43 protein-coding genes (1 of these 43 running past the window's edge) are annotated in these 57,671 nt (G+C 58.6%); 18 read left to right on the top strand and 25 right to left on the bottom strand.

The genetic code is table 11. From position 1 onward, the window contains the following. A protein-coding gene (locus ACIOZM_RS16080; protein ID WP_401215610.1) for a catalase family peroxidase crosses the window boundary here: on the bottom strand, window positions 1–291 show its 5' end (the start). It extends 804 nt beyond the left edge of the window; the window shows 291 of its 1,095 coding nt (coding positions 1–291); the start codon lies at window positions 289–291; the stop codon falls past the left edge of the window. A 157-nt stretch (window positions 292–448) separates the two neighbouring features. Here ACIOZM_RS16080 and ACIOZM_RS16075 point away from each other — a divergent pair, with 157 nt between their 5' ends. Both ACIOZM_RS16075 and ACIOZM_RS16070 read left to right on the top strand, forming a co-directional pair. Beyond that, window positions 449–955 carry an RNA polymerase sigma factor gene (locus tag ACIOZM_RS16075; protein WP_401215608.1) on the top strand — a complete coding sequence of 169 codons (507 nt, stop codon included), beginning with the start codon at window positions 449–451 and terminating at the stop codon, window positions 953–955. Next, window positions 952–1,704, top strand: a complete 753-nt coding sequence (locus ACIOZM_RS16070; protein ID WP_401215606.1) for an anti-sigma factor family protein — start codon at window positions 952–954, stop codon at window positions 1,702–1,704. Before ACIOZM_RS16075 ends, ACIOZM_RS16070 begins: the two co-directional genes overlap by 4 nt. A 125-nt stretch (window positions 1,705–1,829) precedes the next feature. On the opposite strand, the gene ACIOZM_RS16065 is transcribed toward ACIOZM_RS16070, so the two are convergent. The 7 genes from ACIOZM_RS16065 to ACIOZM_RS16035 form a co-directional block, all read right to left on the bottom strand. Then, on the bottom strand, window positions 1,830–2,801 hold the full coding sequence (locus ACIOZM_RS16065) for a spore coat protein U domain-containing protein (RefSeq protein WP_401215604.1): 972 nt from the start codon (window positions 2,799–2,801) through the stop codon (window positions 1,830–1,832). Continuing rightward, the gene (locus tag ACIOZM_RS16060; protein WP_401215602.1) at window positions 2,798–5,155 is read right to left on the bottom strand and encodes a fimbria/pilus outer membrane usher protein; all 2,358 of its coding nucleotides are present in this window, start codon (window positions 5,153–5,155) and stop codon (window positions 2,798–2,800) included. The genes ACIOZM_RS16065 and ACIOZM_RS16060 overlap by 4 nt, the downstream gene beginning before the upstream one ends. 256 nt (window positions 5,156–5,411) lie before the next feature. Beyond that, on the bottom strand, window positions 5,412–6,200 hold the full coding sequence (locus ACIOZM_RS16055) for a molecular chaperone (RefSeq protein ID WP_401215600.1): 789 nt from the start codon (window positions 6,198–6,200) through the stop codon (window positions 5,412–5,414). Between the two features lie 34 nt (window positions 6,201–6,234). Then, complete coding sequence (locus ACIOZM_RS16050; RefSeq protein ID WP_401215598.1) at window positions 6,235–6,735, bottom strand: spore coat U domain-containing protein; 501 nt, start codon at window positions 6,733–6,735, stop codon at window positions 6,235–6,237. A 4-nt stretch (window positions 6,736–6,739) separates the two neighbouring features. Further along, window positions 6,740–7,273 carry a spore coat U domain-containing protein gene (locus ACIOZM_RS16045; protein ID WP_401215596.1) on the bottom strand — a complete coding sequence of 178 codons (534 nt, stop codon included), beginning with the start codon at window positions 7,271–7,273 and terminating at the stop codon, window positions 6,740–6,742. 20 nt (window positions 7,274–7,293) lie between these two features. Then, window positions 7,294–7,827, bottom strand: coding sequence for a spore coat U domain-containing protein (locus ACIOZM_RS16040; protein WP_401215595.1), 534 nt, complete (start codon window positions 7,825–7,827; stop codon window positions 7,294–7,296). Between the two features lie 107 nt (window positions 7,828–7,934). After that, window positions 7,935–8,456 carry a spore coat U domain-containing protein gene (locus tag ACIOZM_RS16035; RefSeq protein WP_401215593.1) on the bottom strand — a complete coding sequence of 174 codons (522 nt, stop codon included), beginning with the start codon at window positions 8,454–8,456 and terminating at the stop codon, window positions 7,935–7,937. 287 nt (window positions 8,457–8,743) lie between these two features. Here ACIOZM_RS16035 and zapE point away from each other — a divergent pair, with 287 nt between their 5' ends. After that, the gene (gene zapE, locus ACIOZM_RS16030; RefSeq protein ID WP_401215591.1) at window positions 8,744–9,871 is read left to right on the top strand and encodes a cell division protein ZapE; all 1,128 of its coding nucleotides are present in this window, start codon (window positions 8,744–8,746) and stop codon (window positions 9,869–9,871) included. 87 nt (window positions 9,872–9,958) lie between these two features. After that, window positions 9,959–11,272, top strand: coding sequence for a protein kinase (locus ACIOZM_RS16025; protein ID WP_401215590.1), 1,314 nt, complete (start codon window positions 9,959–9,961; stop codon window positions 11,270–11,272). 126 nt (window positions 11,273–11,398) lie between these two features. On the opposite strand, the gene ACIOZM_RS16020 is transcribed toward ACIOZM_RS16025, so the two are convergent. Next, the gene (locus ACIOZM_RS16020) at window positions 11,399–12,103 is read right to left on the bottom strand and encodes a YebC/PmpR family DNA-binding transcriptional regulator (RefSeq protein ID WP_401215589.1); all 705 of its coding nucleotides are present in this window, start codon (window positions 12,101–12,103) and stop codon (window positions 11,399–11,401) included. 220 nt (window positions 12,104–12,323) lie between these two features. Here ACIOZM_RS16020 and ACIOZM_RS16015 point away from each other — a divergent pair, with 220 nt between their 5' ends. Next, window positions 12,324–13,715, top strand: coding sequence for a type VI secretion system Vgr family protein (locus tag ACIOZM_RS16015; RefSeq protein WP_401215588.1), 1,392 nt, complete (start codon window positions 12,324–12,326; stop codon window positions 13,713–13,715). A 274-nt stretch (window positions 13,716–13,989) separates the two neighbouring features. On the opposite strand, the gene ACIOZM_RS16010 is transcribed toward ACIOZM_RS16015, so the two are convergent. Further along, window positions 13,990–14,349, bottom strand: coding sequence for a DUF6124 family protein (locus ACIOZM_RS16010; RefSeq protein ID WP_401215586.1), 360 nt, complete (start codon window positions 14,347–14,349; stop codon window positions 13,990–13,992). 148 nt (window positions 14,350–14,497) lie between these two features. Further along, window positions 14,498–14,878, bottom strand: a complete 381-nt coding sequence (locus tag ACIOZM_RS16005) for a DUF6124 family protein (RefSeq protein WP_401215584.1) — start codon at window positions 14,876–14,878, stop codon at window positions 14,498–14,500. An 867-nt stretch (window positions 14,879–15,745) separates the two neighbouring features. On the opposite strand from ACIOZM_RS16005, the gene ACIOZM_RS16000 reads away from it, so the two are divergent. Then, window positions 15,746–15,874 carry a DUF6124 family protein gene (locus tag ACIOZM_RS16000; RefSeq protein WP_401215582.1) on the top strand — a complete coding sequence of 43 codons (129 nt, stop codon included), beginning with the start codon at window positions 15,746–15,748 and terminating at the stop codon, window positions 15,872–15,874. Between the two features lie 198 nt (window positions 15,875–16,072). Here the strand turns inward: ACIOZM_RS16000 and ACIOZM_RS15995 are convergent, their stop codons facing one another. Both ACIOZM_RS15995 and ACIOZM_RS15990 read right to left on the bottom strand, forming a co-directional pair. Beyond that, the gene (locus tag ACIOZM_RS15995) at window positions 16,073–17,464 is read right to left on the bottom strand and encodes an FAD-dependent oxidoreductase (protein ID WP_401215580.1); all 1,392 of its coding nucleotides are present in this window, start codon (window positions 17,462–17,464) and stop codon (window positions 16,073–16,075) included. A gap of 71 nt (window positions 17,465–17,535) precedes the next feature. Then, window positions 17,536–18,861 carry an MFS transporter gene (locus tag ACIOZM_RS15990; protein ID WP_401215578.1) on the bottom strand — a complete coding sequence of 442 codons (1,326 nt, stop codon included), beginning with the start codon at window positions 18,859–18,861 and terminating at the stop codon, window positions 17,536–17,538. A 278-nt stretch (window positions 18,862–19,139) separates the two neighbouring features. Between ACIOZM_RS15990 and ACIOZM_RS15985 the strand changes: the two genes are divergently transcribed. After that, window positions 19,140–20,012: a LysR family transcriptional regulator gene (locus tag ACIOZM_RS15985; protein WP_401215576.1), complete on the top strand. Its 873-nt coding sequence runs from the start codon at window positions 19,140–19,142 to the stop codon at window positions 20,010–20,012. 100 nt (window positions 20,013–20,112) lie between these two features. Here the strand turns inward: ACIOZM_RS15985 and ACIOZM_RS15980 are convergent, their stop codons facing one another. After that, the gene (locus tag ACIOZM_RS15980) at window positions 20,113–20,973 is read right to left on the bottom strand and encodes a LysR substrate-binding domain-containing protein (RefSeq protein WP_401215574.1); all 861 of its coding nucleotides are present in this window, start codon (window positions 20,971–20,973) and stop codon (window positions 20,113–20,115) included. A gap of 112 nt (window positions 20,974–21,085) precedes the next feature. Here ACIOZM_RS15980 and ACIOZM_RS15975 point away from each other — a divergent pair, with 112 nt between their 5' ends. From ACIOZM_RS15975 to ACIOZM_RS15965, 3 genes are all read left to right on the top strand, one after another. Then, window positions 21,086–22,195 carry a 2-aminoethylphosphonate--pyruvate transaminase gene (locus tag ACIOZM_RS15975; RefSeq protein WP_401215573.1) on the top strand — a complete coding sequence of 370 codons (1,110 nt, stop codon included), beginning with the start codon at window positions 21,086–21,088 and terminating at the stop codon, window positions 22,193–22,195. Window positions 22,196–22,339: 144 nt separating this feature from the next. Further along, on the top strand, window positions 22,340–23,167 hold the full coding sequence (phnX, locus tag ACIOZM_RS15970) for a phosphonoacetaldehyde hydrolase (RefSeq protein ID WP_401215571.1): 828 nt from the start codon (window positions 22,340–22,342) through the stop codon (window positions 23,165–23,167). A gap of 188 nt (window positions 23,168–23,355) precedes the next feature. Further along, window positions 23,356–23,910 (top strand): cytochrome b, encoded by a 555-nt coding sequence (locus ACIOZM_RS15965; RefSeq protein WP_401215570.1) that lies wholly within the window; start codon window positions 23,356–23,358, stop codon window positions 23,908–23,910. Between the two features lie 199 nt (window positions 23,911–24,109). Here ACIOZM_RS15965 and ACIOZM_RS15960 read toward each other — a convergent pair whose 3' ends face one another. Together ACIOZM_RS15960 and ACIOZM_RS15955 are read right to left on the bottom strand one after the other, a co-directional pair. Then, window positions 24,110–25,030, bottom strand: a complete 921-nt coding sequence (locus ACIOZM_RS15960) for a 1-aminocyclopropane-1-carboxylate deaminase/D-cysteine desulfhydrase (protein ID WP_401215568.1) — start codon at window positions 25,028–25,030, stop codon at window positions 24,110–24,112. 151 nt (window positions 25,031–25,181) lie between these two features. Next, the gene (locus tag ACIOZM_RS15955) at window positions 25,182–27,221 is read right to left on the bottom strand and encodes an FAD-dependent oxidoreductase (RefSeq protein WP_401215566.1); all 2,040 of its coding nucleotides are present in this window, start codon (window positions 27,219–27,221) and stop codon (window positions 25,182–25,184) included. A 208-nt stretch (window positions 27,222–27,429) separates the two neighbouring features. Between ACIOZM_RS15955 and ACIOZM_RS15950 the strand changes: the two genes are divergently transcribed. Next, on the top strand, window positions 27,430–28,560 hold the full coding sequence (locus ACIOZM_RS15950) for a carbon-nitrogen hydrolase family protein (protein WP_401215564.1): 1,131 nt from the start codon (window positions 27,430–27,432) through the stop codon (window positions 28,558–28,560). 3 nt (window positions 28,561–28,563) lie between these two features. Then, the gene (locus ACIOZM_RS15945; protein ID WP_401215562.1) at window positions 28,564–29,604 is read left to right on the top strand and encodes an AraC family transcriptional regulator; all 1,041 of its coding nucleotides are present in this window, start codon (window positions 28,564–28,566) and stop codon (window positions 29,602–29,604) included. Between the two features lie 3 nt (window positions 29,605–29,607). Here the strand turns inward: ACIOZM_RS15945 and ACIOZM_RS15940 are convergent, their stop codons facing one another. The 8 genes from ACIOZM_RS15940 to gmtY all read right to left on the bottom strand — a co-directional run bounded on the left by ACIOZM_RS15940 (window position 29,608) and on the right by gmtY (window position 41,095). Then, window positions 29,608–29,796 (bottom strand): hypothetical protein, encoded by a 189-nt coding sequence (locus ACIOZM_RS15940; RefSeq protein WP_401215560.1) that lies wholly within the window; start codon window positions 29,794–29,796, stop codon window positions 29,608–29,610. A 190-nt stretch (window positions 29,797–29,986) separates the two neighbouring features. Next, a complete protein-coding gene (locus ACIOZM_RS15935; protein WP_401215558.1) occupies window positions 29,987–30,826 on the bottom strand; it encodes a DUF2242 domain-containing protein in 840 nt (279 codons plus the stop codon). 225 nt (window positions 30,827–31,051) lie between these two features. Then, entirely contained in the window at window positions 31,052–32,923 is a 1,872-nt protein-coding gene (locus ACIOZM_RS15930; protein WP_401215556.1) for a SurA N-terminal domain-containing protein, read from the bottom strand. A gap of 232 nt (window positions 32,924–33,155) precedes the next feature. Continuing rightward, a complete protein-coding gene (locus ACIOZM_RS15925; RefSeq protein WP_008077714.1) occupies window positions 33,156–33,428 on the bottom strand; it encodes an HU family DNA-binding protein in 273 nt (90 codons plus the stop codon). Window positions 33,429–33,576: 148 nt separating this feature from the next. Then, window positions 33,577–35,973 (bottom strand): endopeptidase La, encoded by a 2,397-nt coding sequence (lon, locus tag ACIOZM_RS15920; protein WP_401215555.1) that lies wholly within the window; start codon window positions 35,971–35,973, stop codon window positions 33,577–33,579. A 488-nt stretch (window positions 35,974–36,461) separates the two neighbouring features. Further along, window positions 36,462–37,127 (bottom strand): gamma-mobile-trio protein GmtX, encoded by a 666-nt coding sequence (gene gmtX, locus ACIOZM_RS15915; RefSeq protein ID WP_401215553.1) that lies wholly within the window; start codon window positions 37,125–37,127, stop codon window positions 36,462–36,464. Further along, entirely contained in the window at window positions 37,124–39,685 is a 2,562-nt protein-coding gene (locus ACIOZM_RS15910) for a VPA1269 family protein (protein WP_401215552.1), read from the bottom strand. Before ACIOZM_RS15910 ends, gmtX begins: the two co-directional genes overlap by 4 nt. Before the next feature lie 12 nt (window positions 39,686–39,697). Beyond that, complete coding sequence (gmtY, locus tag ACIOZM_RS15905; protein ID WP_401215550.1) at window positions 39,698–41,095, bottom strand: gamma-mobile-trio recombinase GmtY; 1,398 nt, start codon at window positions 41,093–41,095, stop codon at window positions 39,698–39,700. Window positions 41,096–42,999: 1,904 nt separating this feature from the next. Between gmtY and ACIOZM_RS15900 the strand changes: the two genes are divergently transcribed. The 6 genes from ACIOZM_RS15900 to ACIOZM_RS15875 all read left to right on the top strand — a co-directional run bounded on the left by ACIOZM_RS15900 (window position 43,000) and on the right by ACIOZM_RS15875 (window position 56,881). Continuing rightward, the gene (locus ACIOZM_RS15900) at window positions 43,000–44,739 is read left to right on the top strand and encodes a TolC family protein (protein ID WP_401215548.1); all 1,740 of its coding nucleotides are present in this window, start codon (window positions 43,000–43,002) and stop codon (window positions 44,737–44,739) included. Between the two features lie 3 nt (window positions 44,740–44,742). After that, window positions 44,743–45,426: a hypothetical protein gene (locus ACIOZM_RS15895; protein WP_401215547.1), complete on the top strand. Its 684-nt coding sequence runs from the start codon at window positions 44,743–44,745 to the stop codon at window positions 45,424–45,426. 6 nt (window positions 45,427–45,432) lie between these two features. Continuing rightward, a complete protein-coding gene (locus ACIOZM_RS15890; RefSeq protein ID WP_401215545.1) occupies window positions 45,433–46,764 on the top strand; it encodes an HlyD family type I secretion periplasmic adaptor subunit in 1,332 nt (443 codons plus the stop codon). A gap of 64 nt (window positions 46,765–46,828) precedes the next feature. Beyond that, window positions 46,829–48,430, top strand: coding sequence for a hypothetical protein (locus tag ACIOZM_RS15885; protein ID WP_401215543.1), 1,602 nt, complete (start codon window positions 46,829–46,831; stop codon window positions 48,428–48,430). Further along, complete coding sequence (locus ACIOZM_RS15880; RefSeq protein WP_401215541.1) at window positions 48,430–55,110, top strand: beta strand repeat-containing protein; 6,681 nt, start codon at window positions 48,430–48,432, stop codon at window positions 55,108–55,110. The genes ACIOZM_RS15885 and ACIOZM_RS15880 overlap by 1 nt, the downstream gene beginning before the upstream one ends. Before the next feature lie 97 nt (window positions 55,111–55,207). Beyond that, entirely contained in the window at window positions 55,208–56,881 is a 1,674-nt protein-coding gene (locus ACIOZM_RS15875) for a peptidase domain-containing ABC transporter (protein WP_401215538.1), read from the top strand. Window positions 56,882–57,271: 390 nt separating this feature from the next. Here the strand turns inward: ACIOZM_RS15875 and ACIOZM_RS15870 are convergent. Beyond that, the coding region (locus ACIOZM_RS15870; protein WP_401215536.1) for an IS30 family transposase at window positions 57,272–57,671 on the bottom strand (400 nt) is incomplete at its 5' end.

The following is a 57,671-nucleotide window of genomic DNA, read 5'->3' as shown; positions in this document are numbered from 1 at the left end:
TTGTGCGACTGAAAACGCCCGGGCCTCGCCACTGCTCTCGAAATGCCCGATCACGCACACCCCTTTGGCGTGATTTCGACGGAACCCAGGATGCACACCGTTGTTTTTTTCCAGCACATCGACCAGCGCCTTGGGCGTCAGACGTTGTGGGTCAAACGTGCCATGCACGTAGGCAAATGCCGCTGCCACTGCGCCAACGACCACGGCAATGCCGGCCAGACGCAATACCATGCTCGCGGCACTCAATGGCGGGCGTTGCGGCCCCCCGGGCGGTGAGGTGCGATCAACCATGAACGACTCCAGGGCCAGCGGCCACAAGTAGGAAGAATCAGCAAGACGCACCCCGTGGGGATTTATTCCATGGCCCGGTATTTATTTTTGCGAACGTGGAATAACCTCGAACGGCAAGCGTCTCCCTAGTCCACAGCGTAGTGACTAGCAGAATTTCATGAGCGAATTCGACGAACAACTGAGAGAAATCATTCCCAGATTGCGCCGCTTTGCCGTGTCGTTGACGCGCAACAGCAGCAGCGCCGACGATCTGGTGCAGGCCAGCCTTGAGAGGGCCTTGTCGAGTTGGGGTGATAAACGCGCCGACGGAGATCTGCGTGCCTGGCTGTTTTCGATCCTTTATCGCCAGTTTCTCGATGCCCACCGACGCTCGCGACGTTATGCGCGAATGCTCGAGTTCTTCACCGGTCGCGACGATTCCGAACCTTCGGCCGAGCGCACGGTGATCGCTCAATCGACCCTGCAAGCCTTTGATCGCCTGCCCACCGAGCAGCGCGCCCTGCTGCTGATGGTGTCGGTGGAAGGCTTGACTTATAAGGAGGTCGCCGAGATTCTTGGCGTCCCCACCGGCACCGTGATGTCGCGCCTGTCCCGCGCCCGCCAGGCCTTGCGCCAAATGAGCGACGGGGAAATCAGCAGCCCTTCTTTGCGGATACTCAAATGATCAGCATGCCTCCCAGCGAGCAGGACCTGCACGCTTACGTTGACCACCAACTCAGTGAAGCCGACCGGCGTGTGCTGGACGCCTGGCTGGCCAATCACCCGGAACAGGCCAAACAGGTCAGAACCTGGCAACAGGATGCCCAGCAACTGCGTGCGGCCCTCGGCGGTGCGCTGCAACAAACCGCCAATGCGGATCTTGATCCGGCAATCATTCGTCAGCGCCTTAAACGTCAGTCACGGCGTCACCTGGCCAGTGCCGCCGTGTTGTTGATCGCCGTCGGCATCGGTGGTTTCAGCGGTTGGCAGGCTCGGGAAATGACCATGATTCATCCGACGCTGCCGATGACTGACGCTTTGCAGGCTTATCGCCTGATTGCACAGCAAGGGATGTTGCCGGCTGACTACAAGGTCGATGGTGACGGCAACATGCAGCATTGGCTCGATCGCTACTTCACTCAGGCCAATCGCTTGCCGGACCTGACGGCTGCCGGGTTTCAACCGGTCAGCGGGCGCCTGCTGAGTACCGATGAAGGGCCTGCGGCGATGGTCATGTATGAAGATCGTGGCGGACACAAGGTCAGTTTTTATGTACGTCCGCCGGGGCCGAAAAACACCTTTTTGCCGCGTGGCAGTCGCAGTGATGGCGGGTTACAGGCTGAGTATTGGTCGGGCAGCGGTTACAACTATGCGATGGTCAGCCCGGTTGATACGCCGGTGGCAGAGCAGCTCAAGCAATCCCGGCAATTCTGAAAAAACACCGAAGATCCCCTGTAGGAGTGAGCCTGCTCGCGATGGCGTCGAATCAGCAAAGTCATTTGCTGAATGACACACCGCCATCGCGAGCAGGCTCACTCCCACAAGGGGACTGTGTGCTTTCAGAAACCGACGTCGAGCACCACATTATCCAGATAGGTGCCGGCCGGTGGCGTGGTCTGGTCGGTGTAGATCTTCGCGTTGTAATTGAAGATCTGGCTGCCGGTACCCAAACCATTGCCCGGATTGACCTCGGCATCGGTACTGGATCGACGGGCACTGCCGACACTCCCCCAACGAGTAGTGCCCGCGCTTTTGAAGATGTCATAAGCCAGATAGTTGCCGCTGGAAATCATCCGCCGCCGGCCACCGACGCTGATCGGGTTTTGCCCGTCGCTCAGGCCCACGGTATAGGCGCTGCCCTTGGTGCAAGCCAGGTTGATGGTCAGCCCGGTGACCGGAGTGAAAGCGCTGATCACCGGCGCACTGCCGAACGCGATGTTCGGCGCAGTGATTGTGCAATCGTTGCTCACCGTCATGTTGACCGTCAGCGTCGTGGTGCCGCTATTGATGTCACGTCCGAGACAGACACTGCCAATGCCGATCCCGGAGCAATAATTCCAGTTCCAGAAAATGCTCAGGGTTTCGCTGTAGACCCCGGCGGCGACATTGCTGCCAATGGTCGTGCCCAGATACAGCGGCACGGTTTTCGGCGTCGTGCCACCGAGCAATCCCAACGCATCGATGATGCCGTTACGCGCGAAGTCATAAGCGGTGCCGCGAGTCAGCGGATAGCTGGTGCTGTTGTTGGCGTAGATCGTGTAGCTGATCACATCACCGGTCGGCCCGAGCAAGCCACTCTGAGTCGAAGTGACCGTCGCCCAGAAATGGTCGTTGCTGGTGAGTAACGACAGCAGCGAACCGGTACAACTCAATCCGCCATTCAGCGTCGAACTGGGTTGGGTTGTGGTGCGCACGGCAATCGAGCTGATCGTGCCGAATCCCGCTGGTGCGGTAGTGACCACCGAGCACAAGGCCTGCGCCACCCCTGGCAGCATCAGCACCAGCCACAGACAAATCCTCGCACCGGTCATTGGCACACCAACGGGCCAATCAGCGGGATCTGCGTCTGATTCATATCCACGCTGAATTTCACCTGACAGGTCTTGCCGTCGGCCAGACTCACCTGCAATGCGTTGTCTGCCTGAAGGTTCTCCAGATACACCAGACCGTCCCAACCCACCACCGTGCGCGTGCCACTCTGCTCATGCAGCACACCGGCGCCGAGTGGCAGTTCGCGTTGTTGCGCATCCACCAGCACGATGCTCGCGGCAACCACCCGGGTCAGCGGAAATTCCAGCAGATAACCGCTGCCACGCCGCACGGCGATGCGTTGTTCAACGTTAGGGCTGCGCACGTTGGCCGGCAGGTTCAGCGGATCGATCTCGTATTTCCCGCGGTAATAGGCACTGCTCCATGGCACCAGCAAGTGGCCATTGCTGTCGGTCTGACCGACCTGCTGGTTTTCGTAGCGCACGGGGATATTGGCAAAGCCATCGGTGCTGACCACCACAAACGCGTCGTCGATGCGATTGGCGGCGAACACCTGACGGTCCATCCACACCAGCGATCCGCTGGCATCTGCCCAACGGGTTTCGGCATCGGAAGTGCCATAGACACCCGCCTGCAATTGCACCGCTTGCAGGCGCCAGGTCACGTCAGCCTGACGGTAATCGGCGCCGTCACCCTTGGCATAGCCGACGTTGAAACCGACCCCGCCCTCAGTCGGCACCGCACGGCTGTAGTTGACCCGTTGCTGACTTTGCCCGGTTTTGCTGCGCTCGCTGCTGACCGCCAGACTGCCGCGCAAGTCGAACGGAATCACCAGTTGCGCCTGCATCGCCCAATTACTGTCGCCGATTTCGCGGTTGGCCGACAGATAGAAACTGCTGTTGCGCCACAGCGGTTTGCTCCAGCTCAGATTGAGCAAGCGGGTACGCGAGTCATCCGCTGCGCGCACGTCGAAATAGCCGGCACCGAGGCTGCCCCAGCGGTCGAGATTGACGCTCAGGGTGACTTGCTCGCTACGGCGGCTGAGGCTGATGTAAGGGCTGTCGACTACGGTCAGGTCGGCGTATTGATCGCGGCGTTGCAGACGCTGATAAGAAAAGCTGTAGCGCTGGCTGCTGTACTGATAGCCGAGGCTCAATTGCTCGCCGCCGTCACCATCGAAACGGCTCTGGCTGATCGCACTGTTGAGCACACCGAAGTTGCCCAGCCGCCAGTTGCCACCGATGCCGCCGATGGTCAGCGAATCAGAGGCTTCGGCATGGCTTTCCAGGGTGAAGCTGTCACTCACGCCGTAGCGCAGACTCCCCGAAGTCACGCCGGGGCCGTAGCTGAAATCCTTCAAACCATAATCGCGGCGCAAGCTACCACCAGCCACCGAAAAATCGCTCAAACCTTTTTGCAGCAGAGTGCTGGTGACGTAGAACGGCACGGTGGTCGAGACTTGCCGACCGAGCGCGTCAGTGGTGACGACCACCGCTTCCCCGGCGCCATTGATAAACGGAATATTGGTCAGGGTGTACGGCCCCGGTTGCAGGTCGGCGCTGCTGGATTTATAGCCGTTGATGAACAGGTCCACCGAAGACGGCACCGCCGCTTCCCCGGCAAACTGCGGCAGCGGATACGTCACCAGATCCGGACGCACCGCGAAGTCCCGCGAGAACTGCACACCGCCCAAGCGCACCGAACTGCTCCAGGGCAATGCGCCGCTGATCACATCACCAGCCTCGTAAGTGAGCATTCGCTCGTCATCGGAGAAGCGCCAGGTGGTGTCGTAACGCAGATAACCGTTGTTCAACGTATTGACCGAATCCCCCGACAACGTTCGGCGGTACTGCCCGGTGTTGGACAAGGTGCCCCAATTGTCGAACAGCCGTACCTCGTTCCACGCCGCCAGATACGTTCCGCCATCGTCGGTGTCATTCAGATAGAGGTCATAGTTGAACAGTGCGCCGAAGCTGCTCAGCGCTGGCGTGCGCGGATACGCCTGGCGATTGCCGATGAACTGCTCGGGCAGCCACTCCGGTGGTACATCCAGCAGCAGTCGCTGACCGACGCTGTCGTAATCGCTGTGCATCCCCGATAGGCTGTCGAGATCGACTTCAGCACCCGCCCCGTCGGGTAGTTTCATCCCGGTTTCGCGCAACGCGGTCGCTGGCAGAAACAAGCGCCCGCCGCGCTGATCCACCGCTACCACCCGCCCGGTATTCATCTGGTTGACCACCAGTTCCAGAAACAACTGAGCATCACTGACGGCCTCCATGCCGCTGGGCGGCGGCGGCAGTTCGCCGGCCCCGGATGATTGAACGAATACCAGGCAACACGCGCCGGTCATGAGCCACAACGGACGCTGAATACGACGAGCCCATCCTCGGCTCATACACGGTTTACGTCCGTCACTGGACTGAATCCTCCTGATTCAACTGTTGTCCTGGCACTATTTCACGGTGATGAAAGCTTTTGTGGTGAGGGGATTTATCCCCGTTCGGCTGCGTAGCGGTCGTGAAGCCATTCAACTTGTTCTGTCTGATGAACAGGTGTGCTGGACTGGGGCTGCTTCGCAGCCCGACGGGGATAAATCCCCTCGCCACAGGAGTCCATCGTCAACAGAAATGCCTCCGCCAACAAAAATCGTCTCACCGAGCCGGCGTAATGCTCTGCACTTGCGGCGCACCATTGACCCGCACCTGCAACGCCGACTCCTGCGCCAACGGCCCCGGCGCTGGCCAGCGCATTACTGCGCCGGGCAGCACATAACCCAGCAGCCCTTCGGCCAGCGGTTTGCTCTGCCCGCCCTGTTTGATCGCAACATCCGTCAACCGCGCATGCACCGCCCCCTGATTGCGCACTTCGACAAACGGCCGACCGTCCACCGCCACGGTGCGCCAGCTCAATTGCGGCAAGCCAATACCTTTCGGGTCACGCGGGCGAGTGCTGTCTTCCTTGCTCCATAGCCCTGCGCCGTAGGCAAACAGCGGCACGGAATAACGCATCTGGAAGCGGATCGCCGCAGCGGTCTTGCTACCGTCGGCAGCGGGCGGTTGAGCGGAAGGAATTTCATCGATGATGATGCGGTAAGCCAGTTCCTGGCCTGGCGGCACGTCTTTGGTTCGGGTCAGGCGTACCAGTTGTTTCTGCCCCGGCTCGATCTTCGCCACGGGTGGACTGCCAATCACGTCGCGCTGATTCTGGTACTGCTCTTCAAACCCGCTCTGGCTCCAGCCGAACACGCGAATTTGCAGGTTAGCCGTCTCGTTGCCACGGTTCTCCAGCCACAACGCGCTGGCCTGTTGATCGGCTTCCAGCACCGGATCGATCGGCCAGATCAGCACCGAACTGGCGGCATGCGCATTGACCGCGCCCAACATGACCCCAACCGACATTGCGCACTGCACAAACCAGCGTCGTAACGTAACTGCCCCCATCAAACTGCTCCTTGTCGGCCATTCAAATTGCGCCTTACCACGACAATTGCACCTGCAACACGTCGCTGTACGTCCCCCCAGGCTGATTGCCCGGCAATTGCACCTGACCGTAAATCGGCAGGCTGATGTTGTTCGCATCGCTATAGGCCACCGCCACGCTCTGGCCGATACCCAGGCTCTGGCTGTAAGCCGCATCGCGGAAAAGCGCATAGGCCACCCGCGAGCTACCGCTGTTGAGCTGCATGTGCCGCCCACTGCTGTTGTATTGGCCGCCATCGACGCTCATGTTCAGCGTCACTCCCGGCGTGCATTGCAACTGCACACCGCCGGTCAGCGCCACTTGCACGGTGCCGGTGGCCAACGCCGAACGCGAGCCGAAGTTCAGCGCGCCATAGTTCGATACGCCGCCGACCACCAGACATCCTGGCGTCACCGTCGCGCTGACCTGAAAGCTCTGACTGGTCGCGGCCGTCAGCGGCGACGGCACACTGCCTGCGCAGAGCAGAAGCAGCGCGGCACAGCCATTGCGGACCATGACACTAGAACGTCAGTTCGACGGCGACAGTGTCGGTGTAGGTGCCCGCCGGCAATCCGGCCTTGCCCACCGCCTGACCGTAGATGTTCACCGTTTGTGCCACACCCGTACTGGCGGCGAGGTTGATCGTCCCGTCGATAGCAAGCAGCTGCGAATGCCCTGCATCGGTGTAAAAGTCGTACGGCACATAGTTGGCGACCCCGTCGTACAGCGCCCGCGTGCCACCCGGAGATTTCCCATCGTTGGCGCCGGCACGCACCTTGACTGTTGGTGTGGTGCCGCTGGAGCAGAGAATCGACAGCGCCCCGCCGCCACCGCCCAGCACTTGCCCGGCGGCCGTGGTGAACAGGCTGTTGGCGGTGCCGAAGTTCAAGGCACCGAAATTCAAGCCAGTCGAGCCGCCGGAACCGTTGACCTGGCAACTGCTGGTCAGGATCAGGCTGGAAGTGATCTGGCCAGTGACAGTGGTGGCGGCGTTGACACTGGAAACCAGCGCCAGGCCAAGCAGTGACAAACCAATCCTTGATGCAATACGCATGGTGTCCGTCCTCTACGGTTTTACCAGTCGAGCGTCACCGTCAGGGTGTCGGTATAGACACCTGCCGGAACCGCGCGGGTATTCGCCACCACTGAGCCAAATACCGGAATGGGTATCTGCGCACCGCTGGTGACAGCGAAATTGTGTGTTTGACCAATGCTGTAGCTCTGCCTGCCCGAGGCATCGAGAAACAGTTGATAGGGGATGGTCTGGCGGCCATTGCTCAGGCGCCGGGTGGTGCCGTCACCGTGAGCACCGCCGTTGATGGTGACGGTGAAGCCGGTGACCGAAGGGTTGCAGGCGACGTTGAGTTTGCCGCTGCTGTCGTTGTCGAGGCTGGCCTTGATCGGCGCATTCCAGGTCGGCCCCTGCTGACCGAAATCAAGGGTGCCAAAGTCGCTGACCGGGCTGCCGGGGTTGGCACCGTTGGTCACTTCGCACGCGGCGATCAGGATCAATCGCGCATGAATCTGCCCGCTGACCGTCGCCTGCGCCTCATCGGCGAGCAACAGCAGTGAACCTGCGGCGACGACCATCCAGTACTTGCTTGTCATTGCGCCCGTCCCTACTCCTTCAGGATCTATCGAACACCACGCTCGTCATTGAGCGCTCCTTCCTTGCGCAGCCCGAATCCGCCGGGTTGCCATTTGTAGCTGTGTACTCACCAGGTGACCGTCACCTTGACCAGATCCGAATAGCGACTGACCCGTGGCACCTGCGCCAACTGCTCGATCCGCGCATACAACGGCAACTCCACGCTGCCACTGTCCGGCACCCGCCCGCTGATGGGCACATCGACCATCAGCGGCACCTGTCGTGCGGCATCCCGATACAACTTGTAAGGGATCGGAACACTGCCAGCACCACCCGCCATGTAACGGACTTCACCGACACCGCCGTGCAGGCCGCCATCGACGCGCATCTGATACGGCGTATCAGGGTTGCATTCCAGACGCGGCAAGCGCTGATTGAGCAGCGCTGCGCCCATTGGCCCGGCCGGATCGTCGAGCCGTGCCGTACTGCCGAAATCCAGCACACCCAGTTGCTCGATGCCCGCCCCGCGCTGCTGGCCGATCAACTGGCAACCGCGCAGTACATCGACGCGCACTTCGACCTGAAGCTCCGCTGCATAAGCGGGTGCAACCAGCGCTGCCAACAATCCCATGACCACACGTGCATTCACTGCCCCATTCCTTGTGAGGGAGCCGCCCGAATAGCGTTACTGTGTTTCAGGTTAGCAACGGACCACGAATCCGCCAGTCGCTTGGATCCATTGGTCGGTCGGGATATGTTTCGAAAGGTTGGCAACTCTAAGAATCAAATCACTGGAAATAGCTGTACGTCCCGCAGAATACTGTTCAATTACCGCCCATTGTCGCCTAGCCTAAATAGAAGGCCCGACCGTCCTCTGGTTACACTAAGCTGCCGCGCTCCGAGGAGCCGGATCGACCGATACGGAGTGATCGCCCAGTGACCGTCCGCCCGCCCAATCGACCGCGCCTGAGCCAACGCTGGCCGGGGTTGCGCCGCCTGTTGGGCAAGGGCATGCCGGCCAATGCCGGTCGCGATGGCGGCGCCCAAACGATCCGCGATTATTTCCGCCACAAGGCGCTCGACCAGGGTTACACCCTCAGCCACGGCCAGCAACGGGTGATCGATTGCATGGCGCAGCAAGCCACCGTACTGCTCGGCGTCAACGCAAAAACGCCGCCAAGTCTGTACCTGTATGGCGCCGTCGGGCGCGGCAAGAGCTGGCTGCTTGATGGTTTTTTTCAGGCGCTGCCCATCGAGCAGAAACAGCGTCTGCATTTCCATGAGTTCTTCGCCCGGTTGCATCAGGACATGTTCCGCCATCGCCAGCAGCATGACGCGCTTGCCGCCGCTCTCGATGAGCAGTTAAAGGACTGCCGAGTGCTGTGTTTCGACGAGTTTCATGTGCATGACATCGGTGATGCGATGCTGATCACGCGGCTGTTCAAGGCGTTGTTCCAGCGCCGAATTCTGTTGCTGGTGACGTCAAACTATCCACCCGAGGGATTGCTGCCGAATCCGCTCTATCACGCCCGTTTCAAACCGGTGATCGAGCTGATCAACACTCGTATGCAGGTGATGGAAGTCGGTGGCCCGCACGATTACCGCAGTCAGGCGCGCAATCATGCGCATCAGTTGTTCACCCAAGGCCATTACGTGTGGCCCGCCTCGGCGGCGCAACGCCAGACCTTAAGTCTGCCGCAGCAGAATGCGCCGGCACTGCCATTGACCGTCGGCACCCGGCAGTTTCAGGCGCGCCTGTGTGATGACCGCAGCGTCGGTTTCACCTTCGATGATCTGTGCGAACAGCCGATGGCGGTGATGGATTATCTGGAACTGTGCCGACGCTTCGACCGCTGGATCATCGACGATCTGCCGCAACTCGGCGAATGCTCGACCGCCGCGCAGCAACGTTTCATCAACCTGATCGACGTGCTTTACGATCAGGACAAGCACCTGACGTTGCTCAGCCCAATGCCGCTGCGCGAAAGCCTCGGTGGCAACGCTATCGATCTGGCGCGCACGCGTAGCCGTTTGGGCCAACTACAGGAACGAACCGAACCTTGACACGCTCCTACAGGGATCTGCGTTCAGCAGGATTATGCGGCTATCATGTCGGCCATTCTCAGCGACCTCTTTATTGCGAACTCATACATGCATACCCTTGCTCAATTGCGCGCCGGCGAGTTGTCGGGCATCACCCGGCTGGATCTGTCTTGTGGTCTGACCGAGTTTCCGCCGGAAATTTTCGAGCTGGCCGACACCCTGGAAGTGCTCAATCTCAGCGGCAACGCCCTGAGTAGCCTGCCCGACGATTTGCATCGCCTGACCCGCATGCGCGTGCTGTTCTGCTCTGACAACCAGTTCACCGAGTTGCCCGAATGCATCGGCCAATGCGCCGCGCTGACGATGATCGGCTTCAGGGCCAATCGCATCGTCAACGTCCCGGGCGCCGCCCTGCCGCCGCTGTTGCGCTGGCTGATCCTCACCGATAACTGCATCGAAACCCTGCCTTCGGAGCTGGGCGAGCGACCGTTGCTGCAAAAATTCATGCTGTCCGGCAACCGCCTGCAAGCGCTGCCGCCATCACTGAGCAATTGCCATCGGCTGGAACTGCTGCGCATCGCCGCCAACCAATTCACCGAGTTGCCGCAGTGGCTGCTGACATTGCCAAGCCTGACGTGGCTGGCCTACGCCGGCAATCCGCTGGAAACCGAAGCCGATGCCGCCGCGCTTGAAGCGACGCCGCTGATCGACTGGTCGGCGCTGCGTCTTGAGGAGCGCTTGGGCGAAGGCGCTTCGGGGGTGATTTCCCGGGCGATCTGGCAACGCGCCGATCACTCATCGCAAGCGGTGGCGGTAAAGCTCTATAAAGGTGAAATGACCAGCGATGGCTCGCCGCTGCACGAAATGAATGCCTGCATCACCGCCGGGCTGCACCCGAATCTGATCCACGTCGAAGGTCGTATCAGTGGTCATCCTGACGGGCAGCAAGGGCTGGTCATGCAACTGATCGACCCGAGCTATCGCAACCTCGCGGCCCTGCCGAGCCTGGCGTCCTGCTCGCGTGATGTTTACACCGAGGATTGCCGTTTTACTGCCGACGTCGCGCTGCGCATCGCCCGTGGCATTGCCTCGGCGGCCGAACATCTGCATCAGCAAGGCATCACCCACGGCGATCTCTACGCTCACAACATCATGTTGAACGACCAGGGCGAATGTCTGCTGGGGGATTTTGGTGGCGCATCGTTCCATGCCACCGAGGACACCCTGGAAACCCGCGCGCTGCAACGTATCGAAGTGCGGGCCTTCGGGATTTTGCTGGAGGAATTGCTGGTGCGCATCGACTCGGGGTTGAGCGATGAGTTGCGTGGGGTGCTGGAGGAATTGGTGCAGCGTTGCTGTCAGCCGGATGTGCTGGCGCGGCCGGGGTTCAACGAAGTTGTAGCTGTATTGCAGAAACTGTGACCGCTGCGCGGTCAATCGCGGGCAAGCCCGCTCCCACAGGTTCAGCGGCGTGCACACATTTTGTGTACGACGCGAACCCTGTGGGAGCGGGCTTGCCCGCGATAGCAATCTTACTGAAACCGTAAATCAGCCCGCCAGACCGACAAACATATCCTGCACGTCATCATGGTTGTCGAGACCTTCGAGGAAAGCTTCAACTTCAGCCATCTGCTCATCGCTCAGACCGCTGACCGGGTTTTTCGACTGGTAGCCGAGTTTCGCCGACAGCACGGTGAAGCCTTGCTCCGGCAGGGCTTTCTGCACGGCGTCGAGGTCGGTCGGTTCAGTCAGGAACAGGGTCGCGCCCTCTTCGCCTTCTTCAAAATCCTGTGCACCGGCTTCGATAGCGGCCATTTCCGGATCGGCGTCCGGGGTATCCGGCGATGCTTCGATCATGCCAACGTGGTTGAAATCCCAAGCGACCGAACCGGAAGCGCCGAGTTGGCCCTTGCGGAATGCCACGCGGATTTCCGCCACAGTGCGGTTGATGTTGTCGGTCACGCATTCAACGATCAGCGGCACCTGATGCGGGGCGAAGCCCTCGTAGGTCACGCGATGGTATTGCACGGTCTCGCCCAGCAGACCCGCGCCTTTTTTGATGGCGCGGTCCAGGGTTTCCTTGGGCATCGAGGCTTTTTTAGCCTGTTCAACGACCAGACGCAGGTGTGCGTTGGTGGCGATATCTGCACCGTTGCGGGCAGCAATGGTGATTTCTTTCACCAGTTTGCCGAAGATTTTGCCCTTGGCGTTGGATGCCGCTTCTTTGTGTTTAACCTTCCACTGTGCGCCCATTACTCACTCTCTTGATCTGTGGCGCCGAGACATCTATTGGCCGACGCATGGCGCCAAGTTTATACGGCCTAAAGTCGGCAATCGACCAAAAAAACACATCGATGAATCGACATCTTCACCACAGCTTGTAGGGCGATTCTGAAAAGCCCATTGGTCATGACCATTCGGTCGCGCGGTTTCGTACCCTCTGTCATCCGTATTGCCTACAGAGCCCGTGCAAATGCGCAATGACAAGGAAAGTCCGTTTACCCTGACCCTGACCGACAGCCAACTGTGCCTGCCGTTACTGCGGTTCAGTGGTCTGGAAGCACTCAATCAGCCTTTCCGTTTCGAGATCGAGGTGATTGGCCTGGCGCCTGCCATGCCTCCCGATCAGCTCTTGCAGCGACCGGCATTTCTGCGCCTGAATAAACATCAGGGAATACATGGCCTGATCCAGAGCGTCAGTTGCGAACATCGCGGCACACATCGGATTGGCTATCGCCTGGTATTGGTGCCGTACCTTTTGGATCTGGCACAAACACTTGAACGCCGGGTGTTTACTCAATCGAGCGTGCCACAGATCCTTGCGCAATTGCTCGCCGAGCATGCCGTGCCGGCAGACAGTTACCGCATCGAGCTGACCGTCGGCCATTACCCTGCCCGACCGTTCTGCATTCAGTACGATGAAAGCGCGTTGGACTTGCTGCAACGCCTGTGTGAAGAGGAAGGCATCCACTATCACTTCGAACATCAGCCGGACGGCCACACCGTGGTGTTTGCCGATGACAGCCAGAGCTTGCCGCAGGAGCCGTTAACGATTGCGTTCAGTCTCGACGAAGACCCGCCATCACCCTGCGTCAGTGCGTTGTTCCAGCGCCACGATCCGCCACCGATGATGACCACGCAGCATATTCACAACCGTGGGCAACAGGCTTCTGTCGAAGGTGCAGCCAATCAAAATGCACCAAAACTCGCGCCGCTGAATATTTCATCCGAGCAACGTCACGTCGAGCAGCGCAGCCGTCGTCATCTGGAGCGCCATCGCTGCCACTATCGTTCAATCAAGGGTCGCAGCGATTGCACCGGTCTGCTCAGTGGACATCTGCTACAAGTCACGGAGCACCCGGTCAGCAGTTTCAACGAGCAATGGCTGATCACTGAACTGCGCCATCAAGGACAACAACCATCGATCCTCGACCCGACACTTGCCAGCCGCCGCTATCACAACGACTTCACCGCCCTGCCGTGGTCCACCGATTTCCGCCCGCCGTTGAAACAGCCGCGCCCGAACATTGCCGGCTATCACTTGGCGAGAGTGCTCGGCTCACCCGGGCAGCCCCCACAACTGGATGACCAGGGACGCATCGGTGTCAGTCTGTGGCCCTCGCCAGAGGTACAGGCCAATGACGGCATCTGGTTGCCGATTGCCCTGACCAGCGCCAACGGCCGTATCGCTCCCCACGAGTTGCCGCGCGCCGGCAGCGAAGTGTGGGTGAGTTTTCTCGACAGTGACCCGGACCGCCCGATTCTGTGCCTCGGCAGCCAACGCCAACCGCCACCACGCGATACGCACCCAGAGCCGGAAAGCAGCCTGCTACTGGACTGGCTGCTCAACAGCGCCGAACGCTGAAAATGCCTCCCCTGTAATAAATGGACTCGCCCAAGCCGAAGCGTCCGTGCGCCACGGTGGCATTCTTATAAAAGCCAGCGACAGCGAGGGTGAGGCCTTCGGGCTTGCCCGGCTCCTGCACCCGGTTCTCTAACCTGCGCCGAACGGGTCTTGGCGATGGGATAAGCCGTCTGATTGATCGGTTACCATCGCGAGCAGGCTCACTCCTACACCGGCGATCTTTGTAGGGCATGTAACCGTGAGCCTGTTCGCGGTAAGGCCGTAACTGTTGCGCCTATTCCTTTGGCACAACGTTATCCAACGCCTGATTCACCGCCAACTCCCCCAACATCACAACCTGAGCAATGCCCAACGCCGTATTGCGACCCGGTCCCTCCAGTGTTCCGGCGAAATCACCGAGCATCACCGTGGCCGAGGCCAGGGATTCGCAGGCGTTGGCCAGCAGGGATTCGGTGTCGGTTTGCGGGTTGACCATGAACATGCTGCTGGGGGTGTAGGGTGTTGCCATGATTTGTGCGGGAGATAAGTAGTGGTCGAGGGCGCGTTCGGCGGCTTCGTGGAGTTTTCTTGAGTTGAGGGATTCGTACGGCGATACAGGGTCTGTGATCGGTGGGTTGGGTGTAGTTTCGGGCATCAGCTGGAACTCCGGACAAGTACCCATCGAGGTACTTTGAAAGAATGACTTTCTGTCGTTGCCGCAGGTTGCGAACTTTGATTTTGTTTTTTAAAAGCAACATCAAAGAATCGCAGCCTGCGGCAGCTTCTACAGGAATACCGGGTAACTAGTGCGGCAAGCGGCGGCTATCCAGTACCCGGTTCACCATGAGTTCACTCAGCATGATCACCTGATGCAGCATCAGCATGGCCCGGCGCTGTGAATCGTCGAGCGCGCTGCCGATATCGCGGGCCATGTCGCTGGCGGCCGCTAATGATTCGCAGGCTTCGACGAGCAGTGTTTCTTCGTCCACGGTGAGATCGATGAGGAAGATCCTGCGCGACTTGCGTAACGGTGTTGAAGGTATCGAGACCTTCAGTGAGCCAGGGCTGAGGTAGAGGTAGAAGTTGATGGCGCGGTCGGTCGCATCTTTTATCTTCAGGGGGTCGAGGGCCGGGTCGTACGGGATCGGGTCGGTGTCTGGGGGATTGGGTGTGGCTTTGAACATTGATAAAACTCCAATTTGAACAATAGGAGCCATCACCCTCGCTACCAAACGGCGGGTGGCGGCCATGCGCGGGTTGGTAGACCGGTCAAATTGGGTAACCCGGCGCTCACAGAGGAGCCCCACGCATGCCCACCATACAAAGCCATATCTCAAAAAAGAAACAGCAACGAAGGTGTCGCAACAACGACAATTTAAGACGGGCTACCAAACCCGATCACTGTTTTGCAGTGACAGGCAAACGATATAGCCCGACCCATAGTCGTGTAAGCCGGCGGATTCTGGCGTACGCGTAGGTAACGGCGCAAGGCGTTGTAGCCTTTATGGCGTAACGGTTCGTGTACTTTAAACGTGCGCACCGGATTACGTTTAGGGACAGCTGATGTACCGCTTTCGCGAGCAAGCTCGCTCCCACATTTGGACCGCTTACATCCGGGGGAGATTGGTCGGCTGTCAGGCCGCCATCGCTGGCAGGCCAGCTCCCACAGGGATTGAGTGAACCTGTGAGGGATTGGGTGGCTGTCAGGTCGCTATCGCGAGCAGGCTCACTCCTACAGGGGGGGTGTCGGGCACAAAAATGGTGATCAACGTAAATTTACTGTGGGAGTGAGCCTGCTCGCGATGGCTTATTCACAGGCAATAGATATCTTCAGACATAAAAACCCGCCGTCCCGATCAACCGGGGCGGCGGGTTTTGTGGTTTCAGTCCTCGATCAAACCGTATCTACCTTCAATGAATGATCATTCAGCATGCCGCTGATGATCGTCGCCGTGTCGTGCCCGCTGGCGCCCCGGGGTCACGCCGTAGTGGCTGGCGAGGACTGAGGCCCCGCTATCAGTGACGGCGAATCCCTGGCCTCGGCGAAGGTGATGGCCAGTGACTTCGCCGGTTTTCTGGACGGTCCGCAGCGCAAGACGCTGCTGGGGGTTGCGCAGTTGATCAAACTGACGGAACTGGCGGAAGATCGGGCGCTGGATAATATTGAGTTGCCTGCATAGTGCACGGATGCAAATCAGCTTTTGTGGCGAGGGAGCTTGCTCCCGCTCGGCTGCGCAGCAGTCGTTAAAGCTGAGTACGCGGTGAAACTGATACACCGCATACACAGATTTCAGGGTCGCCTCTCAACCCAACGGGGATAAATCCCCTTGCCACAGTCGACCTTACTGCACAGGCAGTTACAGGATTTAGGCGTTCTTTCAGGCTTTATCAGCCTTGCCCGCCGCCGCAGCGAATTTCGCCAGGCGCACGTCCAGATGCCGGGGGCGGTTGCCGTGGTCTTCGGCGCGTTCCTTGCGGCGGATGGCGTTGCGCACCATCAATGAACCGAGGTAGCGAATCGGCTCCGGCGGGAAGTAGCCAAGCGGACCGTTGACCAGTGGCGAGCGTGTCCATGGGTTATCGAGCCCTTGCACCAGCGAGGCAAGTATCTGCCCGCCCATGTGACACGGGCCGACACCGCTGCCGGAGTAGCCGAAACCGTAAAACACGTTGCCACTGGCGCTCATCTGCCCGAAAAACGGCAACCCGGTGACGGATCGATCCGAGGGTCCGTTCCAGGTCGCATCGACTTTGACGTCGGCGAATGCCGGAAAAAAATCGCCGAGACTGCGCTTGAGCAACCCGGCATACGGCGATGGCTGATCGAACACCGGCAGCATCCGCCCGCCATAAGCGAAAGTGTTGCCGCCCTTGCCGAGCATGATCCGGCCGTCCGGGGTGTTGTGGTAGTAGTGCACGAAAATTCGCGAGTCGAGCACGCTGACGCCGCTGGTCAAACCGATTTCCTGCAACAAATCCGGGCGCGGTTCGGTGATCAGCATGTCGCTGGAAACAATCGCCACGCTGCGCTCGAACTGCGGAAACGCCCGCGCCATCCACGCATTCATCGCCAGCACCAAGCGGTCAGCAACGACGCTGCCGTTGGCGGTTTGAATCCGCGCCGGGGTGCCTTCTTCGAGACCGGTCATCGCGGTGTTTTCGTGAATTTTCACACCAAGCTGCAACGCCACCCGACGCAATCCGCGCACCAGTTTGCCCGGTTGCACACTGGCCGCCGCCGGCGAGAACCAGCCCTCCAGATGCTTGGCCGAACCGGCCATGCGTTGCACATCGGCGAGCGGACGCTGGGTGAACGAGTTGATACCGTTGCGCTCAAGCGCGGCGATCACTGCATCGGTCGAGCCGACCTGCGCACGGTTGGTCGCGGTGTACAGCGTGCCGTCGAGGCGGTAATCGGCATCCACGTCGTACTGCTCACAGAACTCGCCGATGGCGTGAATGCTGCGCTCGGATTCCTTGACCAGGCGCACCGCTTCTCCAACGCCGAACAGCCGTTCAAGGGTGAAATACTTGGCCGACCACGACAGCGCACAGCCACCGTTGCGACCACTGGCCCCGGCGCCGCAGATGTCGGCTTCGATCAGCAGCACATCGAGTTCCGGGTTCTGTTGTTTGAGCATGATTGCCGTCCACAACCCGGTGTAGCCGCCGCCAACAATGCACACATCGCTGCGCACCTCGCCTTGCAACGGCGGGCAAGTCTCGGACGTGTCGGCCTGCAAGGCCTGCTCCAGCCAAAACGGTCTCATGGGATTCTCCAGTCATCCGGCCACGACACAGCCTGCCGCGAACGCCGCAGCAGGCCGCGAGGCAAAGGTTTTCAGGTACGCAGGGGTTTGATCGTCAACGCATGATTGGGGATCGATGCGCGCGGTTCCATCACGCCGGCCGGGCGACTGTTCCAATGTGGAATCAGCACCAATGCCGAGAACAAAGCGCAACCGGCGAACACGATGAACACCGTCACCGAGTCGAAATAGCCCGGCAACAAGCCACCGAGTACGGCACCGACCGAGCCGCAGCCGTTGACGAATCCGGCAGCCGTGGCACCCGCCTTGGCTTTGCCGAAGTCGATGGCGGCCGCACCGCTGATCATCGAGTCCGGCCCGTATAAAGTCAGGCCCATGACAAACAGCAGCGCCACCACCAACAATACGCTGCCGGTGTGCAAGGCGCCCATGAACAGCGCGAGCGTCACGGTCAGTGCCAGCAGACTGATCACGCAGGCCGGCATGCGCCGGGCGCCGAACAGTTTGTCCGAAGCCATGCCGATCATGATCGGGCCGAGCAGCCCGGCCAGTTCAAACGAGGTCGGAATGATCGCCGCGCCGACTTTGCCAACGCTGGGCATTTGTTCGAAAACAATCACCGGGCCCCACAGCAGAATCGCGTAACGCGCCGGTTTCAGCATGAAGTACGCCAGCCCGAGCACCAGCACCGTGCGGTTGCGCATGATTTCCTTCAAGGGCTCCCAAACGCTGAGTTTGCTGTTGGCTTCAGTTTCTTCAGCACTCAGTACTGGCTCTGGTTCCACCGCTGGCAGACCGACGTCTTCCGGTTTGTCGCGCTGAAAGATGAAGAACAACACCGCGACCACCGCGACCACCGCTGCACTGGAAATGAACGCCGCGTGCCAGGTCCCGACTAGCGTATAGGCCCACCATCCGGCAAACGGCGACGCCACCAGACCACCGAATGCATAGCAGGAACTCCATAGCCCGAGCACTCGCCCGCGCTGTTCAGACGGGAAAAAACTGCCGAGGTTTTTACATAAACCCGACCAACCGGTGGACTGCGCCAGCCCCTGAATCAACATGCAGGTGGCGAAGATCGGTAGCGTCGCGTAACTGCCCATCACCAGTGCCGCCGCAGCAGAGATCAGCAATCCGCCGAGCACCACGACCCTTGGGCCAAAGCGGTCGGCGAGCATGCCCCAAGTGAATTGGCCGATGGCATAGGCCGCCAGATAAATCGCGTCGAGGTTGGCCATGGCCATTTTGTCGAGCATGAAGGTCGGGTCTTCGCCGATGCCCAGTTTGGCCACCGAAAAAGCTTTGCGGGTGAAGTAGAAAGCGGCGTACGCAAGCCAGGTGATCGCAAAAATCTGCACGCGCCAACGTGCGATGGTGCCGATGTGCTTGTTCATTGTGGTTCTGACCTCAGGGTGTGAGTGTGCCGGCAGAATTGGAAGAAAACGCCTGTGTTTTTATTGTTGAGCACTGCGCAATCGCCCTTCGTCCGGGGCGGTTGCGGTCAGATGAGTCCTGCTGTTGCACGCACAGGCTCATGGCCATCGTGCTGCTCGACCGAGCAGTCAGCGTTGGCGTGAGCCGATCAAAGCAATTACTGTTTAATAAATAAAATCGATTTATCGTATTTCACACATAAGCTCAGCTTGTTACTGACTTTGTAATCGGAGTAACGATGTCCGTCTCCCACGCCCAGCTCAAAGCGTTTCATGCCGTCGCCGTACACGGAAGCTTCACCCGTGCCGCCGAGCGGCTTTATCTGACGCAGCCGGCGATTTCCGATCAAGTGCGCAAACTCGAAGAACGCTTCGGTGTGTTGCTGTTTCATCGCAACAAACGTTCGGTGCGCCTGACTGATCTGGGCGAGCGCCTGTTGTCGATCACTCAGCGGTTATTCGTGATCGAAGCGGAAGCGCAGGAACTGCTGCAGGAGTCGCAAGCGTTGCAGACCGGCAGCCTGATTCTGGCGGTGGATGCGCCGGTGCATGTGCTGCCGCAGATTGCGCGGTTCTGTGAGCGCTATCCGGGGATCAGCGTGAAAATCGAGACCGGCAACACCGATGAATCGCTGTTTCGGCTGTTCAACTATCAGGCGGATCTGGCCTTGCTTGGGCGTGATGTCAGCGATGAACGGTTGCTGTGCGTGCCGCTGCGCAACGATCCAATGGTCGCTTTCGTCTCGCGCAATCATCCGTGGGCCGAGCGCGAATCGATTTGCCTCGAAGACCTGGACGACACGCCGCTGGTGCTGCGGGAAATCGGTTCGGTCACTCGGCAGACGCTGGAAGAGGAAATGGCTCGCGCAGGGTTTCGTATTCGTCCGGCGATTCAGGTTGAAGGCCGGGAAGCGGCGCGTGAGGCCGTGGTGGTGGGGATTGGCGTGGGTGTGGTGTCGGCGGCGGAATTTGGCGCGGATTCGCGGGTGTGTGCACTGCCGATTATTGACTGTACCCGGCGCTTGACCGAGACGTTGGTGTGCCTGCGTGAACAGAGTTCGCGGCGGGTGGTGGCGACCTTCCTCGATATGGTTCGCGAGAGTCTTGTGTAGACACTGCAGGCCTCATCGCTGGCAAGCCAGCTCCCACAGGTTCTGTGGTGTTCACAAAACCTGTGGGAGCTGGCTTGCCAGCGATGAAGGCACCTCGGAATCAGGTTGGCGCCAGCCCGAAGAACGCTTGAATCAGGCGCAATTCCCGCCGCCGCTCCATACACCCGATCATGTGCCGATTCACCAACCCCTCGCCAACAATCGGAATCGCCACCACCCGCGGATCATGGCTGACCTCCACCGACGACACCACGCCCACCCCCAGCTCAGCCGCCACCGCCTCAGTCACCGCCTCACGGCTATCGAGTTCCAGCAACACCCGTGGATGCACCGCCGCCTGCGCACAGGCCTGATCAAACGTGCGCCGAGTGATCGAACTCGGCTCGCGCAGCACCATGATCACTTGATCCAGTTCCTTCAGTTTCACCTCGGAAGAACGCTGCGCCCAAGGATGCCCGGCCGGCACCAGCGCGCAGATCCGTGATTCGCTGAGCGCCTGCAAATGCAGACCTTTACGCGGTTCAACCTCGGTCAATACCGCCACATCCGCATGCTCGGACAACAAAGCGCCCAGGGTTTCCTGCGCATTGCCCAGCCGCAGATTGACGGTGATCCCCGGATAACGCGCACGCAGGCTCGCAAGCATCGGCATGACCATGTGCGGGCCGTCCGCCGCCACTTCCAGCCTGCCCGTCAGCAACTGGCGGTTGGCTTCGAGCATGGTCTGCGCCTCTTCCGCCAGACCGAACATCGCCCGGGTGATCGCCGCCAGTTTGGTGCCCTCCTCGGTCAGCTCCACTCGTCGCGCGGTGCGCCGCAGCAAGGTGATCTGGTAATGCTCCTCCAGCGCTTTGATGTGCCCGGTGACCGCCGGCTGGCTGATGAACAGGCGCTCGGCAGCGCGGGTGAAGCTGCCTTCGCGGGCCACGGCGTCGAAAGCGCGAAGCTGGAACAGGTTCATGGATAACTCTCACTGATGGCTGGCATAACAACAAACAATTTGATTGATGGCACGCCGAATTGCAACTTATGCCCCGTAGCTTCATCCCCCAGCGCTTTGCGAGGACACAAGAATGAGTATTGCCGCACCCATCCTGCTCACTCCCGGCCCGTTGACCACTTCGGCCCGCACCCGTCAGGCAATGATGGTTGACTGGGGGTCATGGGATGACCGCTTCAATCAACTGACCGCCAGCCTCTGCGAACAATTGCTGGCGATCCTCAATGGCGCCGCGACCCACCATTGCGTGCCATTGCAGGGCAGCGGCACCTTCGCTGTCGAAGCGTCCATCGGTACTCTGGTGCCGCGCGACGGCAAAGTGCTGGTGCTGATCAACGGCGCGTACGGCAAGCGTCTGGCGAAAATCTGCGAAGTGCTCGGCCGTTCATTCAGCACCTTCGAAACCGCTGAAGACGAACCGACCACCGCCGCCGACGTCGATCGTCTGTTGCGTGCCGACGGCGACATCACCCACGTCGCGCTGATCCACTGCGAAACCAGCACCGGCATCCTCAATCCGCTGGCGGAAATTGCCCAGGTCGTCGCGCAACACGGCAAACGCCTGATCATCGACGCCATGAGTTCCTTCGGCGCGCTGCCGGTGGACGCGCAAAAAATCCCCTTTGACGCGCTGATCGCCGCATCCGGTAAATGCCTGGAAGGCGTGCCGGGGATGGGATTTGTCTTCGCTCGCAAAGAGTCGCTGGCCGCCGCTGCCGGCAACTCGCACTCGCTGGCAATGGACCTGTTTGACCAGCACAGCTACATGATGAAAACCGGCCAATGGCGCTTCACCCCGCCGACCCATGTGGTCGCGGCGCTGCACGAAGCCCTGCTGCAATACAACGAAGAAGGTGGCCTGCCGGCGCGTCATGCGCGTTACGCGGCCAACTGCCAGGCGCTGATGGAAGAGATGGCCAAGCTCGGGCTGAGCAGTTTCCTGCCGGCCGCGATTCAAGCGCCAATCATCGCCACGTTCCACGCACCGAAAGATCCGCGCTACCAGTTCAAGGAGTTCTACGAACGGGTCAAGGCCAAGGGTTACATCCTTTACCCGGGCAAACTGACCCAGGTTGAAACCTTTCGTGTTGGCTGCATCGGCCACGTGACCCCGGACGAAATGCGCGAAGCGGTGGCCGCTGTCGGCGATGTTTTGCGCGAAATGGAAGTGCTCGAAATCTAAGCCCCCACACAAATCCCCCTGTGGGAGTGAGCCTGCTCGCGATTGCTATCTGTCATCCACCATGAATGTCGACTGACACACCGCCATCGCGAGCAGGCTCACTCCCACATTGAACCGTGTTGCCAACATAGGATTCTTATTGCCATGAACTACACCAACCCAACCAAGCTGCAAGCCGCCATCCTCGACTGGGCCGGTACCGTGGTCGATTTCGGTTCTTTCGCACCGACTCAGATTTTTGTCGAAGCCTTCGGTGAATTCGACGTTCAGGTCTCCATCGACGAGGCCCGTGGCCCGATGGGCATGGGCAAGTGGGATCACATCCGCACCCTGTGCGATCAGCCGCAGGTTGCCGAGCGTTATCGCAAAGTGTTCGGCCGCACGCCGACCGACGACGACGTCACCGCTATCTATAACCGCTTCATGCCGCTACAGATCGAGAAGATCGCCGAGCACTCGGCACTGATTCCCGGCGCGCTGGACACCATCGCCAACCTGCGCGAGCAAGGGATCAAGATCGGCTCCTGCTCCGGCTATCCGAAGCAGGTCATGGATAAAGTCGTTGAACTGGCCGCCACCAACGGTTACGTCGCCGACCACGTGGTCGCCACCGACGAAGTGCCGAACGGGCGTCCATGGCCGGCTCAGGCACTGGCCAACGTGATTGCGCTGGGCATCGACGACGTCGCCGCCTGCGTGAAGATCGATGACACCGTGCCGGGCATTCTCGAAGGCCGCCGCGCCGGGATGTGGACGGTCGCGCTGATCTGCTCGGGCAATGCGCTGGGTCTGGATTACGAGGGTTTCCGCGCCTTGAGTAGCGACACACTGGCCAGCGAGCGCAAGCGCATCCACGCCCTGTTCGAAAGTTCGCGCCCGCACTACATGATCGACACCATCACCGATCTGCCGGAAGTGATCGCCGACATCAACAAGCGTCTGGCCAAGGGTGAAATGCCGCAATCGAGCTGATCCAGCCCCTTGCTGCAAACAAAAACGCCAGTGTCTGCCCGACACTGGCGTTTTTTTTGGCAAACCCCTGACTCAGCGCATTGAAAGACCGATCAGCATCAGGCAAATCCGCCAAAGCGGATTACAGTTAAAGCATGCCGTCGCACAAGAACGGCACATGTCGACCCTGATAGCTGAGGAAACACCGTATGCCGTGGACAAGTTCCGAATCACGTTACAGCACCGTGTCGGTCCTGCTGCACTGGCTGATGCTGGTGTTGTTGGTGCTGGTGTATGCCAGCATGGAATTACGCGGTATTTTTCCCAAGGGCAGCGGCGGCCGCTCGCTGATCCGCGAAGTGCACTACATGCTCGGCCTGACCGTGTTCGTGCTGGTGTGGTTTCGCCTGCTGGCGCGCAGCATTGGCCCGGCGCCGAAGATCTTCCCGGCTTCGCCGCAATGGCAAACTATCCTGGCGCGGCTGATGCACTGGGCGTTGTACCTGTTCATGATCAGCATGCCGATACTCGGCTGGCTGATCACCAGCGCCGAGGGGCATCAGGTGATGTTCTATGGCTTTGATCTGCCGCTGCTGGTCAATGAAGACAAGGCATTCGCCAAGCAGGTCGAGCACTGGCACGTACTCGTCGGCACGATCGGTTACTGGCTGATCGGACTGCATGCGCTGGCGGGGATTTATCATCATTACGTGGTGAGGGATAACACGTTGCTGCGGATGATGCCCAAGCGCGCTGAACGCTGACCTTGCCGCTACTTGGTTACCTGAGGTGAAGTGGTTTCCTAAGGTGAAGATGTCTCCTGTGGCGAGGGGATTTATCCCCGTTGGGCAGCGAAGCGGCCCCAACTCTACGCTTGCATTCAGCCTGAATTATCGCGTGCGCAGGGTATGGGACTGCTGCGCAGTCCAACGGGGATAAATCCCCTCGCCACAGAGTATTTGATTAGCTCGATATTGCTCGGCGGCCCTGCAGGCCGCCGGTATGCACGAAGATCAGGCGTGTGCCTGCGGGGAATCTACCGCTTTCGATCTGTTGCCTGAGCGCCAGCAGTGCCTTGCCGGTGTACAGCGGTTCCAGCGGGATGCCACTGGCCTGTTCGGTCTGCTCGATGAACTCAAGCAATAACGGATCAACCTTGGCAAAACCTTCACGGCTGGCGTCGATCAGCTCGTACGCCCGCCCCTGCAATCCCGCCTCATGAACAATCGCCTCGACCTGCGGCGCCACGCCGTGATCATCGGGCACCGCCAGTGCGCCATAGACCGGATGTTCACCCGCCTCCGCCAACACCAGTCCCGCGAGTGTCGTCCCGGTGCCGCAGGCCAGCCACCAACCGTGATAATCGTTCCAGCCCAATCCGGCCAATTGCGCGTTGACCTGTGCCTTCAACGCCACGCATCCAAGCGCCCCAAGCAACCCGCCGCCGCCCTCTGGCACTGCTTGCAACGTCGGATATTGCTCGCGCCAAGGCAGCCAGAAGTCCGGCTCATGCCGCGCCCGATACCCGGCGTAACCCAGCCAGTGCAGTTGCATGCCGAACGTCTGCAAATCCTTCACGGTCGGGGTTTCCTGCGGATGCCCGCGCAACAGCCCTACGGTTTTGAATCCCAGACGCTTGCCCGCAGCCGCCAGTGCATGCAGATGATTGGAGTGCGCCCCGCCAAGACTGATGATGCCTTCGGCCCCCGCACGGTCGGCGGCTTTGAGGTGTTCGACGAGTTTGAACCACTTGTTGCCGCTGATCAGCGGGTCGATCTGGTCCAGACGCAGGATCGCGACTTCAATGCCGGCGGCAGAGAGCCAGTCCAGTTGAAGCGGTTCGAGGGGGGCTTGGGGTAGCCAGTTTGCTGAAGGATAAAGCATGGATGCCAGGTGAGCTCAGATAGAACTGGCATTCTAGTCGCTCATAAGCAGCCATCGCGAGCAAGCTCGCTCCCACATTGGATTTGATCGATACAAAACCTGTGGGAGCGAGCATGCTCGCGATGGCCATTGGCACGCTAAACCTGCAACCTTAGAGTTCAGCCGCCAGACGCGAACCCTGGTTGATCGCACGCTTGGCATCCAGCTCGGCCGCCACATCGGCGCCGCCGATCAGGTGTACGTTCTGCCCTGCTTCCACCAGACCGTCATGCAACTCACGCAGCGGGTCCTGACCGGCGCAGATAACGATGTTGTCCACCGCCAGCAATTGCGGCTCACCGGTTTCGCCGATGCGGATGTGCAGGCCTTCGTCGTCGATCTTCAGGTATTCAACGCTGTTGAGCATCTGCACCTGCTTGTTCTTCAAACCGGTACGGTGAATCCAGCCAGTGGTTTTGCCCAGACCGTCGCCGACCTTGGTTTTCTTGCGCTGCAACAGGAACACTTCACGGGCCGGCGCATGCGGCGCGGCTTTGATTCCGGCCACACCACCGCGTGCCTCAAGATTGGTGTCGATGCCCCACTCTTTCCAGAACGCAGCGCGATCCTGACTGGTGGCCACGCCTTCATGAACGAGGAATTCCGATACGTCGAAACCGATACCACCGGCGCCGATCACCGCTACGCGCTTGCCCACTGGTTTGCGTTCGAGGATCACGTCCAGATAGCTCAGCACCTTGGCGTTCTCGACACCCGGAATCGCCGGGGTACGCGGTGCGATACCGGTAGCGAGAATGACTTCGTCGTAACCGCCTTCAACCAGTTTCGCCACATCGACGCGGGTGTTCAGGCACACCTCGACGTTAGTGGTCTGCAGCTTGCGCTTGAAGTAGCGCAGGGTTTCGAAAAACTCTTCCTTGCCCGGCACACGCTTGGCGATGTTGAACTGGCCACCGATTTCGCTGGCCGAATCAAACAGCGTCACTTGATGCCCACGCTCGGCGGCCACGGTGGCGGCGGACAAACCGGCAGGACCGGCACCCACCACGGCGATTTTCTTGATCTGCTTGACCGGCAGATAGTTGAGTTCGGTTTCGTGGCAGGCGCGCGGGTTGACCAGGCAACTGGTGAGTTTGCCGCCAAAGGTGTGGTCCAGACAGGCCTGGTTGCAACCGATGCAGGTGTTGATTTCGTCGGCGCGGCCTTCGGCAGCCTTGTTGACGAAATCCGGGTCGGCGAGGAACGGCCGAGCCATCGAGACCATGTCGGCATCGCCTTCAGCCAGAATCTGCTCGGCAATTTCCGGCGTGTTGATACGGTTGGTGGTGATCAGCGGAATGCTCACCGAACCACGCAGCTTGGCCGTGACCTTGCTGAATGCCGCACGCGGCACTTTGGTGGCGATGGTCGGAATCCGCGCTTCGTGCCAGCCGATGCCGGTGTTGATGATGGTCGCGCCGGCCTGCTCGATAGCTTTGGCCAGAATCACGATTTCATCCCAGGTGCTGCCGCCTTCGACCAGGTCGAGCATCGACAGGCGGAAGATGATGATGAAGTTCGGGCCCACGGCTTCGCGCACCCGGCGGACGATTTCCACCGGCAGACGCATGCGGTTTTCGTAGCTGCCGCCCCAACGGTCGGTGCGGTGGTTGGTGTGCGCGGCGAGGAACTGGTTAATGAAATAACCTTCCGAGCCCATGATTTCCACGCCGTCGTATTCGGCGGTTTGCGCCAGAACCGAACAGGTGACGAAATCGCTGATCTGCTTCTCGATGCCTTCCTCGTCCAGCTCTTTTGGCTTGAACGGGTTGATCGGCGCCTGAATCGCACTCGGCGCGACCTGTTTCGGGCTGTAGGCATAGCGCCCGGCATGGAGAATCTGCATGCATATCTTGCCGCCCGCCTCGTGTACCGCGCGGGTCACGATCTGGTGCTTGAGCGCTTCTTCTTCGGTGGTCAGTTTGGCCGCGCCGGAATAAACGCCACCCTCGTCGTTCGGGCCGATACCGCCAGTCACCATCAGACCTACGCCGCCACGGGCACGCTCGGCGAAGTACGCCGCCATGCGCTCGAAGCCGCCCGGCTTCTCTTCCAGGCCAGTGTGCATCGAGCCCATCAGGGTGCGGTTGCGCAACGTGGTGAATCCCAGGTCCAGCGGGGCCAACAGGTGCGGGTAATGAGCGGCGGTCATCGGTAACTCCACAACGAGCGATCACGGATAAATTGCAGGAGCTCTTCGTCTCCCGTCAGGCATGTTCGACAGACTAAGAGTCGCACCGCTGTCACTCAATGACCGTAACTGACAAGTTAATGATCAAAATGCGCAGCGCCCCTTGGCAAGCGCGGGCATGGGCCCTACCCTAGGCATCACACTCTGTACCCGGTTGTTGTTGGTTTTCATGCGCAAACTTTTGTACCTGACTTTTTCCATGGCCCTTGTCGCCGTCCTCACCACCTACGCCATGTGGGCGGCAGACCGGCCCGCGGGGCATTATCTGTCGGACCTGCGCATCAAACTGGCGGTCGATCAAGGCACTCCAGCCGATCGCGGCAATCTTCTTGGCATCCAGCCGGAATTGTTTCCCACCGACTACCAAAGCCCCGACCGTTTGCACCGCAAGCTCGCGGCTTATTTGCAGCAAGCGCAGAATCAGGGGCTGCTCAACGACAAGACCGTCGTGGTGCTGCCGGAGAATGTCGGCACCTGGCTGATGATCAGCGGCGAGAAAGACGAGCTGTATCAAGCCGCCACCTTCACTGAAGCAATGAACTGGCTGGCGGCGAGCAATCCGTTGCTGTTTGCCCGCGCCTGGCTCAATGCCAAGGGCAGCGACCGCCTCAATGACGCGCATCTGCGGATGAAATCCAAAGCCATGGCCAAGGACTATCAAGCGCTGTTTGGCGGTCTGGCCAAGGAATTCCATGTAACCCTGGTCGCCGGTTCGATCGTGCTGCCCGAACCAAGTATCCGCGATGGCCAGCTCAAACCCGGCAGCGGCCCCCTGTTCAACAGCAGCGTGGTCTTCGGCAGTGACGGCGTGCCGCTCGGCCAACCGCAGCGGCAAATGCACCCGATCTTCGATCTGCGTGATGTGATCGACGCTGAAGACAAACAGGCGATCAACGTCGTCGACACCCCGGCCGGGCGCCTGGGCGTGTTGATCGGCAGCGACAGCTGGTATCCGGACAACTACCGCAAACTCGACGAGCAAGGCGCGCAAATTATCGCGGTGCCGGCGTACGTGAGCGGTCATGATGCGTGGGATAAACCGTGGCGCGGCTACAAGGGTTCGAGCACCCCGGGTTCGGTCAGCCTCAAACCCGGTGAAGTCAGCGAAGGTCAGGCCTGGCATCGCCTGACGCTGATTGCACAACCGCCCAGCAGCCGGGCGATTGCCGGAATGAGTGTGTTCCTGCGTGGCCAGCTCTGGGACAAGTCGAGCGCGGGGCAAAGCTTCCTCAGCAGCAACGGCCAACAATTCGCCGATGGCGAAGCCCGTGGCGCACGTTTGCTGAATGTCTGGTTGTAAGCAATGAAGCCGCTGCCGATGCGCCTCGGGGATTTGTCGGTCGGTTTCGTCCATAGCCTGGCAGATGCCGTGCGCAGTCATGATTGCGACCCGCAACCGCTGCTGGAGCAATACGGTCTGGACGCCGCACGCCTGGCCGAGGCCGGTGCGCGATTGTCGATTCCGCGTTACATGCGCCTTGGGCATGCTGCGATTCAATTGACCGGCGACCCGGCGCTGGGTTTGCGCATGGGTCAGCTCAGCCGCTTGAGTCAGGCCGGGCTGGCCGGCGTCACCGCTGCGCAAGCACCCACCGTTCGCGAAGCAGCTCGCTGCCTGATCCGTTTTGAACCGCTATACGGCTCCAACTATCGCGGCCAGGCGAGTTTTCACGAGGATGCCAACGGTGCCTGGCTGCGCTTCTATTCAATCAGCCCTTACAACGCCTACAACCGCTTCGTGGTTGATTCGATCATTGCCGGGTGGTTGCATCAGCTATCCAGCCTGAGCCACGAACCACTGCGCGCAGAACGCATCGAAATCGAATTCGACGCCCCCGACTACCGCGAGGCTTATACCGTACTCGGTGACTGTCCCATCCAGTTCGGCGCAGAGCAGAATCAGTTGCGCCTGAGCCTCAGCAGCCTCGCCCGGCGCAACCCGGAGCACTGCCCAAGCACTTGGCGTCATCTGCTGCAATTGTGTGAGCGGGAACTGGAACAACTGACCCGCACCCGCAGCCTGCGCGAACGCATCACCCAATTGCTCGGGCCGCTGCTCAATGGTGGTCGGGAACCGGATCTGGAAGAAGTGGCGGCACGCTTGAAACTGCCAACCTGGACTTTGCGGCGCAAACTGGCCGAGGAAGGCACGCAGTTTCGCGCCATCCTCAATGACACTCGCCGTGATCTGGCGATGACCTACATTCGCGACACCGAACTGGCGTTCGGCGAAATCGCCTATCTACTGGGTTTTGCCTCGGCCGAAGCTTTTCAGCGCGCGTTCAAGCGCTGGAACGGCCAGACACCGGGCGAGTTCCGCCGCAGTCACCGCAAAACCGCCTGACGCTTACAACTCGGTGGCGTCTTCTGCCGGCTCCGGAGAGTCCAGCTCGTACGCTTGGTATTCGAGCAGTTCTTCTTGATAGTCATCCATCGTGTAATCCCCCTGCTGCTCGCTTGAAAGCGGCCTGATCAATCGACCCGTGCCCCGAGCATAAAGTGCCCGTGTGAAGGAAAAATGAAACGCGTCCTTCATGAAATAAAACGTAGCAGGTGGTCAGGAATTTATCGCGGGATTTTTGTCAGGCGAATGTAACGAAATTTGAAGGCGGGCAGAAACAACTGTAGGAGTGAGCCTGCTCGCGATAGCGGTCTCTCAGTCAACAATAATGTTGAAGCTGAAGGCGTCATCGCGAGCAGGCTCACTCCTACAGGGTGAATCCCGATTACTGGCCGGAAGCAGGCATCGCCGGAATCGGCTCTGATGGCGGCGCGAGGTTCGGCGGATTGGCCGGCGGCGTGATCGTTTCAGTGGCAGGCGCAGGCTCAGCACTCGGCTCAGGAGTGATCGGCGCTGCTTCTGCAGGCGGTGTCACCGGCTCGGAACTCACTGGCGCAGCTTCAACCGGTGCAGCCAACGGCGCAGGCGCTGGCGCCGCAACTGGCTCCGCTGCTGGCACTGCCGGCGTTGGATTTGCCTTCGGCTCAGGCACACCCAGATCAGGTTTCGGCTGCTCTTCGATGTGCGCCTTTTTCTTGGTATCCGCCGGCAAGAACTGTTCGACCAACGCAAAGAAACGCTCGTAGAACTTCTGCGAGTTCACGGTTTCACTGGCGACCTTGACCATCGAGTCGTCCGACGAGCCAATTGGCATCGACACCGAACCCAGCACGCCAACACCCAGACTGGCCGAGTTGTTGGTCTTCTTCAGTGCATAACGATCCTGCAAGGCGTTGGCGAACACCGTGGCGTGATGCCCGGCGCTGCCATCTTCGGCACAGACGATGTTGAAGCTGATCTCCAGATGCGACTCACCCGTTTGCTGGAAGCTTTTGTGGCCGCTGACCAGTTTCGGGTCGCTGCTGGTAATGATGTAGCCCTGACTGAGCAACGCACGACGGGCCGCTTCGCAACTCGCGGTGTCGGTCACCGGGTAATTGCGCGAAAACGTACCGGAGTCGTCGAAGTTCTCATGCTCATAGAGAGGCTTGTCCTTCGAGCAGCCGGCAACAGCGGTCAACAACAGCGCCAACCCAACGACACGCATGGGAGTTGAAATCAACATTAAACATCCTGAGGGAAAACAGTCTGGGGCGTATTGTGCAACAGATCACGCCCCGACGGCGTATGGATTAGTGTCATAAGACAGTTACAACTGTATCGACCATCAACGACGGGAAAAAGTCGAATCGATGCATGATCGATGAAACCTCTGTCATTTGGCCACTATCGAACACAAAAAAGCCCCGGCGGTTAGGCCGGGGCTCTTGTCTTGCCGCTCAGTCAGACATCAGTAACGCTTGATGTCAGCCTGGGTTTCCAGTTGCTTGCGGAACGCCGCGAAGTCTTGCTGACCTTCACGGGACGCGAGGAAGCGACGGTACTGAGCCTTCTCTTCATCGGTCGGTGCAGCCGCTTCGTTGACGCTGTTCAGGCGCACGATCATCAGGCTGCCGTCCGGCAGGGTTACGCTGCTGAAGGTCGGTTTGTCCTTGGCAGCCGGTTTCGGCATGCGGAACAGCGCCTGCAGCACGGTTGGGTCAACCCCTTCCTGAGCGCGGGTGGCCGCCTGAACGACTTTCCAGCTCTGACCGTCAACTGGCTTGTCCAGTGCAGTCTTGCCATCGCGCAGGCTGGCGATCAGTTGATCGGCCTTGGTCTTCGCGGCAGCGCTGGCGTGCTCTTTGGCCAACTGGGTGCGAATGGCGGTAGCCACGCTTTCCAGCGGCAGTTGCGCAGGCTTCAGGTGTTCCTTGGCGCGCAGCACGACCACGGTTTCCGGATCCAGCTCGATGGCGGTGCTGTTGGCGTTTTCTTCCAGCACTTCCGGGCTGAACGCAGCAGTCACCACGGCACGGTTGGCCGCAATGCCTTCGCCACCTTCACGGCCGAACGGCTTGGACGTGTGCACGGTCAGCTTCAGATCGGAGGCTGGTTGCACCAGGTCAGAGGCTTCGAACGAGGCGTCTTCCAGTTGCTTGGTCGCCTCAACGAAACGCTGCTCGACCTGCGCGGCTTTCAGCTCGCGGGTCAGCTTGTCTTTCAGGCTGGCCAGCGTCGGCACTTCCGGCGCTTCAACACCCAGCAGCTTGATCAGGTGGAAACCAAAGTCGGTGCGAACCGGCTCGGAAACCTGATCTTTATTCAGCGAGTACAAAGCTTTTTCGAAGGCTGGGTCGTAGACGCCAGGGCCTGCATAACCGAGGTCACCGCCATTGTTGGCCGAACCCGGGTCCTGCGAGAACTCTTTGGCCAGCGCTTCGAATTTCTCGCCCTTGGCCAGACGCGCCTGGACTTCTTCGATCTTCGCCTTGGCCTGAGCTTCGGTGGTCTTGTCGTTCACTTCGATCAGGATGTGCGCGGCACGACGCTGCTCGGACAGGTTGGCGATCTCTTTCTGATACGCCGCCTGCAAGTCTTCATCCTTGACGGAGACCTGGTCGAAGAACGAAGCCTTCTTCAGTTCGAGGTAATCGATGACCACCTGATCCGGGGTCATGAACTCCTTGGCATGCTCGTCGTAGTAAGCCTTGACCTCATCGTCGGTCAGTTTGACCGCCGCCGGGTCAGCCTTGACGGTCAGCGAAGCGAAATCGCGGGTCTGTTTTTCCAGACGGGCAAATGCCAGCACTTCAGCGTCAGTAACAAAACCGCTACCGGCGACACCGGCACGCAGTTGGCCGATCAGCATTTCCTGAGCCAGCATCTGGCGGAATTGCATGCGCGAGTAGCCCAGTTGACGGATCACCTGGTCAAAGCGATCGGAACTGAACTTGCCGTCTACCTGGAATTCAGGCGTCTGCAGGATCACTTGGTCCAATGCGCCTTCGGAGAAAGCGAACTTCGATTGTTCGGCGCCTTGCAGCAGCAGCTTGCGATCGATCAGACCCTTGAGGGCCGATTCGCGGAGCATTTTTTCGTCAAGCAAGGAAGCATCGAAGTCCTTGCCCAGCTGTTGCATCAGCTGACGGCGTTGCATGTCAACGGCCTGGCTCAGCTCGTTCTGGCTGATTTCTTCACCATTGACCTTGGCCGCATCGTTGGAATGCGTAGTGGCCTTGAAAATGGCGTCGAAACCGGTCAGAGCCATCAGTGCAACGATGACTCCGATAATGGTCTTGGCAATCCAGCCTTGTGAATTGTCCCTGATATTCTGCAGCATGCGTCCCCCAGAAACGGTTGAACTTCAAAAATTAGGCAACCGTGGAGCGTGGGTAGAATCCGGATAGAAGAAAGGCGCATCCGAGGATGCGCCTTCTCGTAACTGGCGGAGCGGACAGGGCTCGAACCCTCGATCCCGGCGTTACAGGCAACTGATCCAGCTACCTGCTCTACCGCTCCGCTGCCAAGTCAGGGATGACCCCGACCCGGATAGGTAAAAACCTGAAACGAACTTAGTTGACCGCTTCTTTCAGTGCTTTACCGGCTTTGAAACCTGGTTTTTTAGCAGCAGCGATCTGCAGCGTCTTGCCGGTCTGTGGGTTACGACCAACGCGAGCTGGGCGATCAGTTACGGAGAACGTACCGAAACCAACCAGAACAACGGAGTCGCCAGCCTTGAGAGCGCCAGTGACGGATTCGATTACAGCGTCCAGCGCACGGCCAGCAGCAGCTTTCGGGATATCAGCGGATGCAGCGATAGCATCAATCAGTTCCGACTTGTTCACTCTAAGTCCCCTTATATCTATTTTGAGTTGATTCTAAGTTTTTTGGTGAAAGCAAAAACGAGTGCTGAATGGCCTACAGACACTTAAGAGCCGCTTTATAACAAGGGCTCTAAAAAGCTGTCAAGGAAGCCACCCAGGCAAAAACGTATTAATGCGTGCTAATTCTTTCCTTAGAGTCAGACTCGCGTTTTTCGTCCTTGGCAACTATCTCCGGAGCCACATCCGGCAAGGGCTCCGGCGCGTATTGCAGCGCAATTTGCAGGACCTCGTCAATCCATTTAACCGGTTTAATCTGCAGATCCTGCTTGATGTTGTCCGGAATCTCCTTCAGATCACGTACGTTCTCTTCAGGAATAATCACAGTCTTGATTCCGCCGCGGTGTGCCGCGAGCAGTTTTTCCTTCAAACCACCGATCGCCAGTACCTGGCCACGCAGGGTGATTTCGCCAGTCATGGCGACATCGGCGCGCACCGGAATGCCGGTCAATGCCGAGACCAGTGCCGTGCACATGCCTACACCAGCGCTAGGGCCGTCTTTCGGGGTCGCCCCTTCCGGCATGTGGATGTGCGTGTCGCGCTTCTCATGGAAGTCCAGAGGGATGCCCAGGCTCTTCGCCCGGCTACGCACAACGGTAAGCGCCGCAGTGATCGATTCGACCATTACGTCACCGAGGGAACCGGTCTTGATCAGTTGACCTTTACCCGGCACGACAGCGGCTTCGATGGTCAGCAATTCACCACCAACCTGAGTCCAGGCAAGGCCGGTCACCTGACCGATCTGATCCTGCTGCTCGGCCAGACCGTAGCGGAATTTACGCACACCGAGGAAATGCTCCAGCAGTTCTGCTGTCACTTTTACCGAGAAGCGTTTTTCCAGCGCATGCTCTTTGACTGCCTTGCGGCAGACCTTGGCAATCTGCCGCTCAAGGCCACGCACACCGGCTTCACGGGTGTAGTAACGGATGATGTCGCGGATCGCTTCAGCGTCGAATTCCAGTTCGCCCTTCTTCAAGCCATTGGCCTGAATCTGCTTTGGCGACAGGTATTTAACGGCGATGTTGATCTTCTCGTCTTCGGTGTAGCCCGGCAGACGGATGACTTCCATCCGGTCGAGCAGCGCCGGCGGGATATTCATCGAGTTCGAGGTGCACAGGAACATCACATCGGACAGGTCGTAATCGACTTCCAGATAGTGATCGTTGAAGTTGTGGTTCTGCTCGGGATCGAGCACTTCCAGCAACGCCGACGCCGGATCGCCACGCATGTCGCTGCCCATTTTGTCGATTTCATCGAGCAGGAACAGCGGGTTGCGAACGCCCACCTTTGTCATCTTTTGAATCAATCTTCCCGGCATCGAACCGATGTAAGTCCGGCGGTGACCACGAATTTCCGCTTCATCACGCACGCCGCCAAGGGCCATGCGCACGAATTTACGGTTGGTGGCATGGGCAATCGACTCAGCCAGCGAGGTTTTACCCACGCCAGGAGGACCAACCAGGCACAACACCGGGCCACGGATTTTTTTCACGCGTTTTTGCACGGCGAGGTACTCAAGGATGCGCTCCTTGACCTCTTCGAGACCGTAGTGATCGGCATCGAGAATGTCTTCTGCACGCGCCAGATCAAGGCGAACCTTGCTCTGTGCCTTCCACGGCACTTGCACCAGCCAGTCGATGTACGAGCGCACCACAGTGGCCTCAGCGGACATCGGCGACATCTGCTTGAGCTTGTTCAGCTCGGCAGTCGCTTTGGTCAGCGCGTCTTTCGGCAGGCCGGCAGCATCGATGCGCTTTTTCAGCTCCTCGATTTCATTGTGACCTTCGTCACCGTCGCCCAGCTCTTTCTGAATGGCCTTCATCTGCTCATTCAGGTAGTACTCGCGCTGGCTGCGCTCCATTTGCTTTTTGACGCGGCCGCGAATGCGTTTTTCGACTTGCAGCAGGTCGATTTCGGCATCCAGCAGAGCGAGAACGTGCTCGACGCGGGCCGACAAATCGATGATTTCGAGGATTTCCTGCTTCTGCTCGATCTTCAGCGCCATGTGCGCGGCCATGGTGTCTACCAGACGACCCGGCTCTTCGATGCTGTTGAGCGACGACAGGACTTCAGCCGGGACTTTCTTGCCCAGCTGCACATATTGTTCGAACTGCGACAGCAGGCTGCGCACGAAGACTTCCGACTCGCGGTCAGGGGCGTCAACTTCGTCAATCAGCGAGACTTCGGCACGGCAGTGGCCGTCGACTTCACTGAAGCGCTCCACGGCGCCCCGCTGCTCGCCTTCGACCAGAACCTTGACGGTGCCGTCAGGCAGCTTCAGCAGCTGCAGAACAGTGGCGATCGTACCGACGCGATACAGCGCGTCTTCACCGGGATCATCATCAGCCGGGTTTCTTTGGGCCAGCAACAGGATTTGCTTGTCGCCCGTCATCGCTGCCTCGAGGGCTTCGATGGATTTCTCGCGCCCCACGAACAGCGGGATAACCATGTGCGGATAAACCACGACATCACGCAATGGCAGGAGAGGCAATTCGATGGTGGTCTTCATGATTTCGCCTCTACGGCGGCCATATGGCCGTAAACAGATGGAAGTAAGCTTGAAACCAAGATGGGGGCTGCCTTGAAAAAAAACAAGCGCAAAGCGGATGTTAAAACGCGTTAATAAAAAAGGGGCCCGAAGAGGTCATACCCAGGAGATACATCGCTTGCGCTTTGGACACCATAGCGTGTCGTTGTATCGGGCTTTTGAGCATCAGACGTTATCGATGCTGATACATACGAACTTGTCCACCAGGCGCAGACCAACGTTGACACTCCTCTCGCTCGGCAGTCCAGCTTGGTTGTGAGGCCCCTTAGACTCCACAGTTGCTGAAGCTATCGCCAAAGGAATGCCCTTGCTTGTTCCCTTGTCCCCCAAGCTTGGGATTCCTCTGCCCTCTAAAAACAATTTTCGGCGTCCATCCCACTACCGTACCCAGCAAATCCCACCGCCTAACGTCCCACACCCGATAGTTTCTGTTCAGACCTGCCTCGGAATCAATCGACCAGTACCTTACGAATCGCACGAGCAAAGCCCACCTCAAAAACTATCCGACCGTGTTCATTGGTTATTTCACCATGACTCCCCTCCTGCAGACCGCGCTCCTCCAGGTACTCTGGGGATATCGCCTTTTGTAAGGCTTCGCGCTCAGAGGAAGTCAGTTGTGCGGACAGTGCAAGCACCGCCACAGGTTTCGCTCCAGGTGAAACCGCGATGGTGGCCCCCTGCGGACGCCGGTCTACAATCACCTGCGTGTTCGCTTTCAGAACGTTGAGTTGCGCCTTGAGCTTGTCACGCTCGACGATAATGGCCTGGATGATGGAGCGTATGGCTGGGTCCTCGATACGCATCAGGTATTCATAACTTGCCAACGTCCTTGGTAACTTGGGTAAAGGTGGTCCGGCGTAAGCCCCCCAAGCCTCAATGAGCACTTTGTAGTCGGCAGATTGCGCATTGTAGAGAACACGCCCCTTCAAAATGCCCGCCGCCTCAGCGAGTCGCCCGATGGTCGGCAATGAAAAGTCACGGGACCCCGTTTCATGCTGTATTCGACAAAGCTCGTGGATTTTCGCCAGGTTTGAGCGTCGGTTCGAACGCGCGCCTTTAGCGAGCAACGCTTGCAGAACAACATCCGGATGCACGTCTGTTGCGCCATTCATCATTCATCTTCTCTGGAAGTTGGGGGCCCGATTGGAAACGCCTGGACGCCGTGTGTCTTAGCCAGCAGCGAGCACAGATCAAGATCAAAGTACTGGCTGAGCCTCACGCCTGCATCCATCAAACGAATCACTTCCCGCTGGCCCAAAGCGGGATTGGCCGGATTCATTTGCTGAGCAAGCCGGCGCATAAACGCGTTGCCGGCGAGCAGTTGCTCTTGCTCACTCAAAAGCATGAACACCGGTGGCAAGTCCTCGCGATAGAGGATCGTGTCGAGTAACTGACTGCGGCGAAACACGGCCTTTCCCGGTTCCAGATCGGGATAGACATCAACGCTTTCGCATACTCCTGCGAGCTGGAGCAACTCCGAATTCGTTTCCTCGAAAACGACGTGCACATCACCCACGGTGCCGGCAGCCACCAACTGGCTACCGCCGCTCGCAGGCATGACCTTGAGTGCTACCTTGCAGCGCTCGATAAGACGCCAGCAGGCGACGAGGTCTTCAGCGAGGTCGCTGAAGCGCTTGATGGCCAGCTCCCACACCCGGGTAGCTTGCTGGTAGGCCTGCATCTGGGCAAACGGCTGGCCGGCCTCTTCTGCATCCACCTTCTGCTTTTTGAGATCTTGTAGAGTCTTCTCGTGGGAGAGACAAGCATTACGCGCCTCATCGAAATGATAGGCGAGCGTATTGAAGTGTGCAGCCAGAGCCGGCAAGTAGTGTGGCTCGGTCACAAACCAGCGACAACGCACGCAGTTTCGACTGCCGCCCGGAACAGGCCCATGTTTGGGAGCGATTGCCGCCGAGCCCTTGGCAATCAGTGCCCCGCCGTTGTAACACCCCCCCGCACCGCCGTTCCCCTCGGCTTCGCTGGTGTTACCGCCCACCAGGCAGAGCCCATGGTGCATTGGCATCCAGCCTACCGAGTTACGTGCAGCCGGATGAGGCGTAATGGCCGCGGCAAGGCTAGAAACGCCATTACAGATCGCCCGCTGCAAAAGCTCGCCGTGGTCTGTGTCGAGCAAGAAGCTCTGGATACTGGCCTCCTTGTTCTCTTCTAGCCGTTTCGCTGCATCGACCAGTACGTCGCGAATGTGCGACGCACCAGGTTTGGTGTAATACAAGGTCATTAATAGGCGGCTGTGGCCAGCCAGTTTCTGCAGGATGGGGAACGGTACCTGGCCTTCGAGAGCCAGCGCAGTGATGAGCGAAACACGCAAGCTGTGCAAGGGGAAGAGCGTGTTTTGCGCAGACCTCCCCTGCGCTACTGACGGTGTTAGGAGTCGAATAGGCGTGCCGTTTCGGTGGGTTTCCCCCCGATCCGCGAGCTGAGCCTCCAGCGTCTCCAGCAGGTAGAACCAACCTTTAAACAACGTCATTTCCTTTAGTGGGAGATGACGCTCACTCTCTGCCGCCTCTGGCATACGAAAGAGAAAACACGTGTCAGGGGAGTCGGCCAGTTGCACATTGCTCTTGGCATTGATGTGGCGTCCGTCCAATTCCGCCCAAGCGCCGCGCCGCGAGATCGGGTTGTACTTCTCCTGCCAGTTGCGCAGTTTCTCCAGCCAGTAGAAGACATCCTGATGAACTTCCCCGCCGAACGACCAAGGCAACACGTAGCCCTTCTCTGAAGCAGACCTGGCGATGTCAGCAGTCTTGTTGGTATTGATGTAGAGCACGGTCGAAACTGCCTCACCGTCGGTGAGACCAACGCTGCGTCGAAACACCCCTTGTTGCAATGGCCGACGCCGGTTGTTTTGTGCGAGCCTATGGGGATTTGGTATCCAGCCCCCACACTCATAGCGCCATGTATCGGCTTCGCCGGAGTCAAGCATTCGGACTTGGTAGGTGCGTAGCGGTAGTATGAGTTTTACAGCCAAGGCCACCCAGCGTACCGGGCTCCACATTTCCAGGTGCGTTCCGTTTTTCATCGGACGCTCACGCCACACACAGTCCGGATCGCTGCGGTCAATCTGATCTTCGCTCACGTCGAACCAATCCGGTGCGACGAACCCAGATTTGCCAACTTCGGCTCCCAGAGCGCTCGTTGCCCAGTGCCAGTCGCGAAAGTCCGGCCCCGCCACGAGCAACTTGCGCAGCTCTTCAAGGTAACCATAGGGCAGTGGCGAATACACACTTTCGTCGCATTCAGGCAGGCTACGGCGAGACATCCGAAGTACGGGATTACGAAAAGCGGCAGAAACGGTTATCTGCCCATTGGTAGAGGCTTCGCTGAATTCATGCATGAGGACGAAGTCAATGAAGGTGCAGATGTGGTTGTTGTATTTGATGCCCTTCACAGAGTCCGGACAAACCGTTCGGAAAAAATCAGGCATGAGCGTATCGCGCGCTAGCGCCATAGCCGGATCAACCGGTAACCCCTGCTGGATTAAGTACCGTTCAAAAAAGACGGCCAAGGCCTTGAGCTTATCGTCAATACCTCGTACTTCCCCTTTCAGCCACTCTATCGCCAGCACACGCCACGCGGCGAGTTGGGGATAGGCCTGCTCAACCCAACCGAGGGCAGTATCCGTTTTACGTGTAACGCGCTTCTTTTCGGCCATGAACGCGCGCCCTCAGTCTTGGTTGATATTCGTTAGCCAGGAGCACGGCGAACGCTGAGTAGCGGAATGATTTTCTCGCAATCGCAACGCGGCCGCCTCCAGAGCCGCCCGGGCCTCCCGAGCGGTCGACTGTGTGTAGACTTCCTGGCTTTCCAGTGACGCGTGATGCATGAAGCGACGAATGAGTCCCTTATCGACACCGGCGCTACAGAGACGGCGGGCATAGGCGTGACGATGCCCATGTGGCGTCGTGCCCAAAACCTTGCTCACCGTAAGCCCGATGCGTTCACAGGCACAGGCATGGGCCTTGTTGTATTGGGTGAGCGAATACATGGCACCGGCAGGCTCACGGGCCAGATTGATGAAGGCGAAGGGATGGCTTCGGTCGATGTACGCGACCTGCTCCAGGTAGCGGTACCACAGGCTTAGAAACCACTCGCCATATTCGGGTTTGAACCAGTAAGCCTGCTTGAAATACGGACCATCGTGTGTCCCGCCCTTCCAGCCGGCATGTCGCCGCCCCAATAGCTCAGTGCGAGGTACAAGACCGAATTGGCGGGCGAGGTATTGCGCTCGATTACCTTGACTGCGTCGCCCTCGCTCGTCGTACCAATCGCAAGGGGCGAGGCCGTGGTGAGGATGGTGAATATGGACCTTCGCTTCGAGCGGTCTGACAGGATCGGGAAAAACATCGGGGATATAAAGATGGAATGGTTCCGACTCTCGAAAACCAGCGCCATGCAACAGCAATGTGATGAGCATGCCACGATAATCACGGCGTCCGGCCGGGCAAAACCCTTTGACCAACAGTTCTTCAAATCGCGCTTCCGGAAAGGCCGGCGGCTCACTTTTTTCGACGCAGGGCAGGCGCTGCCCCCGCACCTGACAACCGGCCTTAGTGATTGGTGCGTTCGCAGCCCAGGTGTGCCCCAGAAAAGCCTTGCTGCGCCGGTATTGGTAGGCAGCCTCGTCGACCTGTTGATCAAAGGCGTTCCCCACGTAGCCTAGGTTCACCTTGGCGGCCTGCGGGCGCGCCTCACTGAGCCAACTGAAAAAGTCAGACAGATGAGTAATGATGTGCGAAGCATCCTGTGGTGAGCGTTGCCTCCAGCACAAGTTGCTCGGATCGAGGCCCGTGTCCCGATCGAAGGTCCCGGTGTAGAGACGCTGAGCGAAGGTCTGGAACAGGCGCTGAGTGTCGTACTCAGAAGGGTTCGCTTGCAGGTACTCGAGGAACATCCGAACCGAGCGTGCGACCTTCCTCATCCACATCAGACTGCGGTCGTGACTGCGCCAAAGGCAATAATCGAGCAACGATGTCAGCACACCGGCAGGCGTCAGCAGCGCTGGAAGTTCCGTATAGACCCCCGTAGCATCAGTAAAAACGCGTGCCTTGATTGTCACAAACATGAGAGCAACTCAATCCGCATAAGGTGTACGCGACGCACCCGCACAAGATAGAGAGTGGCGTCAGCGTCACCTCGCTTGCAGGTGTTGGTGGCCAGGTGTGCAGGTCCAGACATAACGTTAGATTTCGAGGCACATTTCGTAGCATTCCTCGCTTGGCTCTAACGGGGGAAGAATCTTTCGCGTCGAACAATCTCGAGTAAACAGTACAATGCGGCTGTAACCCCGTCATCCAGAGAAGCACTCAGAACGAGCTCCGAGCACTAATCTTAGCACCCGGCTCTCACGCTGCTTCGCCCTTTCTGTTTGTCTCCACCTAGCCACGGTGAAGCGAAATCGCGGACTATCACAGCCACGTCTCGGCAAGCTTATACATACAATGGGGTGGGGCCCACATAGCATGCTGATAGATGGTATAGCTTTACTTGGATAGGGTAGGAGACATTGGGTCATCGACGACAAACGGCGCCGGGGAAGTGAGCACTGGCCGATATGGAACGAGAGGCAGGAAGTGACGTTTCAGGGGTGAGGCGTATGTGGACGTCACAACCACACACCCCGGCGATGACCAGCGAGGCCTGAGCGTTCAGGGAGGGCAAGGAAACTTGAATTTGACGCCGATGCACCGACTGAAAAGGGGCATCACTTCTGTGCTGACGCCGAAGCCCCCCTGGCAACCTAGGGCTTTTCCGAGTTCGGCAAGTCACGATGCATTCGTGGTGCGGAATCAACTGAGAACAAACCGTTGAAAGCCGCCGGCACACCGACGGCCCCATCATTAGTGCTGCCTAGTGAGATTCCATTGGCGTAATACACTTAGACGAATTTCCAATTCGCGGCCTGAAACCTGATGCGAGCGGCGCGCCAAGTCGCAGGAACACTTGGAAAATTTTAAATTGAAGAAGCTTTCTTTTAAGGCACGGTTCACTTGATATCTCGGGAAAGTGGAAGAACACGACGGAACGTGCGACATGATTCAACAGCTCGGCATCACTGTGTCGAAGGCAGTTTTCCAAATGAATAGCCAATTGCTCCTCAGTTATAGGTTGGCCGGGAAATTCAAGCCCTATTGCTTTTGTTTGGCCCATTTTGACCTCCGTGACAGGGGCACGAACTAATGTTCGCCTAGCAATAAAAGACGCCCAATGCACATATGGCAAGGATGTTTACTCCACGAATGCGGACCACTCGTCAGTTTTTTCAAAATAAAAATAGAACCAATACAGTTAAGCGTGGTGATCCCTGCTGCCAAGGCGATGCATTGCCGGTGCGCAACGGCGCTACAAAGCCTGCGAACACTGCTCTTCAAATCGTACAAGCGTTATCAGCGAGACAGGGACCCTCAACGTTCCGTGCGGCACCTGCCCCCTATATGCAGCCGCCGAGTGTCAGGACACCGGGCCGGTGCGCTCTTCGAGCAACCGTCGCCAGTAAAGAGTCAGCGCGATCCGGTGGTGGGGATGATAAGCGATCAATTCGGCCTTCCAATCATTTATTGGCCCTAGCCCCCCCTGCATGACACCCCATCTGATTGGCGATGGTGCCATCGGCAAACTGAACTGCGCGCCCTCACATAAGCGCCAGGAGTGAGCGTTTTTGATCGTTCACTATTTAGGTCTTTAGCAATCGCCGTCTCGAAAACCACGAGCCGTGAGGGGCTCGTCTCACAGAGCTCATTTCATGGTTGAATAACATATTCTTCAACCGTCGAACTTGCTGCTGACCGCTGTCAATATCCATAGCAAATCGACAAGCCAGCTCGTTATCAGCACGCTACAACCACGTTGCCTATCGCCGCAGAACGTCTTCTGCCCTTCCCCCCTGGCATTCAGGCCAGATGAATGTCCCACTCATCATCCGATTGCCCCTGCCACCTGAACTCAAGAAGAACTCTTCAGCGAACAAGGATGAACCTAAAAATTGGATCGTTCATCCGCACCACAAAAGAAGGAAGCCCTTACATTTTTCGGAAGATTTCTCTGCTAATTCTTGTGCATCGACTGGTACTTAAAACATACGGAAGGCGCATGCGCTCAATGATGTGTACTGATCTGCGGTCTGAGACCACAAGCACCAAACATGGGCGCTGGACGGGGTGCCTTTTTATGTATCTCGCGTCGAATACAACGGCGACGCACGGTATCTCACCCATTGCACGATACACAATTAACCTGCTGTCGGGCCGTCCTCAGCTCGCAGGATGGATAGTGGGACTCTTGGTGCTTGCATCGCAATGCTGTGCCGCTTCGCAGCCACAGCAGATCAATAGCGCACCCAGCGAAGCATTCCTAGGTTTGCAGCAGTTGTGGTTAATGACCCGCTCACCAGAGGGTCAACTGGAGCTCGAACACCCCATGCTCCCCAAAGACATGGCGAGTGAAGAGCCTATTGATAGCCTTTCATTGGAAGAGGCACGCCGTCGCTCCTTCGATGAAAGTTTCACGCTCGGCGCTTCTCGCTCTAAAGTTCAAGCCTCATCCGACCTTGCGCGTGCCGCCTATGCAGGCGTCCTGCCTTCTTTGGACATACGCATGGCAAAAGGGCGCGGCAACTCCACACCTTCAATGGCCCTGGACGAAGCTACGGGCGCGCCGCTGTCCTCGAGCATCCAAACGCAAACGGAAATCTTTGGCGTACTCAGTCAGCCGCTATTCAATCTCTCAGCCATGGCAGACATCCGCAACGCCGCAGCCATAAAACGTGCAAGTGCCGCTGATGCAGACGGGGTACAGAGCGATGTCAACTACGATACTACTGCCGCCTTCTATAGCGCCGTAGAGGCAGCGCTCTCACTGAAGATTTCCCTCGCACAACAAAAGCGCTTGGAAAAGCTTGGTGAGTGGGTCACTGCGCGAGCCGAAGCCGGTGGTGCTAGCGGCGCTGACCGAGAACGCATCAAAGCACGTGTTCTTGCAGCCAAGTCGGCTGTTCAGGACGCCCTTGCTCAAGCAAACCAGGCCAATATCAATTTGAGTCGTCTCACCGGCAGCATGCCGCGCGCATTGAGATTGCCTGCCCTCGCCGATTTGAAGCCGCTGGGTACACTTGAAGGTGCCCTAGCACTCGTGTCCGACGGCAACCCCGCAGTGCGCACCGCACGGGAAAATGAGGAAGCGGCCAGGCAAGAGCGGCGTAAATACCAGGGGCGCTTCGTGCCAGCGATCAAACTTGAGCTATCCAGCAATCGTGTCGCCAACGCCGGCGGCCTCGAAGGCTGGCGCGAAGAGCGAGCGGCAATGGTCGTCCTCACACTCCCCCTGTTCTCAGGTGGGGCCGACTACTATAGGCAGCGTGCTTCGCTCGCCAAGCAGCAAGGATATGAATATGAGCGCCTGGATGCAGAGCGCGAGGCACAGCGCAACTTGCAGGTCGCCTTTAGTGGTCTGGCTTCCAGCCGCGACAAGATCAACTCTCTACGTCAGCAAGCACAAGCTCAAGCACAGGTTGTTGCAGCTTTTGACTCGCAACTTTCTAGCAGTACTCGCAACCTGCTAGATGTGTTCGATGCTTACCAGCAGTACAACCAGTCTCAGCTAGAGCTTGTTCACACGAGCGTACAGTCCGTCCTTCTAGAGCAGCAGATTCAGCGCGTAACCGGGCAACTCGCGGCCAACGCCTTCGCCACGATGTCGAGCTCAAAGGAGTAAATCATGGCCGGAGACAGTAATTCGCGAGAACAGAATTTTTGGCCTGGATTCGTCGATGCTCTGACCAACGTCGTACTGGTCATGGTGTTCGTGGTGGTGGTATTCGCCATATCCATGTTTAGCAGCATGCTCAAAATATCCAAGGTGAAAGTCGAGCAAAGCGTCGAAAAGAAAGTGGAAGAACGAAGTGTCCAAGCCAAACAATTAGTTAGCCAAGCGCAAGCCGAAACCCAGGTTGAACGCGAGCGAGCCGAACGTCTGCAAGAGGAAAACCAGCGACTGTCGGAGGCCCTTGGAGCGGCCCAGCAAATTCCGTTCGCCGAAGGCGATCCCGCCGCCCCTAGTCGAAATACGCAACCGCAGTCCCCTGTGACGATCTCAGGTCGGCGCCCCAGCATCAACGTGAGCTATGCGCTTGGCGTCACGACTCTAGAAGAAAAGCTCATCGCGGCGCTGGATGGGGCGCTCGGCGGCTATGAGTCCGCAGGTCGATGGAAGGTGTTATTGCAGGCCTCCATGGCCGAGCCATCGCCTAGTGAAGCACGCCGATTGGCCTTTTATCGCATTGCAGTGTTGCGCGACCACTTGGTTTCCAAAGGGGTCGCCCCTGGCAACATCGAGAGTGTCATCCTTAATGCACCCGCCACTGACGGGCGAAGCCATGTCGCTGTCCGCATCAGGAACTAGCCAATCATGCCAGGCCCCTACGCAACGGCTAATGAACGCACTGCAGATCGCGAACACCGGCAGGCCGCCATGCTGTCCGAATTGCGTGCACCGCGCGTCTGGATACTGGGACTTTCGATCATTGTGATATTGCTCATTACCTGGTCGGCATTTGCATCGATCCGAATGGTGGTGCGGGCCGAAGGTCGGGTCATTCCCTCTACCCGCAGCCAAGTCGTGCAACACCTGGAGGGTGGCGTAGTACTCTCCATCGATGTCGCTGAAGGCGACACCGTTCAGAAAGGTGATTTGTTGGCACAAATCAGCGATGTTCAGGCCAATTCGCAAATGGGTGAACGTCGTGTGCGAGAACTCGCCTTGGTCGCAAAAGTGGCCCGTCTAAAAGCCGAGGCTACGGGGGGCAACATGGATAGCATGACGCCACCCGACCTGCCAAGTGAAGCCGCGCAGTCTATCCGCATCGAGCAGGAAGCACTGTTAGCGCGACGTCTGCGTCTGGAGCAGACTCAACGCGTATCCGTGGAGCGGGTCATGCAAAAACGCTCCGAACTCGCGGAATTGACCATGCGCCGCAGCAATTTGGCGACCGAACTAGAACTGTCTCAGCGCCAGCTACAGATCGCTGCCGACATGCTTGAGCGCGAGGCGGCCTCAAAGCTCGAAGTGCTGGAAGCACAATCACGTGTACAACGTTTGCGAACCATGATCTCAGAAGCAGATACAGCGCTTCCTCGATTACGTTCAGCAATCGCTGAAGCCGAAAGCAATAGTCAGGAGGCGGAATCACTCTTCCGCGCCGATGCTCGCACTGAGCTTACCGCCACCCAGACCGACCTACAGCGAGTTCAGGAGGAACTCAAGGCGAGTAACGACCGGATGAACCGAACCGAACTGCGGGCACCCGTTTCAGGTGTCGTCAATCGGGTAAACATCTCCACTATAGGAGGCGTCATCCGCCCCGGCGATGCGGTAGTCGAACTCACGCCTTCCAGCGACCACTTCGTAGTAGAAGCCCGCGTGCGGCCGGCCGACCGGGCAGAGTTGCATCCGGGTCTTCCCGTCCATGTTCGCCTGTCCGCCTACGACTATGCATCCTTCGGCGTGGCCGAGGGGCGCTTGACCGAGGTCAGCGCCGACACCGTACCCGATGAACGTGGCGAGCGATATTACCGTGTGCGCATCAGCATTGAAGGCGAGCAGCACCCCTTCGCAGGACGCCCCATCATGCCCGGCATGGTCGCTACGGCGGAGATCGTCGTGGGACGCAGAACCGTACTCGACTATCTCCTTTCGCCACTGAATCGTTTTGCCCGCGTTGCCCTGAGCGAGCCACGCTGACGGCTGACGGCTGACGGCTGACGCAGAGTGGGGAGCCCAATTTCTTAGGAAGCACGGCAAAATCATGAAAACATTACGAGCAATCCATCAGCATCATCTGTTCCTCACTTGGACTCCGCTTGTCCTAACGGCATTGGCAGCCCTGTTATTTCACGAATTCGTCATCCACGCCATTCTCACTAACGTAATTCTCAACGGCATTATTATCGGCACGGCGATCGGCGGCGCGTTGCTCATGCTGCTGCGTATCCGGGCGATTCGCCGCGAGTGGCAAGTCTTTGAGCAGTTTGCGCTACTCGACCCCGAGCCGGACTCACCTGCCGAGCGTCTGCAGCAAGACTCCGTGGCTTCACGCTTGCTGACTAACCTTGGACGCATTCGGCGTACGAATGTAGCGTCGGCCATTGAGCAGTCGCACATCCAGGAAGAACTTGAAGATGTCCACCGCGTCCTAGACAGTCGCCAAGAGGCCGCGCAATACGTCGTTGGCTTGATGATTGCGTTAGGGCTGCTTGGCACTTTTATCGGACTGCTGGAAACCTTGGTGGCTGTGGGTAACCTGATTGGTGGTTTTTCCAGTGCAGACCCGAACCAGGATGTAGAAAAGGCTCTGACCGAGCTTATCGGCAACCTAAAGTTCCCTCTTACGGCCATGGGTACCGCGTTCAGCGCCTCCATGTTCGGCCTGCTGTGTTCATTGATGCTCGGCATCATGATGTTGTCGGTGCGGGCTTTCCAGGTGGAGTTCTTGCAGTTTGCTCGTAGTGTGGTGGATGAAATTACCGCACACACACATGCCCCCGACAGCAATCTGATGCAGGGCACTGAAACCATCGACGAAGCGCTATGGACGCATCGCATCGCCGATCTGCAGCAGATGCAAGAGCGCTTGCATGGACAGGTTCGAGAGATTGCGATGCAGGGCAAGCGCAACGAGGAGCGCCAAGGCGTGCTGCTTTCGTGTGTCGAGAGCCTTGTTTCTTTTGCCTGGAAAGCCGACGACAAGGTACAGGCATTGGAAAGCCACTTGGCGGTGTTGCCCGCGTTGTTACAGAGCACAAAGGAAGCTCACTACTCCACGGAGCAACTGATCGAAACCGTGATGCAGCTGCTGCGCCAAAGCGAGCAGCAGCATCAAGGCCTGGCGCGCAGTTTGATTTACCAGATGGGCGAATTCGCAACACAGGTCGATCAAACCCATGCCGAACAAGCACGGCGCACTCACACAACGCTTGTTGAAGTCCTGGATCAGCGTCTGGCAACCGCTGAAGCGCAGACAATCCAAGCGAACGAGGTCCAGCGTTCAGAAGTGCATCACCATGAAATGCTGGAGCGCGTTTTCAACGCCTTTGGTGAAGCCAACGCTGCCACACACACGCAGATGCAGCGTCTGCACCACGACTCACTGGAACAGACGCAGTTACTTCAGGCAATGATCAAGACAGTGGCTAGTGCAATTACACAAGCCCAAGTTCAGACGGAGAAGCTCAACGAGTGGGTGCTAGTCCAGCGTAATGATGCAACGGGTACGGAAATCGCCTACGAGGTTGCACAGGGAACCGAACGATTGGAGCGTGAGCTTCGTGTTGGAATGGCGGCAATGATTAGTGTGCTGCGTAACCTAAAGAACGATGCAAACTGTGATAACCCAGAGGAGGCACTCTGATGTTAAACCTGACAACGATTACTCGCGAGAGTGGCACGTTCAAGCTGTCCTTCAACCAATCTGAAATCGCCAAGGTTTCCGTAACGGATGTCGACCTGGTCATCGAGCTGAAAAACGGTAAGAGTCAGGTGCTGCTCGGCGGGGCCGTGGATGCGTTGGCTGAAGCCCCCCCGCAGGCAATCTTCAGCGACGGTGCATCTATTCCGACGAGCAAACTGCTAAACCTGGTCAGCGAATTCGGCGTCTCCGCAGTCGAATCGCCTCTGAGCGTGCCTAACGTGAGTCCAGCTCCCAAAGTGGAGACCAAGGAAGAAACAAAAGAGGAAACTAAAAACGAGATTAAAGAAACCTCTGCAGAGGGAGCGCAGCCGTCCCAATTATCGGACGCCACAGAACAACTGCCCGTATCTGCCGCGGCGCCCGCACCGCCGAGCCCGACCGATGCCACTTCCGAGGCACTCAAGGCCCTGGTCGAGCATAGCAGTGCTCGACCACAGATCGCACAGCCCATTATCGACGATAATCCGCCGCAGATCGTTCGCCCACCTGCGCCAGCCAGCAGCACGCCCATACCGGTGCACAAAAGCAGTGTAGCGGAATCGCCAACCTCCCCCGTGCCAGATAGCGGCGGAGGGGACGCACCCGTACAGCCTCAGATCGTGCTCCTTCCAGCAGAGTTCAGAGGACTGAATCTGCTCAACGTTGTTGGTGTTCGTCAAGACGGCGCCACTCTCTCGGGCGCCGGCGGCGATCTTTCTACGGCTCACGACGGAAGTCTAGGGGCGCAATCTGCCCCTGAACATATTATCGGCACCTCGGGTAACGACGTGATCTATGGCGATGATGCACAACGCCTGGGAACTGGCTTCGCCAAGGTGCTGCAACTCACCCTGAATAACAGCGCAGCGGTCGACAGCTACTCCGTAGCCGGGTTGCCGAGCGGCTTTAGCTTTGAAGGAGGCAGCGTCGATACGAACGGTGTCTGGCACCTTAACGTGCCGTCGCCAGAGTCAGGGCCTTCATTCAACGGCACCTATGAACTCTCGAACAAACTGCTCTATCCGACGGATATTGCTACGGACAATACCGGGTTTGCTCAAAGCTTCGAGATCACGTTCACTGTGTCGGTGACCGACTTGTCGGGCCACATTACCAACTTCACAAAAACAGCTACGGTGATCGTCAAAGACGTCAATACATCCAGTGATCTGTTGGTCAATTCGCTAGGTACGGATTTTACCCTGGTACTGCCCGCCAGAGGATTGTCCAACTTTATTGACGGCGGCGCGGGCGATGACACTCTCTATGGCAGCTCTGCCAACGATACCCTGGATGGCGGCAGCGGCGTTGACGCGATGTTGGGCGGCGGCGGCAATGACACCTACGTCGTGGATAACGTAGGCGACACGGTGACAGAAGCCTCCAATGGCGGCACCGATTCAGTCTTGGCTTCGGTCAGTCATACACTTTCGCCAAACGTCGAGAATCTCACACTCACAGGCACCACTGCTGGGCTCATAGGCACTGGCAACGACCTTGCCAATGTGCTGACGGCGAATGTTGCAGGGAACACACTGCAAGGATTGGCGGGTAACGATACGCTAAATGGCGCAGCGGGAGATGACGTTCTAGACGGTGGCAGCGGCGCAGACACGATGGTCGGGGGCGCCGGTAACGACACTTACGTCGTGGATGATACAAGAGATACGGTAACCGAACTGGCAGACGCTGGGACCGACCTGGTTGAGAGCGGCGTCTCGTATACCCTGACAGCCAACGTCGAGAACCTCACCCTTGTCGGTACAACGACCGAATTGCTCGGTACCGGCAACACACTGGCAAACGTCCTGACCGCAAACGAGGCCGGCAGTACCCTGCGCGGGATGGCCGGTAACGACATTCTCAAGGGTGGAGAAGGCAACGACACGCTCGATGGTGGCAGCGGCGCCGATGTATTGGCCGGTGGCATGGGGAACGATACCTATATCGTGGACAATACCGGCGACACCGTGAGCGAAGCGGAAAACGCGGGCACAGACACGCTCATATCCAGCATCGACTACACACTTGGTGATAACGTCGAAAACCTTACCCTGAGCGGCGCCTCCGACCTAAACGGTACCGGCAACGAGCTCGACAACACTCTGACGGGTAACAGCGGAGCGAACCTGCTTATTGGCGGTGCGGGCAGCGATACACTCATCGGTGGCGCAGGCAACGATATTCTTGATGGTGGCCTTGGCGCTGACCAAATGGCAGGTGGCACAGGAGACGACACGTATGTGGTCGATGAAGCGGGCGACCACGTTACCGAGGGTTCGGGAGAAGGTACAGACCGTATACAGGCGAGCGCGAGCTATGCGCTCTCGGCCAATGTGGAGAATTTGACGCTGACTGCAAGCGCGGATATTGACGGCACAGGCAACGAGCTGGCCAACCGTATCGAAGGCAACAGTGGCAACAATCGACTCTCAGGCGGTGCCGGTAACGACACGCTCATGGGTGGCGCAGGCAACGATACCCTGGATGGCGGTTTCGGTGCCGATGCCATGGTGGGTGGCCAGGGTGATGATGTCTACTACCTGGACGACGCGGGCGACACGGCGATTGAAGCTGCCGGAGAAGGCACGGATATCATCTATTCGAGCATTAGCCACAGGCTGGATGCGAACTTTGAAAACCTGACACTCACCGGCAGCTCGGATCTGGACGGCACAGGCAACGACCAGGACAACATCCTCACTGGCAACGATGGACGCAACCGCCTTGATGGTGGCCTTGGGTCCGATACGCTCATTGGCGGTGCCGGTGATGACACGCTTGACGGTGGCGCGGGTGTCGACTCAATGACCGGAGGTGCCGGCGATGACATTTACGTCGTGGATGACACCCGCGACGTCGTCATTGAAGCGCTCAACGGGGGTACCGATCTGGTACAGGCATCGGTGAGCTACACCCTCTCATCCAACGTGGAAAACCTCACCCTCACGGGCTCAACCCCAGGCCTGACGGGCACAGGTAATGCGCTGGACAACGTGCTGACGGGCAATAGCGCAGGCAATATCTTGACGGGCATGGCCGGCAACGACACCCTGATCGGCGGCGCCAGCAACGATACCCTGGACGGAGGCACAGGCGCCGACTCGATGGCCGGTGGCCAAGGCGACGACACTTACCGGGTTGACAACCTCGGAGACAGGATCACCGAAGCCACCAACGAAGGTACGGACCTGGTGATCGCCAGCATCGACTTCGACCTGGGCGCAGGCAGTAACGTAGAAAATCTCACGTTGGCGGCTGGAACAGCGAACCTCAATGGCAAGGGGAACGAGCTTGTCAACATGCTGACTGGCAACGACGGCGACAACAGGCTCGATGGCGGCATGGGGGCGGATACGATGGCAGGTGGTAAGGGCGACGACACCTACATTGTGGACAACGTGGGTGATGTCGTGACCGAGGTTACGGGCGAAGGCCTGGATAGTGTGCTTACATCCGTGACATACACCCTTTCTGCCAATGTGGAAAATCTCACGCTCACAGGGACCGAATCCCTCACCGGCACAGGCAACGCATTGGACAACGTGCTGAGAGCCAACGACGCAGGCAGCACCCTTGCAGGTCTCGCCGGCAATGACACCCTGATAGGCGGCGCCGGCAACGACACACTCGACGGCGGTGCGGGCGCGGACACCATGACGGGTGGCCGCGGCGACGACGTTTACTACGTCGATGATGCACACGACAGCTTGATCGAGAACGCAGGGGATGGAACAGACTCCGTCTTGGCAGCCGTCGATTACGCCCTTGCGGTGGGCAGCAACATTGAGAACCTTACCCTTGTCGGTACGGCCGATCTGAATGGATCAGGCAACGAGCTCGCCAACATCATTACGGGCAACGATGGCGCCAACCGGCTCTCGGGCGGTGCTGACACTGATACGCTGATAGGCGGTGCGGGTAATGACACGCTCGATGGCGGTACCGGTGCCGACATCATGTCAGGGGGAACCGGAGATGATACTTACTACGTAGACGACACGGCTGATGCCATCAACGAAAGCGCAGGGAATGGCACTGATCTGGTGATGTCAGAGGTGAGTTACACCCTCGCTGCGAATGTCGAGAATCTGACACTCACCGCCACTGCCGCCAACCTCAGTGCTACCGGCAACGAACTCGCTAACGTACTCACGGCTAACAACACTGGCAGCCGTCTCTTTGGCCTGGCCGGTAACGATACCCTCATAGGAGGCACGGGTGGCGACACACTCGACGGTGGGAGCGGCGCCGACACCATGTCGGGGGGAAGCGGAAATGACACATACTTTGTGGACAACATTGGAGATGTGATCAACGAGTCGCCAGGCGCAGGGACGGACCAGGTCTACAGTACGGTGAGCTACACCCTATCCTCCGATGTGGAAAACCTTACTCTCACAGGTTCCGATGCGAACCTGACGGCCACCGGTAACGCTTTGGATAACCTGCTCATCGCCAACACCGCCGGCAGTAGCCTGAAGGGCATGGCAGGCAATGACACCCTGACGGGCGGCGTAGGCAACGACACCCTCGATGGAGGCACCGGTAACGACACCATGGCGGGTGGCGCTGGGAATGATACTTACTATGTGGACAGTACCGCCGACGTAGTGACCGAGGCTGCCAACGCCGGTACTGATCTGGTGTCCAGCAACGTGACCTACACCCTGGCAGCCAACGTGGAGAACCTGACGCTCACGGGAACCAGCGAAAACCTGACGGCCACCGGTAACGCCCTGGATAACCTGCTCATCGCTAACAGCGCGGGCAGCAGCCTGATGGGCATGGCTGGCAATGACACCTTAACCGGGGGCGCAGGCAACGATACGATGGATGGAGGAGCCGGCAATGACATCATGGCTGGCGGTGCAGGCAACGACACCTATGTGGTGGATTCAGCAAGTGATGCAGTGATTGAAAACGCCAGTGAAGGCACAGACACGGTCCGTGCGAGCCTGACATATAGCCTCGGCGCCAATGTGGAAAACCTGATCTTGGGCGGTAACACCGCAGGCCTGGTGGGCACGGGGAATACGCTGGACAACATGCTCACCGCCAACAACGCGGGAAGCAGTCTGATGGGCATGGCAGGTAACGACACACTGGTCGGCGGTACCGGCAACGATACGCTGGATGGTGGCATTGGTGCAGATTCGATGGCGGGAGGTGCAGGCAACGACACCTACTATGTCGAGGATGCGGGAGACGTGGTTAGCGAGGCCGCAAATTCCGGCACGGACCTCATCTACAGCACTATCAGCTATACGCTGGCAATCGGAGGCAATGTAGAAAACCTGACGCTGACCGGCTCCGCAGCGATCAATGGCGCAGGCAATGAGCTCGACAACCTCATTACCGGCAACAGTGCCGCCAACACCCTTCTCGGCGGCGCCGGCAATGACACCCTCGATGGTGGCGCTGGGGCCGATACCATGGATGGTGGTCTGGGGAACGACACCTACTACGTGGACAATGCGGGGGACGTGGTCGTTGAGTCCGCCAACTCAGGTACTGACCTGGTCTACAGCAGTATCAGCTACGTATTGACTGCCGATAGCAACGTCGAAAACCTGACCCTGACAGGTGCGTCGGCAATCAATGGGACAGGGAACGCTTTCGACAACGTCCTGACCGGCAACAGTGCAGCAAACACGCTCGACGGCGGCGCAGGTAACGACACCCTTGATGGTGGCGCTGGGGCCGATACGCTCATCGGAGGTCTTGGCAACGACACCTATTATGTGGACAACGCCAACGACTCAGTCATCGAGAGCGCTGGACATGGTACAGACCTTGTTATGGCGTCGTTAAGCCACACACTGGCGGCCAACGTGGAGAACCTTACCCTGACAGGTACCACGGCAGGCCTAAGCGGTACCGGCAATGCGCTGGATAACATCCTCGTTGCCAACAATGCCGGAAACAATCTCTTCGGGATGGCGGGTAACGACACCCTGACAGGGGGGACCGGCAATGATGCACTTGACGGTGGGACGGGGGCTGATTCGATGGCCGGCGGTACGGGCAATGACACCTACACCGTAGACAACGCGGGCGACGTCATCACTGAAGCCTCCGGTGCAGGTACTGACCTCGTCTTTACCAGCATCGACTATACGCTTGCCGCCAACGTGGAAAACGGCACGATCGCCGCCAATAGCGCTGCACGCACGCTCACTGGCAATGCGCTCAATAACACGCTCACTGCCAGCACATCTGCCGATACGCTTAACGGCGGTGCAGGCGACGACACCATGGTGCTTAACAATAGCAACTATCTAACCGCTCGCGCTGACGGTGGGGCCGGAAGCGATACCCTGCAGATCAGCGGTCTTACTCAGAACTCGTCCGTGAACCTGAGCAACCTGACCGGACGCGTCACCAACACCGAGGTGATCAACCTCAAGGACGGCGCCAACGAGTTCATCTCGGTTTCGGCTACGGACATCCAGAGCATTGTAGGACAGGGCACAAGTTCATCGCTCACCATCCGTCTCGATGCCTCCGACAGCATCGTGGTGCAGTCTGGCAACTTCTATACCGCCAACGCTGGGGGCTCCGTCTATACATTCTACAACGCGGATCCAACACTCGGAGGGGCTCAACAAATTGCGCAAATCAATGTCAGCACCGTTTGATCCACCGACTCAGAGCAGTGACTCCAGTGGGCACGCGAGTCCACCAAAAGATCCGGTAACACCCGCTGTCAGCGAAGCTGTGGGTGCAGCACCGAACGTGCCCGCCACCCATCACTTGCGTCTGCTGCAGGCCATAGCGCCCTTTGGTATCGAGATCGGCTTATCCAGTCTGCTGATCAATACCTGTGGGCTCCTGATGCCGGTCTTCTCGATGCTGGTGTATGACAAGGTAGTAGGCAATGGCAACTACGAAACCTTGTGGGCGCTCGGCGCAGGCATGGTGCTTGTACTGCTGTTCGAGTTCGCCTTGCGCATTGTCCGCAGCTACGCTGCCGAGCGGCTGGGAGCGGTAGCGGAGTTGCGCATGGATGGGCGCTTCATCGATAGAGTGTTGCAGGCGAATGCGCAACAGGTGGCCGCGCCAGGCGTGCTGATGTCGCGTTACCGCGATTTAGCAGGTGCCCGTGACGCACTACTCAGCCAGTACGCGGTCGTCGCAGCGGACCTTCCCTTCTTGCTGTTGTTCTTGTTGACGCTCGGCTTGATCGGCGGGCCGCTGGTCATCATCCCCCTTCTATTCGCCCTCCCCATTCTGGCAGGACAATGGCTTGCCAGCCGGCCGTCGCGCGATTACGGCGCTCGCAGTCAAGCGGCCTCAGCACGCAAAGCGACATTACTGTCAGAGATGGTGGGCGCCCTCGCCTTCCTACAGACGTCTGCGTTGCGTCATGTCTTCGCGAGTCGCTGGGAAAACGAAATACAACAAGGCGCCGTTTTACGCAGCCGGCAGCGATTTTGGCAGACCGCCTCGCAAGCCTGGGGAGGCATGTGCCTGGGCTTGGCCTCGGTTACCTTGCTGGCCACTGGCGTCTACCGCATTGAAGCGGGCGCTATGAGTGTCGGCTCGCTTATCGCGTGCTCACTGATCCAGTTAAGAACCATGGTCCAGATGACTTCGATTGTTTCGCTCGTACTCGGCTGGAAGGACCTCAGCCGCACGCAGTCTGAACTGGACACTGCCGCAACGCCGCAGGCCAAACCAGACGTATCCGAGGTTTCCATGCAGGAAGGGGGGGGTGAAATTTCAGTGCTCCACCTGACTTGCCGCCACCCATCCGGTGATACCTCTCTGGTCGACGTGAACCTATGGATTGCACAAGGCGAGCGTGTGGCGATCATCGGCCGACCAGGCTCTGGCAAGTCCACGTTGCTACGCTGTCTGGCCGGCGTTCAAGAGCCAACCGAAGGTCAAGTACTGATAAGCGGCATGCGCGTACAAGCGTGCGCAGCGGATGACCGCGCCCAATGGATGGCATACAAACCACAGGAGCCTTTGATTTTGGGGCCGACCCTGCAGGACGACCTCGCCACGCATCAAGGCGAACGTGCCGACCTCGCTCTGGAACAAACGGGGCTTGCAGCGTCGCTTAGAAATGGCGAAATGCGGCGTGACCAGCTGACATCCCCCTACGGCGGACAACCGCTATCAGGTGGTCAGCGGCAGATTCTGGCGCTAACCAGAGTCCTGGCCTCGGACGCTAAAATTTTTCTCCTCGATGAGCCGACCTCAGGCGTCGATGCGGAGACTGAGGCCAAGCTGACCCATGCCGTAGACCAACTCACCCGTGGCCGGACTGTTGTGATCGCCACGCACAGTACAATGTTGCTGAACATGATGGACAAGATTATCGTTCTGGATCGTGGCAAGGTTGTTGCCTACGGTTCGCGTGAGCAACTGCTTTCGCCGAATTCAGCCCAAGCGCCGCGGTAATCCAATGACGCACCAGTGGTTCACGACCCGACGCCTGGTTGAATCAATGTACATAATAAATAAGAACTAGCGCCTTACCTTGAAAAACACAGTGCAAAAGTGAAGCAGGCAGCGTGAGAAAAACGGTAGTAAGCCCTCAAAAACTCATTAACGCCCGCACTTACCACACAACAAATCTAAGCACTAACAAATACCACAGGGGAGGCTTCACATAAAAACAGCACACCCACTCACCTCGTACAAATCACGCCAAGCAACCACTTGTACAAAAGCACAACATCTCCATCCACAAACTTACCAAAGGCAGTCCTCTAGCAACAGCCGGATCATTAAAAATGATCATGACTGATTTTCATTGAGCACGGCGGCCTCAGGTTCCAAGTGCAACAGTCAGTTAATGGTTTCGAGTTTGTTGCTCGCTGATAGCTGAAGGTAATCAACCAGTACTTCGACCGGAAACTTCCAACCCAGCGTCTGGCGTGGTCGAGTGTTTAGCATGTCGGCAATTTCGTCCAGTCGCTCCTGGGTGACCTGGGAGAGATCAGTGCCTTTGGGCAAATACTGGCGGTTGCTGCCGCGCTGCCATGGGCTGTGTGGATCTGCAAAGTAAATCTTCATGCCGGTGTGTGCCGTGATTTCAGCGTGGCGGGCCATTTCACTGCCTTGGTCGTGCGTCATGGTTTTCAGCAGTGATAGCGCCATCCGCGACATCTCTCTGGTAATGGCTTGAGCGGCTGCATCGGCAGTCGGTGCGTCGAGTTTTGCCAAGATCACGTAACGGCTGGTGCGC

The organism is Pseudomonas sp. NPDC087346 (assembly GCF_044744235.1).
Classification (GTDB): domain Bacteria; phylum Pseudomonadota; class Gammaproteobacteria; order Pseudomonadales; family Pseudomonadaceae; genus Aquipseudomonas.
Note: the sequence above shows the minus strand (reverse complement) of the source record. Positions and strands in the feature narration are given on the sequence as shown.

What these genes read in the sequence shown, in the direction of transcription:
- ACIOZM_RS16075 (WP_401215608.1), top strand. Translation starts at nt 449, where the DNA reads ATGAGCGAATTCGACGAACAACTGAGAGAAATCATTCCCAGATTGCGC.
- ACIOZM_RS16070 (WP_401215606.1), top strand. Translation starts at nt 952, where the DNA reads ATGATCAGCATGCCTCCCAGCGAGCAGGACCTGCACGCTTACGTTGAC.
- ACIOZM_RS16065 (WP_401215604.1), bottom strand. Translation starts at nt 2,801, where the DNA reads ATGACCGGTGCGAGGATTTGTCTGTGGCTGGTGCTGATGCTGCCAGGG.
- ACIOZM_RS16060 (WP_401215602.1), bottom strand. Translation starts at nt 5,155, where the DNA reads ATGAGCCGAGGATGGGCTCGTCGTATTCAGCGTCCGTTGTGGCTCATG.
- ACIOZM_RS16055 (WP_401215600.1), bottom strand. Translation starts at nt 6,200, where the DNA reads ATGGGGGCAGTTACGTTACGACGCTGGTTTGTGCAGTGCGCAATGTCG.
- ACIOZM_RS16050 (WP_401215598.1), bottom strand. Translation starts at nt 6,735, where the DNA reads ATGGTCCGCAATGGCTGTGCCGCGCTGCTTCTGCTCTGCGCAGGCAGT.
- ACIOZM_RS16045 (WP_401215596.1), bottom strand. Translation starts at nt 7,273, where the DNA reads ATGCGTATTGCATCAAGGATTGGTTTGTCACTGCTTGGCCTGGCGCTG.
- ACIOZM_RS16040 (WP_401215595.1), bottom strand. Translation starts at nt 7,827, where the DNA reads ATGACAAGCAAGTACTGGATGGTCGTCGCCGCAGGTTCACTGCTGTTG.
- ACIOZM_RS16025 (WP_401215590.1), top strand. Translation starts at nt 9,959, where the DNA reads ATGCATACCCTTGCTCAATTGCGCGCCGGCGAGTTGTCGGGCATCACC.
- ACIOZM_RS16020 (WP_401215589.1), bottom strand. Translation starts at nt 12,103, where the DNA reads ATGGGCGCACAGTGGAAGGTTAAACACAAAGAAGCGGCATCCAACGCC.
- ACIOZM_RS16015 (WP_401215588.1), top strand. Translation starts at nt 12,324, where the DNA reads ATGCGCAATGACAAGGAAAGTCCGTTTACCCTGACCCTGACCGACAGC.
- ACIOZM_RS16010 (WP_401215586.1), bottom strand. Translation starts at nt 14,349, where the DNA reads ATGCCCGAAACTACACCCAACCCACCGATCACAGACCCTGTATCGCCG.
- ACIOZM_RS16005 (WP_401215584.1), bottom strand. Translation starts at nt 14,878, where the DNA reads ATGTTCAAAGCCACACCCAATCCCCCAGACACCGACCCGATCCCGTAC.
- ACIOZM_RS16000 (WP_401215582.1), top strand. Translation starts at nt 15,746, where the DNA reads ATGGCCAGTGACTTCGCCGGTTTTCTGGACGGTCCGCAGCGCAAGACG.
- ACIOZM_RS15995 (WP_401215580.1), bottom strand. Translation starts at nt 17,464, where the DNA reads ATGAGACCGTTTTGGCTGGAGCAGGCCTTGCAGGCCGACACGTCCGAG.
- ACIOZM_RS15990 (WP_401215578.1), bottom strand. Translation starts at nt 18,861, where the DNA reads ATGAACAAGCACATCGGCACCATCGCACGTTGGCGCGTGCAGATTTTT.
- ACIOZM_RS15985 (WP_401215576.1), top strand. Translation starts at nt 19,140, where the DNA reads ATGTCCGTCTCCCACGCCCAGCTCAAAGCGTTTCATGCCGTCGCCGTA.
- ACIOZM_RS15980 (WP_401215574.1), bottom strand. Translation starts at nt 20,973, where the DNA reads ATGAACCTGTTCCAGCTTCGCGCTTTCGACGCCGTGGCCCGCGAAGGC.
- ACIOZM_RS15975 (WP_401215573.1), top strand. Translation starts at nt 21,086, where the DNA reads ATGAGTATTGCCGCACCCATCCTGCTCACTCCCGGCCCGTTGACCACT.
- phnX (WP_401215571.1), top strand. Translation starts at nt 22,340, where the DNA reads ATGAACTACACCAACCCAACCAAGCTGCAAGCCGCCATCCTCGACTGG.
- ACIOZM_RS15965 (WP_401215570.1), top strand. Translation starts at nt 23,356, where the DNA reads ATGCCGTGGACAAGTTCCGAATCACGTTACAGCACCGTGTCGGTCCTG.
- ACIOZM_RS15960 (WP_401215568.1), bottom strand. Translation starts at nt 25,030, where the DNA reads ATGCTTTATCCTTCAGCAAACTGGCTACCCCAAGCCCCCCTCGAACCG.
- ACIOZM_RS15955 (WP_401215566.1), bottom strand. Translation starts at nt 27,221, where the DNA reads ATGACCGCCGCTCATTACCCGCACCTGTTGGCCCCGCTGGACCTGGGA.
- ACIOZM_RS15950 (WP_401215564.1), top strand. Translation starts at nt 27,430, where the DNA reads ATGCGCAAACTTTTGTACCTGACTTTTTCCATGGCCCTTGTCGCCGTC.
- ACIOZM_RS15945 (WP_401215562.1), top strand. Translation starts at nt 28,564, where the DNA reads ATGAAGCCGCTGCCGATGCGCCTCGGGGATTTGTCGGTCGGTTTCGTC.
- ACIOZM_RS15940 (WP_401215560.1), bottom strand. Translation starts at nt 29,796, where the DNA reads ATGAAGGACGCGTTTCATTTTTCCTTCACACGGGCACTTTATGCTCGG.
- ACIOZM_RS15935 (WP_401215558.1), bottom strand. Translation starts at nt 30,826, where the DNA reads ATGTTGATTTCAACTCCCATGCGTGTCGTTGGGTTGGCGCTGTTGTTG.
- ACIOZM_RS15930 (WP_401215556.1), bottom strand. Translation starts at nt 32,923, where the DNA reads ATGCTGCAGAATATCAGGGACAATTCACAAGGCTGGATTGCCAAGACC.
- lon (WP_401215555.1), bottom strand. Translation starts at nt 35,973, where the DNA reads ATGAAGACCACCATCGAATTGCCTCTCCTGCCATTGCGTGATGTCGTG.
- gmtX (WP_401215553.1), bottom strand. Translation starts at nt 37,127, where the DNA reads ATGATGAATGGCGCAACAGACGTGCATCCGGATGTTGTTCTGCAAGCG.
- ACIOZM_RS15910 (WP_401215552.1), bottom strand. Translation starts at nt 39,685, where the DNA reads ATGGCCGAAAAGAAGCGCGTTACACGTAAAACGGATACTGCCCTCGGT.
- gmtY (WP_401215550.1), bottom strand. Translation starts at nt 41,095, where the DNA reads ATGTTTGTGACAATCAAGGCACGCGTTTTTACTGATGCTACGGGGGTC.
- ACIOZM_RS15900 (WP_401215548.1), top strand. Translation starts at nt 43,000, where the DNA reads ATGAACCTAAAAATTGGATCGTTCATCCGCACCACAAAAGAAGGAAGC.
- ACIOZM_RS15895 (WP_401215547.1), top strand. Translation starts at nt 44,743, where the DNA reads ATGGCCGGAGACAGTAATTCGCGAGAACAGAATTTTTGGCCTGGATTC.
- ACIOZM_RS15890 (WP_401215545.1), top strand. Translation starts at nt 45,433, where the DNA reads ATGCCAGGCCCCTACGCAACGGCTAATGAACGCACTGCAGATCGCGAA.
- ACIOZM_RS15885 (WP_401215543.1), top strand. Translation starts at nt 46,829, where the DNA reads ATGAAAACATTACGAGCAATCCATCAGCATCATCTGTTCCTCACTTGG.
- ACIOZM_RS15880 (WP_401215541.1), top strand. Translation starts at nt 48,430, where the DNA reads ATGTTAAACCTGACAACGATTACTCGCGAGAGTGGCACGTTCAAGCTG.